Annotated in this window: 70 protein-coding genes and 2 tRNA genes (2 of these 72 running past the window's edge); 38 read left to right on the forward strand and 34 right to left on the reverse strand. The window is 62.6% G+C overall.

Annotation, left to right across the window (positions count from 1 at the left end; all coding sequences use genetic code 11):
• Together P1M51_RS04180 and P1M51_RS20100 are read right to left on the reverse strand one after the other, a co-directional pair.
• On the reverse strand, window positions 1–103 hold the 5' end (the start) of the coding sequence (locus P1M51_RS04180; protein ID WP_369685312.1) for an SRPBCC family protein. It extends 176 nt beyond the left edge of the window; 103 of the gene's 279 nt are visible here — the first part of the coding sequence; the start codon lies at window positions 101–103; its stop codon lies beyond the left edge, outside the window.
• A complete protein-coding gene (locus P1M51_RS20100; protein ID WP_369685313.1) occupies window positions 79–288 on the reverse strand; it encodes an SRPBCC family protein in 210 nt (69 codons plus the stop codon). The genes P1M51_RS04180 and P1M51_RS20100 overlap by 25 nt, the downstream gene beginning before the upstream one ends.
• Window positions 289–403: 115 nt before the next feature.
• Here P1M51_RS20100 and P1M51_RS04190 point away from each other — a divergent pair, with 115 nt between their 5' ends.
• On the forward strand, window positions 404–982 hold the full coding sequence (locus P1M51_RS04190) for a hypothetical protein (protein ID WP_276246937.1): 579 nt from the start codon (window positions 404–406) through the stop codon (window positions 980–982).
• Here P1M51_RS04190 and hisD read toward each other — a convergent pair.
• The 4 genes from hisD to P1M51_RS04210 form a co-directional block, all read right to left on the reverse strand.
• Entirely contained in the window at window positions 973–2,244 is a 1,272-nt protein-coding gene (gene hisD, locus P1M51_RS04195; protein WP_276274828.1) for a histidinol dehydrogenase, read from the reverse strand. The two genes, P1M51_RS04190 and hisD, sit on opposite strands and share 10 nt — an antisense overlap.
• Before the next feature lie 39 nt (window positions 2,245–2,283).
• Window positions 2,284–2,925 (reverse strand): winged helix-turn-helix domain-containing protein, encoded by a 642-nt coding sequence (locus tag P1M51_RS04200; protein WP_276246939.1) that lies wholly within the window; start codon window positions 2,923–2,925, stop codon window positions 2,284–2,286.
• 84 nt (window positions 2,926–3,009) lie between these two features.
• Window positions 3,010–3,225, reverse strand: coding sequence for a hypothetical protein (locus P1M51_RS04205; protein WP_276246940.1), 216 nt, complete (start codon window positions 3,223–3,225; stop codon window positions 3,010–3,012).
• Window positions 3,226–3,284: 59 nt separating this feature from the next.
• The gene (locus P1M51_RS04210; RefSeq protein ID WP_276274829.1) at window positions 3,285–3,881 is read right to left on the reverse strand and encodes a ferredoxin--NADP reductase; all 597 of its coding nucleotides are present in this window, start codon (window positions 3,879–3,881) and stop codon (window positions 3,285–3,287) included.
• A gap of 602 nt (window positions 3,882–4,483) precedes the next feature.
• On the opposite strand from P1M51_RS04210, the gene P1M51_RS04215 reads away from it, so the two are divergent.
• The 4 genes from P1M51_RS04215 to P1M51_RS04230 all read left to right on the forward strand — a co-directional run bounded on the left by P1M51_RS04215 (window position 4,484) and on the right by P1M51_RS04230 (window position 5,991).
• Window positions 4,484–4,879 carry a cupin domain-containing protein gene (locus tag P1M51_RS04215; RefSeq protein WP_276246942.1) on the forward strand — a complete coding sequence of 132 codons (396 nt, stop codon included), beginning with the start codon at window positions 4,484–4,486 and terminating at the stop codon, window positions 4,877–4,879.
• A complete protein-coding gene (locus P1M51_RS04220; protein ID WP_276246943.1) occupies window positions 4,876–5,070 on the forward strand; it encodes a hypothetical protein in 195 nt (64 codons plus the stop codon). Before P1M51_RS04215 ends, P1M51_RS04220 begins: the two co-directional genes overlap by 4 nt.
• A gap of 75 nt (window positions 5,071–5,145) precedes the next feature.
• Complete coding sequence (locus tag P1M51_RS04225) at window positions 5,146–5,430, forward strand: hypothetical protein (RefSeq protein WP_276246944.1); 285 nt, start codon at window positions 5,146–5,148, stop codon at window positions 5,428–5,430.
• Window positions 5,431–5,448: 18 nt separating this feature from the next.
• Complete coding sequence (locus P1M51_RS04230; protein WP_276246945.1) at window positions 5,449–5,991, forward strand: hypothetical protein; 543 nt, start codon at window positions 5,449–5,451, stop codon at window positions 5,989–5,991.
• Between the two features lie 264 nt (window positions 5,992–6,255).
• Here the strand turns inward: P1M51_RS04230 and P1M51_RS04235 are convergent, their stop codons facing one another.
• Window positions 6,256–7,623, reverse strand: a complete 1,368-nt coding sequence (locus tag P1M51_RS04235) for an NAD(P)/FAD-dependent oxidoreductase (protein ID WP_276274831.1) — start codon at window positions 7,621–7,623, stop codon at window positions 6,256–6,258.
• 184 nt (window positions 7,624–7,807) lie between these two features.
• Between P1M51_RS04235 and P1M51_RS04240 the strand changes: the two genes are divergently transcribed.
• The 3 genes from P1M51_RS04240 to P1M51_RS04250 all read left to right on the forward strand — a co-directional run bounded on the left by P1M51_RS04240 (window position 7,808) and on the right by P1M51_RS04250 (window position 9,802).
• Window positions 7,808–7,957: a hypothetical protein gene (locus P1M51_RS04240; protein WP_276246947.1), complete on the forward strand. Its 150-nt coding sequence runs from the start codon at window positions 7,808–7,810 to the stop codon at window positions 7,955–7,957.
• Window positions 7,958–7,998: 41 nt separating this feature from the next.
• Window positions 7,999–8,787: an enoyl-CoA hydratase/isomerase family protein gene (locus P1M51_RS04245; RefSeq protein ID WP_276246948.1), complete on the forward strand. Its 789-nt coding sequence runs from the start codon at window positions 7,999–8,001 to the stop codon at window positions 8,785–8,787.
• 103 nt (window positions 8,788–8,890) lie between these two features.
• A complete protein-coding gene (locus P1M51_RS04250) occupies window positions 8,891–9,802 on the forward strand; it encodes a D-2-hydroxyacid dehydrogenase (RefSeq protein WP_276248463.1) in 912 nt (303 codons plus the stop codon).
• Window positions 9,803–10,039: 237 nt separating this feature from the next.
• Here the strand turns inward: P1M51_RS04250 and asd are convergent, their stop codons facing one another.
• From asd to P1M51_RS04290, 8 genes are all read right to left on the reverse strand, one after another.
• A complete protein-coding gene (asd, locus tag P1M51_RS04255) occupies window positions 10,040–11,074 on the reverse strand; it encodes an aspartate-semialdehyde dehydrogenase (RefSeq protein WP_276246949.1) in 1,035 nt (344 codons plus the stop codon).
• A 118-nt stretch (window positions 11,075–11,192) separates the two neighbouring features.
• Window positions 11,193–11,381 carry a 30S ribosomal protein S17e gene (locus P1M51_RS04260; RefSeq protein WP_276246950.1) on the reverse strand — a complete coding sequence of 63 codons (189 nt, stop codon included), beginning with the start codon at window positions 11,379–11,381 and terminating at the stop codon, window positions 11,193–11,195.
• 41 nt (window positions 11,382–11,422) lie between these two features.
• Window positions 11,423–11,992, reverse strand: coding sequence for a DUF447 domain-containing protein (locus tag P1M51_RS04265; RefSeq protein WP_276246951.1), 570 nt, complete (start codon window positions 11,990–11,992; stop codon window positions 11,423–11,425).
• Between the two features lie 2 nt (window positions 11,993–11,994).
• Entirely contained in the window at window positions 11,995–12,825 is an 831-nt protein-coding gene (locus tag P1M51_RS04270) for a triphosphoribosyl-dephospho-CoA synthase (RefSeq protein WP_276246952.1), read from the reverse strand.
• Complete coding sequence (locus P1M51_RS04275; RefSeq protein WP_276274832.1) at window positions 12,822–13,559, reverse strand: tRNA-dihydrouridine synthase; 738 nt, start codon at window positions 13,557–13,559, stop codon at window positions 12,822–12,824. Before P1M51_RS04275 ends, P1M51_RS04270 begins: the two co-directional genes overlap by 4 nt.
• Window positions 13,560–14,549, reverse strand: a complete 990-nt coding sequence (gene cofD / locus P1M51_RS04280; RefSeq protein WP_276246954.1) for a 2-phospho-L-lactate transferase — start codon at window positions 14,547–14,549, stop codon at window positions 13,560–13,562.
• A 108-nt stretch (window positions 14,550–14,657) separates the two neighbouring features.
• Window positions 14,658–14,894 carry a hypothetical protein gene (locus P1M51_RS04285; RefSeq protein ID WP_276246955.1) on the reverse strand — a complete coding sequence of 79 codons (237 nt, stop codon included), beginning with the start codon at window positions 14,892–14,894 and terminating at the stop codon, window positions 14,658–14,660.
• Entirely contained in the window at window positions 14,891–16,384 is a 1,494-nt protein-coding gene (locus tag P1M51_RS04290) for a Na+/H+ antiporter NhaC family protein (RefSeq protein WP_369685116.1), read from the reverse strand. The genes P1M51_RS04285 and P1M51_RS04290 overlap by 4 nt, the downstream gene beginning before the upstream one ends.
• A 270-nt stretch (window positions 16,385–16,654) precedes the next feature.
• Between P1M51_RS04290 and P1M51_RS04295 the strand changes: the two genes are divergently transcribed.
• Window positions 16,655–17,878 carry an HD domain-containing protein gene (locus P1M51_RS04295; RefSeq protein ID WP_276246956.1) on the forward strand — a complete coding sequence of 408 codons (1,224 nt, stop codon included), beginning with the start codon at window positions 16,655–16,657 and terminating at the stop codon, window positions 17,876–17,878.
• A 22-nt stretch (window positions 17,879–17,900) separates the two neighbouring features.
• Window positions 17,901–18,914, forward strand: a complete 1,014-nt coding sequence (locus P1M51_RS04300) for an amidohydrolase family protein (RefSeq protein WP_276246957.1) — start codon at window positions 17,901–17,903, stop codon at window positions 18,912–18,914.
• Here the strand turns inward: P1M51_RS04300 and P1M51_RS04305 are convergent, their stop codons facing one another.
• On the reverse strand, window positions 18,915–19,217 hold the full coding sequence (locus tag P1M51_RS04305; RefSeq protein WP_276274833.1) for a hypothetical protein: 303 nt from the start codon (window positions 19,215–19,217) through the stop codon (window positions 18,915–18,917).
• A gap of 173 nt (window positions 19,218–19,390) precedes the next feature.
• Here P1M51_RS04305 and P1M51_RS04310 point away from each other — a divergent pair, with 173 nt between their 5' ends.
• On the forward strand, window positions 19,391–19,831 hold the full coding sequence (locus P1M51_RS04310) for a universal stress protein (RefSeq protein ID WP_276246959.1): 441 nt from the start codon (window positions 19,391–19,393) through the stop codon (window positions 19,829–19,831).
• A 6-nt stretch (window positions 19,832–19,837) separates the two neighbouring features.
• Here the strand turns inward: P1M51_RS04310 and P1M51_RS04315 are convergent, their stop codons facing one another.
• The 3 genes from P1M51_RS04315 to P1M51_RS04325 form a co-directional block, all read right to left on the reverse strand.
• Window positions 19,838–20,770 carry a biotin--[acetyl-CoA-carboxylase] ligase gene (locus tag P1M51_RS04315; RefSeq protein WP_276246960.1) on the reverse strand — a complete coding sequence of 311 codons (933 nt, stop codon included), beginning with the start codon at window positions 20,768–20,770 and terminating at the stop codon, window positions 19,838–19,840.
• A gap of 34 nt (window positions 20,771–20,804) precedes the next feature.
• Window positions 20,805–21,137 (reverse strand): NifU family protein, encoded by a 333-nt coding sequence (locus tag P1M51_RS04320; protein ID WP_276246961.1) that lies wholly within the window; start codon window positions 21,135–21,137, stop codon window positions 20,805–20,807.
• Window positions 21,138–21,204: 67 nt separating this feature from the next.
• Window positions 21,205–21,390, reverse strand: coding sequence for a hypothetical protein (locus P1M51_RS04325; protein WP_276246962.1), 186 nt, complete (start codon window positions 21,388–21,390; stop codon window positions 21,205–21,207).
• A gap of 136 nt (window positions 21,391–21,526) precedes the next feature.
• Here P1M51_RS04325 and P1M51_RS04330 point away from each other — a divergent pair, with 136 nt between their 5' ends.
• Window positions 21,527–21,742 (forward strand): hypothetical protein, encoded by a 216-nt coding sequence (locus P1M51_RS04330; protein WP_276246963.1) that lies wholly within the window; start codon window positions 21,527–21,529, stop codon window positions 21,740–21,742.
• 230 nt (window positions 21,743–21,972) lie between these two features.
• Here the strand turns inward: P1M51_RS04330 and P1M51_RS04335 are convergent, their stop codons facing one another.
• Window positions 21,973–22,182 carry a hypothetical protein gene (locus P1M51_RS04335; RefSeq protein WP_276246964.1) on the reverse strand — a complete coding sequence of 70 codons (210 nt, stop codon included), beginning with the start codon at window positions 22,180–22,182 and terminating at the stop codon, window positions 21,973–21,975.
• Between the two features lie 2 nt (window positions 22,183–22,184).
• Entirely contained in the window at window positions 22,185–23,222 is a 1,038-nt protein-coding gene (locus P1M51_RS04340) for an Mrp/NBP35 family ATP-binding protein (RefSeq protein WP_276246965.1), read from the reverse strand.
• A 189-nt stretch (window positions 23,223–23,411) separates the two neighbouring features.
• Between P1M51_RS04340 and moaA the strand changes: the two genes are divergently transcribed.
• The 14 genes from moaA to rpsB all read left to right on the forward strand — a co-directional run bounded on the left by moaA (window position 23,412) and on the right by rpsB (window position 30,628).
• Window positions 23,412–24,386 (forward strand): GTP 3',8-cyclase MoaA, encoded by a 975-nt coding sequence (moaA, locus tag P1M51_RS04345; protein ID WP_276246966.1) that lies wholly within the window; start codon window positions 23,412–23,414, stop codon window positions 24,384–24,386.
• A gap of 172 nt (window positions 24,387–24,558) precedes the next feature.
• Window positions 24,559–24,643: transfer RNA gene (locus tag P1M51_RS04350), tRNA-Ser, on the forward strand.
• A gap of 69 nt (window positions 24,644–24,712) precedes the next feature.
• Window positions 24,713–25,201 carry a 30S ribosomal protein S13 gene (locus P1M51_RS04355; RefSeq protein ID WP_276246967.1) on the forward strand — a complete coding sequence of 163 codons (489 nt, stop codon included), beginning with the start codon at window positions 24,713–24,715 and terminating at the stop codon, window positions 25,199–25,201.
• Between the two features lie 3 nt (window positions 25,202–25,204).
• Entirely contained in the window at window positions 25,205–25,735 is a 531-nt protein-coding gene (locus P1M51_RS04360; RefSeq protein ID WP_276246968.1) for a 30S ribosomal protein S4, read from the forward strand.
• On the forward strand, window positions 25,732–26,118 hold the full coding sequence (locus tag P1M51_RS04365; RefSeq protein WP_276246969.1) for a 30S ribosomal protein S11: 387 nt from the start codon (window positions 25,732–25,734) through the stop codon (window positions 26,116–26,118). Before P1M51_RS04360 ends, P1M51_RS04365 begins: the two co-directional genes overlap by 4 nt.
• A 2-nt stretch (window positions 26,119–26,120) precedes the next feature.
• Window positions 26,121–26,867 (forward strand): DNA-directed RNA polymerase subunit D, encoded by a 747-nt coding sequence (locus P1M51_RS04370; RefSeq protein ID WP_276246970.1) that lies wholly within the window; start codon window positions 26,121–26,123, stop codon window positions 26,865–26,867.
• A gap of 121 nt (window positions 26,868–26,988) precedes the next feature.
• Window positions 26,989–27,073: transfer RNA gene (locus P1M51_RS04375), tRNA-Leu, on the forward strand.
• A gap of 26 nt (window positions 27,074–27,099) precedes the next feature.
• Window positions 27,100–27,450, forward strand: coding sequence for a 50S ribosomal protein L18e (locus P1M51_RS04380; protein ID WP_276246971.1), 351 nt, complete (start codon window positions 27,100–27,102; stop codon window positions 27,448–27,450).
• Window positions 27,447–27,884 carry a 50S ribosomal protein L13 gene (locus P1M51_RS04385; protein WP_276246972.1) on the forward strand — a complete coding sequence of 146 codons (438 nt, stop codon included), beginning with the start codon at window positions 27,447–27,449 and terminating at the stop codon, window positions 27,882–27,884. Before P1M51_RS04380 ends, P1M51_RS04385 begins: the two co-directional genes overlap by 4 nt.
• The gene (locus tag P1M51_RS04390) at window positions 27,878–28,273 is read left to right on the forward strand and encodes a 30S ribosomal protein S9 (RefSeq protein ID WP_276246973.1); all 396 of its coding nucleotides are present in this window, start codon (window positions 27,878–27,880) and stop codon (window positions 28,271–28,273) included. Before P1M51_RS04385 ends, P1M51_RS04390 begins: the two co-directional genes overlap by 7 nt.
• Before the next feature lie 12 nt (window positions 28,274–28,285).
• Window positions 28,286–28,480: a DNA-directed RNA polymerase subunit N gene (locus P1M51_RS04395; RefSeq protein ID WP_276246974.1), complete on the forward strand. Its 195-nt coding sequence runs from the start codon at window positions 28,286–28,288 to the stop codon at window positions 28,478–28,480.
• Window positions 28,480–28,662: a DNA-directed RNA polymerase subunit K gene (locus P1M51_RS04400; protein ID WP_276248465.1), complete on the forward strand. Its 183-nt coding sequence runs from the start codon at window positions 28,480–28,482 to the stop codon at window positions 28,660–28,662. Before P1M51_RS04395 ends, P1M51_RS04400 begins: the two co-directional genes overlap by 1 nt.
• Complete coding sequence (gene eno, locus P1M51_RS04405) at window positions 28,659–29,855, forward strand: phosphopyruvate hydratase (RefSeq protein ID WP_276246975.1); 1,197 nt, start codon at window positions 28,659–28,661, stop codon at window positions 29,853–29,855. Before P1M51_RS04400 ends, eno begins: the two co-directional genes overlap by 4 nt.
• The gene (gene rpsB / locus P1M51_RS04410) at window positions 29,852–30,628 is read left to right on the forward strand and encodes a 30S ribosomal protein S2 (protein ID WP_276246976.1); all 777 of its coding nucleotides are present in this window, start codon (window positions 29,852–29,854) and stop codon (window positions 30,626–30,628) included. The genes eno and rpsB overlap by 4 nt, the downstream gene beginning before the upstream one ends.
• A 17-nt stretch (window positions 30,629–30,645) precedes the next feature.
• Here the strand turns inward: rpsB and P1M51_RS04415 are convergent, their stop codons facing one another.
• Complete coding sequence (locus P1M51_RS04415) at window positions 30,646–31,209, reverse strand: NUDIX hydrolase (RefSeq protein ID WP_276246977.1); 564 nt, start codon at window positions 31,207–31,209, stop codon at window positions 30,646–30,648.
• A gap of 98 nt (window positions 31,210–31,307) precedes the next feature.
• On the opposite strand from P1M51_RS04415, the gene mvk reads away from it, so the two are divergent.
• The 5 genes from mvk to P1M51_RS04440 all read left to right on the forward strand — a co-directional run bounded on the left by mvk (window position 31,308) and on the right by P1M51_RS04440 (window position 37,388).
• Entirely contained in the window at window positions 31,308–32,300 is a 993-nt protein-coding gene (mvk, locus tag P1M51_RS04420) for a mevalonate kinase (protein ID WP_276246978.1), read from the forward strand.
• On the forward strand, window positions 32,297–33,043 hold the full coding sequence (locus P1M51_RS04425; RefSeq protein ID WP_276246979.1) for an isopentenyl phosphate kinase: 747 nt from the start codon (window positions 32,297–32,299) through the stop codon (window positions 33,041–33,043). Before mvk ends, P1M51_RS04425 begins: the two co-directional genes overlap by 4 nt.
• A gap of 181 nt (window positions 33,044–33,224) precedes the next feature.
• Entirely contained in the window at window positions 33,225–34,571 is a 1,347-nt protein-coding gene (locus P1M51_RS04430) for a ribonuclease J (RefSeq protein WP_276246980.1), read from the forward strand.
• Window positions 34,572–35,612 carry a geranylfarnesyl diphosphate synthase gene (locus tag P1M51_RS04435; protein WP_276246981.1) on the forward strand — a complete coding sequence of 347 codons (1,041 nt, stop codon included), beginning with the start codon at window positions 34,572–34,574 and terminating at the stop codon, window positions 35,610–35,612.
• A 60-nt stretch (window positions 35,613–35,672) separates the two neighbouring features.
• Window positions 35,673–37,388, forward strand: coding sequence for a glutamate--tRNA ligase (locus P1M51_RS04440; protein ID WP_276246982.1), 1,716 nt, complete (start codon window positions 35,673–35,675; stop codon window positions 37,386–37,388).
• Here the strand turns inward: P1M51_RS04440 and P1M51_RS04445 are convergent, their stop codons facing one another.
• From P1M51_RS04445 to tmcA, 3 genes are read right to left on the reverse strand one after another with little or no spacing between them, the layout of a single operon-like run.
• Window positions 37,389–37,553 carry a hypothetical protein gene (locus P1M51_RS04445; RefSeq protein WP_276246983.1) on the reverse strand — a complete coding sequence of 55 codons (165 nt, stop codon included), beginning with the start codon at window positions 37,551–37,553 and terminating at the stop codon, window positions 37,389–37,391.
• A 40-nt stretch (window positions 37,554–37,593) separates the two neighbouring features.
• A complete protein-coding gene (locus tag P1M51_RS04450) occupies window positions 37,594–38,070 on the reverse strand; it encodes a DUF456 domain-containing protein (RefSeq protein WP_276248466.1) in 477 nt (158 codons plus the stop codon).
• Entirely contained in the window at window positions 38,070–40,310 is a 2,241-nt protein-coding gene (gene tmcA / locus P1M51_RS04455; protein WP_276246984.1) for a tRNA(Met) cytidine acetyltransferase TmcA, read from the reverse strand. The genes P1M51_RS04450 and tmcA overlap by 1 nt, the downstream gene beginning before the upstream one ends.
• Window positions 40,311–40,508: 198 nt before the next feature.
• Here tmcA and rpl7ae point away from each other — a divergent pair, with 198 nt between their 5' ends.
• From rpl7ae to P1M51_RS04485, 6 genes are all read left to right on the forward strand, one after another.
• The gene (gene rpl7ae, locus P1M51_RS04460; RefSeq protein ID WP_276246985.1) at window positions 40,509–40,871 is read left to right on the forward strand and encodes a 50S ribosomal protein L7Ae; all 363 of its coding nucleotides are present in this window, start codon (window positions 40,509–40,511) and stop codon (window positions 40,869–40,871) included.
• 11 nt (window positions 40,872–40,882) lie between these two features.
• Entirely contained in the window at window positions 40,883–41,107 is a 225-nt protein-coding gene (locus P1M51_RS04465; RefSeq protein WP_276246986.1) for a 30S ribosomal protein S28e, read from the forward strand.
• Window positions 41,107–41,436, forward strand: a complete 330-nt coding sequence (locus P1M51_RS04470) for a 50S ribosomal protein L24e (protein ID WP_276246987.1) — start codon at window positions 41,107–41,109, stop codon at window positions 41,434–41,436. Before P1M51_RS04465 ends, P1M51_RS04470 begins: the two co-directional genes overlap by 1 nt.
• Window positions 41,433–41,897: a nucleoside-diphosphate kinase gene (ndk, locus tag P1M51_RS04475; RefSeq protein WP_276246988.1), complete on the forward strand. Its 465-nt coding sequence runs from the start codon at window positions 41,433–41,435 to the stop codon at window positions 41,895–41,897. The genes P1M51_RS04470 and ndk overlap by 4 nt, the downstream gene beginning before the upstream one ends.
• Window positions 41,898–42,161: 264 nt before the next feature.
• Window positions 42,162–42,305, forward strand: coding sequence for a hypothetical protein (locus P1M51_RS04480; protein WP_276246989.1), 144 nt, complete (start codon window positions 42,162–42,164; stop codon window positions 42,303–42,305).
• A gap of 667 nt (window positions 42,306–42,972) precedes the next feature.
• The gene (locus P1M51_RS04485; RefSeq protein WP_276246990.1) at window positions 42,973–43,791 is read left to right on the forward strand and encodes a bifunctional 2-polyprenyl-6-hydroxyphenol methylase/3-demethylubiquinol 3-O-methyltransferase UbiG; all 819 of its coding nucleotides are present in this window, start codon (window positions 42,973–42,975) and stop codon (window positions 43,789–43,791) included.
• A 13-nt stretch (window positions 43,792–43,804) separates the two neighbouring features.
• Here the strand turns inward: P1M51_RS04485 and P1M51_RS04490 are convergent, their stop codons facing one another.
• From P1M51_RS04490 to P1M51_RS04530, 9 genes are all read right to left on the reverse strand, one after another.
• Window positions 43,805–44,863, reverse strand: coding sequence for a methionine synthase (locus tag P1M51_RS04490; RefSeq protein ID WP_276246991.1), 1,059 nt, complete (start codon window positions 44,861–44,863; stop codon window positions 43,805–43,807).
• Window positions 44,860–45,861: a 5-methyltetrahydropteroyltriglutamate--homocysteine methyltransferase gene (locus tag P1M51_RS04495; protein WP_276246992.1), complete on the reverse strand. Its 1,002-nt coding sequence runs from the start codon at window positions 45,859–45,861 to the stop codon at window positions 44,860–44,862. Before P1M51_RS04495 ends, P1M51_RS04490 begins: the two co-directional genes overlap by 4 nt.
• A gap of 63 nt (window positions 45,862–45,924) precedes the next feature.
• Entirely contained in the window at window positions 45,925–46,503 is a 579-nt protein-coding gene (locus tag P1M51_RS04500) for a HemK2/MTQ2 family protein methyltransferase (protein ID WP_276246993.1), read from the reverse strand.
• Window positions 46,500–47,843: a mechanosensitive ion channel family protein gene (locus tag P1M51_RS04505; RefSeq protein ID WP_276246994.1), complete on the reverse strand. Its 1,344-nt coding sequence runs from the start codon at window positions 47,841–47,843 to the stop codon at window positions 46,500–46,502. The genes P1M51_RS04500 and P1M51_RS04505 overlap by 4 nt, the downstream gene beginning before the upstream one ends.
• Window positions 47,840–48,727: a 16S ribosomal RNA methyltransferase A gene (locus P1M51_RS04510; protein ID WP_276246995.1), complete on the reverse strand. Its 888-nt coding sequence runs from the start codon at window positions 48,725–48,727 to the stop codon at window positions 47,840–47,842. Before P1M51_RS04510 ends, P1M51_RS04505 begins: the two co-directional genes overlap by 4 nt.
• Window positions 48,728–48,767: 40 nt before the next feature.
• Window positions 48,768–49,337: a DUF655 domain-containing protein gene (locus P1M51_RS04515; RefSeq protein ID WP_276246996.1), complete on the reverse strand. Its 570-nt coding sequence runs from the start codon at window positions 49,335–49,337 to the stop codon at window positions 48,768–48,770.
• Between the two features lie 42 nt (window positions 49,338–49,379).
• Complete coding sequence (locus tag P1M51_RS04520; protein WP_276246997.1) at window positions 49,380–49,736, reverse strand: RNA polymerase Rpb4 family protein; 357 nt, start codon at window positions 49,734–49,736, stop codon at window positions 49,380–49,382.
• Window positions 49,733–50,023 (reverse strand): 50S ribosomal protein L21e, encoded by a 291-nt coding sequence (locus tag P1M51_RS04525; protein ID WP_276246998.1) that lies wholly within the window; start codon window positions 50,021–50,023, stop codon window positions 49,733–49,735. The genes P1M51_RS04520 and P1M51_RS04525 overlap by 4 nt, the downstream gene beginning before the upstream one ends.
• 64 nt (window positions 50,024–50,087) lie before the next feature.
• A complete protein-coding gene (locus P1M51_RS04530) occupies window positions 50,088–51,158 on the reverse strand; it encodes a guanosine monophosphate reductase (protein WP_276274834.1) in 1,071 nt (356 codons plus the stop codon).
• 118 nt (window positions 51,159–51,276) lie between these two features.
• Between P1M51_RS04530 and P1M51_RS04535 the strand changes: the two genes are divergently transcribed.
• Window positions 51,277–51,479, forward strand: partial view of a cystathionine gamma-synthase gene (locus P1M51_RS04535; protein WP_276274835.1) — the 5' end (the start) only. 952 nt of this gene lie beyond the right edge of the window; 203 of the gene's 1,155 nt are visible here — the first part of the coding sequence; its start codon is at window positions 51,277–51,279; its stop codon lies beyond the right edge, outside the window.

Below are 51,479 nucleotides of genomic sequence, written 5' to 3' on the forward strand. Positions count from 1 at the left end.
TGGGCGTCGCGGTGAGCAGCAACTCGCCTTCGAACGGGAACGGTCCCGTCCCGACCATCGCAAAGCGGTTCGGTGGCTCTACGGCGGTGATTTCGTAGGACATCTCCGTCGTCCGCCCGCTGTAGTGTACTCGCTCGTGTACGTCGCGCCCACCTCGTTTTCCGCGCCCGAGACGTACCGAACGTTGCGCACGCCATCCGCCCAGTTCGCCATGTTCTCGACGTTCGAGATGTAGGCGTACACGTCTTCTATCGGGCGGTCTACGGTGATGGATGCAGAAGATTGCATTGGTCGTTCTCCGGCAGGAAAGACGCGTTGTGAGGGTAATTCGGTTGTGCCTGGGGTGAAAGTGGTCGATGTTCGTTCCAGAAAACTTATCATTTGATGTCGAATCAACGACATCATGGACCGCCGCCACTTTCTCGCCGCCGCTGCTGGCGCGAGCACCCTCCCCCTCGCTGGCTGTCTCGGGTCGTCCGAACTGGATTGGAAACGGCTACCCGACGAAGACCTGGGTGGTCTCGTGTTCTACGAGAGCGGGACGCGAACCGCAGCGTTCTCCGTGACCGAACGCCGAATCGAACCTGAAAACGGACGCTTCGGGCTCGCGCTCAACCTTTGGCACCGTGAAGACACGCACCTCGACTCGCTTCGCTACGAATTACGCGCCCCCTCGAATCCGAACGGGCCGCAGGTCGCCGTGTGGCTCGAACGACCTGGTGCGAGTCCCTGGCCGGAGATGACGTTCGGCAAGGGTCGGGACCTACACACCACTATAATCGACGTTCCGGAAGTCGGGTCGGTCGGCGTCGGCTCGCTTGGCATAGAACTCCGCCTCGAAGCCACTGAGATGCCGGATACGCTCCCGGCCCGCCTCGACCTCTCGTTCGACCTCTCCCACGAAGACCGCCTGTTCGAAACGTATACCGCAGAATCGTCCCTCGAATTCGACCTCCACCGAAACCCGAACGCTCAGTCCTGAAGTCGCGTCCGGACGCTTTCTGCGTGCGCCTCCAACCCTTCTGCCTCGGCGAGCGTCGTAATCGTCTCAGAGAGGTCTGCGAGTGCATCCTCGTTCAGTCGCTGCACCGTCGTCGAGCGCATGAACGTGTCCACGGAGAGGCCGCCGGTGACCTTCGCCTGCCCGTTCGTCGGCAGGACGTGGTTCGTCCCGGAAGCGTAGTCGCCGGCCGCCACGGGCGTGTACGGGCCAAGGAAGACGCTTCCAGCACTGGCGATGCGCGCTAAGATGGACTCGTCGTCGTCGGCCTGAATCGAGAGGTGCTCTGGGGCGTACTCCTCTGCGAACAGAATCGCCTCGGACATCGAGCGGGCGACGAACAGGCCGCTCGCGTCGTTGTCGAGTGCCTCGCGGATGATGTCCTCGCGTTCGCGCTCCCCTGTCTGTTTCTCGACTTCCTCGGCGACGGCGTCGGCGAGGTCCTCGCTGTCGGTGACTGCCGCGACGGCCGCGTTCGGGTCGTGTTCGGCCTGCGCGACCAAGTCGGCGGCTACGAACTTGGGGTTCGCCGTCTCGTCTGCGACGACGAGAATCTCGCTCGGCCCGGCGAGCATGTCGATTTCCACGTCGCCGCGGACTTCAGCCTTCGCGGCGGTGACCCACTTGTTGCCCGGCCCGACGATTTTCTCGACGCGGGGGAGGGTTTCGGTCCCGTAGGCGAACGCGGCGATGGCCTGCGCCCCGCCGACCTGATAGACGGCGTCTGCGCCGGCGATGTGGATGGCCGCGAGCGTGACCGGGTTCACCTTCTTCGCCGGTGGGGTGGCGACGGCAATTTGGTCCACGCCGGCGACGTTCGCGGGGATAACCCCCATGAGGGCGCTCGACGGGTACGCCGCCGCGCCGCCGGGGACGTAGACGCCGACGCGCTCGATGGGTCGAAACCGTCGGCCGAGTTCGCGGCCGTCGTCCGCGACGCGCCAGTCGTCGGGGACCTGGCGCTCGTGGAAGGCGCGAATGTTTGCGGCGGCCGTTTCGATGGCCGAGCGGATGTCGTCGTCTATCGCATCGGCGGCGCGTTCTGCCTGGTCCGTCATGTCGAGGTTGCCGACGTCCACGCCGTCGAACTCCTTCGAGAACTGGCGCAGGGCTACGTCGCCCTCGTCTCGGACCCGAGAGACGATGTTCGCGACGTCACTGCGAATCTCGTCGATTCCCGCATCGCGGGAGAAAAGCGCGCGTCGCTCCCCGGGGCCGAGGTCTGCGACGGGTGTAGGTTCCATGCCCGGGCCTTCGGGCGAGACGGGAAAAACGGTTTCCACTCAGGCTTGCTGGTAGGCCCACCACGAGATGGCGAGCAGAATGATAAACGACCCGCCGAGGAAGAACGCGAGCGCCGGGTCGAGGAAGGGAGCCGACTGTGCTGCGGATTCGGCGGCGACTTGCGTGGTCTCCTGGGCGGCCATCGCGCCGTCTGCACCCCCGCTGCTTGCGTCTGCCGACGGCCCGCCGGCCGACTGTGCGAAGAAGTTCGCGAGTGCGTACTGCAAGCCGAGGGTCGCTCCTGCGAGCAGAACGATTGCACCGACCAGTCGAGTGAGGACGCCGCGAAGCAGCGACTGCTGGCGCTCGTCGCCCGCGAACAGTACGACAGACTCGCTCGTCGGTGCGAAGACGGTCATCTCCTTTCCCTTCTCCGAGTAGCCCGTCCCCGCCGCGGTGATGAGCCCGGCGCTCTGGAGTTTGTCGAGGTGGTAGTGGACGTTCTGGAGTGACGTTCCGACTTCCTCTCGAATCTCTGTCGGGGTGCGTGGGCTTTCATAGAGGACAGCGAGGATGCGACGTGCGGTGCGCGAGGAGAGCGCCTCGAACACCTCGTCTGCGGCCTCGCTGTCTACGTCCACCAGCCGGGGGTCCCCCGGCGCGACTTCCGGGTCCGCCCGGAGCGGAAGCAAACGGGCCATTGTGGCTGACTACGATACCGTAGAAAAAGGCCCTTCGCATAATTCAAATGGCCATTTGACTCTTCAAATCCCGATTTGAGGCTTTCACTCCTCTCGAATTTTGACGACGCCGAGCGCAGAGAGGGTCCCCCGTGCGAGCAGATAGACGACGAGTACGAAGGCAGCGAACGTCGTCGGCGCGGCGAGTATCCGCGCGGTCTCGTAGGGGAGGACGAGCCGTGAGAAGCCGAGAATCACGAAGCTCACGAGGATGAGACCGAAGGCGAGCGCCGCGAGCTTGACGAACTGGTTTTGGTTCATGGCGTCGTCTGTGTCGTCTCGGCAACGCGCCCCAACAAAACCGTTTCTACTCCAGTAGGTCACTCGTCTGCGGCGTCCGACTCCCACCCTTCTGTGTAGATATTTGCCTCGTCTACGCCCGCATCGACGAGGAGGTCCTCCGTCTCGACGACCATCTCGGGGACGCCACAGATGTAGAAGTCGGTCTTTTCGAGGTTATCGAGCAGGTCCGGGAGGTGGTCCTGGACGTGTCCGGTGGGACCGTCCCACGCTTCGTCGGCGTCGGAGAGGACGTAATCGACGGTCAGCGTCTCGTTTTCAGCCTGCAACTGGTCTACACTCTCGCGAAAGATGATGTGTTCGCGGTCACGCTCTCCGAAGACGAGGTGGGCGTGACCCTCACCGTCTGCGGCGTACTGTCTCACCATCGGGTAGAGTGGCGTAATGCCGGTTCCGGTGGCGATGAACACGGCGTCTCGGTCGGGGTTCCGAAGGTGGAGGTTGCCGTCTATCTCCTCGATTTCTATCTCGTCCCCGCGCTCGCGCTCGTGCATGAAGACGGAGCCGTTTCCGTCGTCGTACCGCTTGATGACGAGGACGAGTTCGTTCGTCCCCGGGAGGGTCGCCGCCGTGTAGGGGCGGGCTTCCTCCTCGCCGTCGTTCTCGAAGTGAACCATCGTGTGCTGGCCGGGTTTTTACTCGAAGGTGTGGTCCTTGGCGACGAGGCGGAATTGCTTCACGTCAGGCGTCAACTGGTGGACGTCGGCGACCGTGACAGTGAGCGTCATTGTAGTCGCAGATTAGGTTGACGGAAGTAAAGGCGTGGTGGCAGGAGTCTGCTGGAGAAATCGGTCGTCACTCTGATAATTTCTTCGAGTGGAGCGACCGCCGCGACAATACACAGCGTCCCGAAGATGACCATGAGGATATACTGGACACGTGTCTCTCGGTTCGCACGCCGTATCTCTGACAACATAGACGTGGATGTAGGGGTTTTCGGCGTTAAGCGTGCACCCTAACCACTCCGGTTGTCGCCGCGTGGGTTCGCGCATTTTGGCGCGTTTCGGCGATTAGTCTCGTGGAGAAGAACGATATTCACCGCGTGAAAATATTCACTAGATAAGTACACCTTTCCGACTGCTGACTGTCAATGTGCTAAGAGGCGAACCTTGCAAACCGGTCGGCGAACCAGTGATTCGACGGTGGCGCCCGCTGTTGCCTGCCGGGAATCGTGTTCGCACCCGTCGGCGAGTTCGTCGCTTGGTGGCACGTGATCGAAATGATTCAAAACAAACAGGCGGTACCGGTGAGCATCGATTCGCCGGACGCCGTCGCGCGACAGCAGATGAACTTCGGCGACACGAGCGGCTACGGGGATTTCAGTGGCGAATACTTCACGCTCGCTGCCGGGACAGATATCACACCACTCCTTGAGGGACTCGAAGACGACCACTGCCAGTGCCCACACTGGGGCTACGTCATCGAAGGCAGACTCACGACGAGGTATTCTGACGGGCGCGAAGAGGTAACGCAAACCGGCGACCTCTTCCACTGGCCGCCCGGCCACACGGTCAGCGCGAACGACGATTCCGCATTCGTCATGTTCAGTCCACAGGAGGAACACGCCGCAGTCATCGACCATATCTTGAAGAAAATGGGTGGGCAGGAGCCATGAGCGAACGCACGCTTTCCCAGACGCTGGAACTGGTCGCAGAAGTCTCCTGTCCCCACTGCGAACAACCGGTAGACGTTCCCGTGCCGAATCGGGACGTCGAACTGAACGTGCGACCGTACGTCGCCGCGTTTGGGGACCACCGCGTCGTCAACTGTCCCGCAGACCACCGGTTCTGGGTCTACTTTTGTTGAACGTCGTCTGCCCTCTCCCAGTCCAGATTTTTGTCTGGAACCAAGGATTTTATAGCTGCTATGCTATTCTTTAGCATGGATTCCGCGATTCGGGCCATCGAGTTTTTGGCGCGGTCAGAACACCGTCTCGCGGTACTGGAGGCGCTTTCTGAGGACCGATACGACCGACGGGACTTGCGCGAAGCGACTGGTGCGTCAGACCCCACTATCGGTCGCATCGTTCGAGACTTCGAGGACCGCTCGTGGGTAACCCGCGTGGGACCATCCTACGAACTCACACCACTGGGTACGTTCGTGAGCGAGCGATTCTTCGAATTACACGAGGGAATGCGAACCAGCGAGACGCTTAGCGAGGTCTGACGGTGGCTTCCGCGCGAGATGGAGGGATTCGCCGTCGAACACTTCGAAGATACGGTCGTCGCGTACCCCGGGCCAAACTATCCGTACACACCCGTCGAACGAGTCACGCACCTTCTCGAATCGACCGACTCCATCCGAGGGCTCGGAACGACCATCTACAAGTCGGGCAACCTCGACGTGTTTTGTCGGCGGGTCATCGAGGGGATGGAGATGGAGTACATCTATTCGCTCCCGGTCCTCAAAGCTATCATCGACTGGAATCCCGAGTTGGTTGCGCGCGCCTTCGAGCGTGATAACTGCACGGTCTACCTCCACGACGGCCTTCCCGACGACTCGCGATGCGGCCTCAACATCATGGACGACTGTATCGGAAATTGCGGCCACGACCCAGAGACGGCCCAACTCGAAGCCGTAATCGACACGACCTCTCCTGAGGCCCGCGAGTGGGCGACCGCCGTCTACGAGCGATGTCTGGCTGAGGCGCGACCGTTCGATGTACAGGAACTGGACACTTCTGGGGACGGTTCACGGGACGAAACGTATCAGGTCGAACCGGACTAGCAACCGGTCGAAATTAGCCTTCGCTCAACAAGCAGTTCTCACCTAAGTGGAGTGTGTCGCCCAGGACACTAACGGCCGGCGTCATCCCGAGGCGGCGTGCCGCGTCAGCCGGGAAACCCTCGTGCCAGGCGCCGTCGATTGACGGAGTCTCCGAATGTCGCGTGCCTGGGTTCGCCGCGCAGTCATTGCACCCTGAACAGGTACGCTCGGGCGGGGACTAATGGCACGCAGAAATCCGTAGGCGGCCCGGCCGTTTAAGCCTTCTCAGGCGGTGTACTCGTCTTCGCGAATCTGGACGTACGAGTGGTTCCGGTAGCCGAGTTTTATTTTGCGATACTTCGCGAGGAGCTTCGCCCCGGAGATACCCGAGGAGATGGCCTGTGTGGTGCTGTAGCCGCCGCGGTCGAGCAGGCGGTCCACGGTCCGGAACGTGTGGTCCCAGTCGCGGGGCGTAAAGTTCGTGACGTAGTCTGCCATCGCAATGCTCCGCAGAACCTCGTCGCCGAGGGCGCGTTTCCAGGCGGTGTTGTACGACCGCAGCGTTCCGCTCGCGGCCATCGCGCCGGCGAGTTTCCCGGTTCGAACCGCGACGTGGTCGCCGCCCTCGTGGAAGTGGGAGGTGCCGCCCATCGCACCGCCGGTCACGGCGATGTTCGCGGCCACGGGCGAGTCGATTGGTCGCGTCGAGGAAATCGGATAGGCTTCGGTTCCGCCGCTCTTGCCGCGGTCCTCCACGAGCGGGAAGTCGTCCTCGATGTCGTACTCGTCGCCGTAGAGCATTTCGAGCAGGCGTCGGAGGTACACCCGGCCCGGCGGAAGCTGCCGGTCGTCGTGGCGCAGCAGTTTGTATTCGTGTGGGTATTCGATGTTCCCCATTTCCATCCCGATGGGCATCGTGAGGCCGACGCGCTGGACGTTCCCGTCGTTGGGGAAGACCCACGGGTAGGCGGTGTGGCCGGGGATGACGCCCCACCAGAACTTGATGAGGTTGTCCTCGACCAGTTCTGTGGGGAACTCGCGGTGTTCCTGATACGCGATGTGATTCGCCTTCTTCGGGCCGAGGTAGTCGGCCACCGACCGTCCCGCGGGCATGAACTGGTCGACTGTTTCGAGGGTGACCTGTCGCTGGGGGCCGTCTGCGAGAATGAGGTATTCCGCTTCGATTTCAGCCCCGTCGCGCAGCGTCAGCGTGTGTTTCGGGCCGCTCGCGAGCGTGGTCGTCACGTCCTTGACCGCCGCTTTCACGCGGTACTCGGCCCCGGCTGCCTCCGCTTCGTCGCGAAGCCAGTCGTCGAACCGGGCCCGGTGGAAACAGAAGCCAAAGCCGTCGTACTTCGCCGGAATCCCGGTCTCCTGGAGCGTAAACTGCTCCGTGGGACCGATGAACTGCGCGCCGTCGAGTTCCGAGAGGATGGCCTCCTCGGGGAACTCGTGTGGCTCCATGTCCATCAAGTCGATCCAGTAGTCTAGCATCCCGGCGGCGTCGGTCGAGTCGGGACCGAGTCGCTCGCGGTCTGCTCGCGGCACCCCCTTTTCGAGAACGACGGCATCGGCACCCCGTTGGGCCGCCGCCTTCGCCGCCGAGGAGCCAGCAGGCCCCCCGCCGACTATCGCAACGTCAACGCGCTCCATACCACTACCCGTGCGTGGCGGGGTTAAATTCCTGACCCTTTGGGCCATCCCCTGATACGAATCTGCCGTCGCAGTATGGCATCCGGTAATGGTCGGCCTAATCTCTAGCCGTTCCAATCCTTTCAGCGATTACCGCCCGGATAACAATGTATCACATGGTGCTTGCTAGCATCGGAGTCAGACAATGCCAGCATGCAACAACTGCGGTGCGTTCGTGACGCCCGACTTCGCCCGCGTGTTCGGGGACAACCACAACCAAGTCAGTGCGTGCCTCGACTGTGAGACGCGTAACGTGCTTCAGGCAGGCGGCGCGAACGCCCGTCGAGCGAACTGAACGACGCTACAGTTTTCCCGGTGCCAAACACTCTGTGTGCCATGTCCGAATACGAGTACGTCTCGACCGACCAGACGGACGCCGTCCACACCATCCGCATCGACCGCCCAGCGGCGCACAACTCCTTCGACCGCCAACTCGCCGCAGAACTGCGCGAAGCCACCTACGACGCCGTCTCCCGCGACGACGTTCGCTGTCTCGTCCTCCGCGGCACGGGAGCGACGTTCTGTACTGGCGCGGACCTGGGCACGCTTGACGGCGATGAAACCGATGAGTCTCGTCTTCGCCACCTCGCCACCGACCTACACGCCATCGTGAGCGCCCTCGTCCACGCACCGATGCCCGTCGTGACGGGCGTAAACGGCGTGGCCGCCGGTGGGGGCCTCGGCCTCGCGCTGTGCGGCGACATCGTCCTCGCTGCCGAGTCTGCTCGGTTCGAGTTCGCCTACCCGCGCATTGGCCTCTCCGGGGACGGGGGTTCGACCTACTTCCTGCCGCGCCTCGTCGGCCTTCGGCAGGCCCAGCGACTCACCCTCCGTGACGAACCGGTCGGCAGCGAGGAAGCCGTAGACCTCGGACTCGTCACCGAACGGGTCGCAGACGAGGCGTTCGACGCGCACCTCGCGGACCTCGCCGCGAGCGTAGCGAGCGGGCCGACGGCCGCCTACGCTGAGACACGGCGATTGCTCCACGAGAGCTTCGACAACACCCTCTCGGAGCAACTCACGTCGGAACTCGACCGCATCGCGGGACTGGCGAACACCGACGATTTCACCCGCGGACACGACGCCTTCTTCGAGAAATCCCCCGCAGAGTTCGAGGGTCGATAGGCGGGATATATAGGCGTCGGCGAAAACCTCGTCGTATGCAAGTGAGGTGGTCACACTGACCAACGACCCGGACGTGCTGATACTGCGCCGGTGCGTCCACGGCATGCCCGTCGAGGAGTACGCCGCGGCTCTCCGGGCGCGACTCCCCGACCACGATATCGCGGTTGCGAGAACTCCATCGGAAGAACGCGAGCTCATCGAACACGCGCCGGTCGTCACGGGCGGCGTCATCGACGAGGAGTTGCTCGACGCCGCGGAGAACCTCGAACTGTTCGCCTGCGTCTACGCCGGGTACAACCACCTGCCACTCGAAAAACTCGCTGCCCGCGACATCGCCGTCACCACCGCCTCCGGCGTCCACGGCCCGAACATCGGCGAGCACGTCGTCGGGTCGATGCTCGCGCTCGCCCGATCGTTCCCCGAAGGCTGGCGACGCCAGCAGACGCGCGAGTGGCGCCACTACGAGACCCGTGAACTGAAGGGTTCGACGGTGACCATCGTCGGCCTCGGAGCGATTGGCACGGCCGTCACGGAGCGGTTGCAGGGTTTCGACGTCACGACGCTCGGCGTGCGCTACTCGCCCGAGAAGGGTGGCCCAACCGACGAGGTGGTCGGATTCGACGACCTCCACGAGGCACTCGCCCGGACCGACTACCTCGTGCTCGCCTGCCCACTCACGGAGGAGACGCGGGGACTAATCGGCCGCGAGGCGTTCGCCACGCTCCCCCCGGAAGCCGTTCTCGTGAACGTCGCCCGTGGCCCCGTCGTGGACACGGACGCGATGGTCCGGGCGATTCGCCTCGGAAAACTCCGCGGGGCGGCCCTCGACGTGACCGACCCCGAACCGCTCCCGGCAGACCACCCGCTCTGGGGGTTCTCGAACGTCATCATCTCGCCGCACAACGCGGGCCACACGCCAGCGTACTACGAACGGCTTGGAGACATCGTGGCGCGGAATCTCCAGACGGTCGCAGAAACTGGTCGGTACGAAACACTCGAAAATCAGGTTCGCTAACGCAAAACGACCGCCCCTCAGGCCGTTTCCCTACCCACCCCGTGACGGAACCGCCAGACCGTACTCGTTTCCATTCGGCGCGGAAACCACAGCACACGTGTGCGCAATCCGGAGCAACCCCCATTGCAAACGGATGCAAGTTGTACTAACACCGAGTAGATGATATACTCATTTACTGTTCACTGTTCACGCCGTGAACACGACACAATACCTGAACACGGGAGCCACTTCTTTGTTTCAGAGATAGTCTCTGTCGAGAAGAAGTTCGCCGTTCAGCACGCTCGCGCCCGCCGCGCCGCGAATCGTGTTGTGCGCGAGACAGTTGTATTGCAGCCCGAACGTTGACGCGGAGAGGCCACCGACAGAGATGCTCATGCCGTCGCCGAGGTCGCGGTCGAGGCGTGGCTGTGGGCGGTCGAACTCCTCGAACACCTGGATGAACGGGTCCGGGGACAGCGGGAGGTCGAGGCCCGGATAGTCGCGCATGGCTTCGGCGGCGGCCTCGGGCGTGAGTTCCTCGCTGGCTTCGACCCAGACGTTCTCTAAGTGGCCGTCGAGCGTCGGAATCCGGTTACACGAGGCGGAGACTTCCACGTCGTGGAGGTTCACTTCGGCCCCGTCGAACTCGCCGAGAAGTCGGCGCGATTCAGTTTCTAACTTCTCCTCTTCGCCGCCGATGTGCGGGATGGCGTTGTCGATGATTTCCATCGACGTGACGCCGTCGTAGCCCGCCCCAGAGACCGCCTGCAGGGTTGCGACGTGGACGCGCTCTAAGCCGAAGTCGGTGAGCGCGGCGAGCGTCGGCGTGAAGGTGATGGTCGAACAGTTGGGGTTCTTCACGATGGCGCCGTCCCAGCCGCGTTCGTCCTGCTGGACTTCGAGCAGGCCAAGATGGTCTGCGTTCACTTCGGGAATGATGAGCGGCACGTCCGCGGCCATCCGCCAGTTCGAGGAGTTAGAGGAGACGACGTAGCCCGCTTCGGCGAAGCCTTCTTCGACGGCGGCCCCGACCGACGAGGGCAGCGAGGAGAACAGCAGGTCCACGTCGTTGGGTACCTCGTCGGGATTGGTGTCGGTGACGGTGAGGTCCGCGACGGAGTCTGGGATGGGCGTGTTGACCCGCCACTTTGCGGCGTCGCGGTACGACTTGCCCGCGCTATCCGCGCTCGCGGTGAGCGCGGCGATTTCGAACTGGTCGTGCGGTTCCAAAAGCTGAATGAGCCGTTGCCCTACGGCACCGGTGGCTCCAAGAATGCCTACCTTGACAGTCATCACCTGACGTAGAGAGAGGCCTGTTCAAAACAATTGTGGAACCTGCACTTGTTACTGCCCGCAGCCGGGGGACGAGGCCGTCGCTCGGGGGCGGGAAACGCGCAGAGAGGAGAACTGATTACGCTGCCGACGTCTTGATCTTGCGGGTGACGTAGCCCGCGATGCGGTTGCGAACGCTCTTCGACTCGATGTTGGTGAGCTCTTCGACGGTGTCCTTGTTGTGCTCGAAGTCCGTGTTGAAGGCTTCTGGGTACTTCTCCATCAGTCGGTGGCCGGTCTTCTTGACGTAGGCGGGTTTGATTGCCATTACCGTCTGGTTCCCCGTTCAGCGACTAAAAACGTTCGTTCTCACTCCCACGAGACGAGCGACCGCAGACGCTTCAGCGCCTCGCGTTCACGCGGTCCGCCACAGGTTTCGACCACGTCTGCGAGATACGACAGCCGTGCGGCCAGCGTCTCGGTGTCGTACTCGAGCACGTCGAGGCGTGAGGCGGCCACCGTTGCCTCGATGACGGCGTTGAATCCCCGATTGATGGTCGGGACGGCGGCCGCGACCTCGGCAGACTCGACGGGCGTGAGTTCCCACGTCTCGACTGTTATCCCACCGCGCGCTTCTTCGCTCACCCGTTTCGTCTCCACGCGTGCCCATGCGGAGGCGCTATCGAGAATCGGGTCGGCCACCTCGTACACCGACAGTGCCCCCGCGACGAAATCGACGGGGTCGGTCGGAAATTGCACGTATCCCTCGCCGCGTGCGTGGAAGTTACGCCAGGTGCGCGTCCGACCGAAGGTTCGCGCGGTCACCGGGCCGCCCGCGTGGAGGCCGAGGGCCGCGACGTTCCACTTCCCGTTCGGGCCGCGCGTCGTGACGAGCGATTCGGTGACGCCGCGCAGTTCGACGGGCCATCCTGGCTCCATCGTCACACCTTTACGCCCCGTTCAAGGGCGATGAACAGCGCGGCCGCGACGATGTCTGCGGTGGTTCCCGGGTTGATTCCTTCTTTCACGAACTGGTCTGCCAGTTTCTCGGGGTCCGCCTTTCGCCGGAGATAGGCTTGCGCGCGCTCACTTGCCTCCTCGGCCACCTCGCGCCCGTGGTGCTTCTCGACGAACGTGTCCGGTTCGTCGGCGAGCAGTTCGAGGAACACCTGGGCCGCTCGGTCGGTGACCGGACCGTCGAGGCGACGGAGGCGTTCCGCACCGGCGAACGAACGCTCGAACCCGGTCGTCCACTCCTTCGCGACGCCGTCGGTCGGGGCGCTCATCTTCATGATATCGTACAGCGTGAGCTCGCGCGCTTCGAGCGTCGGAATGGCCCTCCGTCCGCGCCGTACGTCAAGGTCGTCTGCGTCTGCTGGCGGGTCGCTCACGAACACGTCCACGTGCTCGAAGGCGCGGTAGAAGTTTGCTGCATCCTCTACGGTCGTGTCCCTGACGAGGCGCTTTGCGGCCGCTGGAGAGAACTCGCCGGTCGCGGTTCGGACGAGCGGAACGAGCAAGTGGAGCGCCCCGAACTGGGTGTTCCCGCCGCGCTGTTCAGCCATGCCGGCCACCGCGCGTTCGAAGGCGTGACCGAGCGGTTCGCCCGCAGCGGCGAGTTGGAGACCGTTCTGCGCCCCCACCGCGCCGGCGAGGAAGTGCTCGAATCGCAGGTCCGCGTGGTCGCGGTGGCGGTCTACGTTGCCGGGCTTTGGGGTACTCGCCACTTCGAGGAGCAAGGCGAGTTCGGCGTTCTGTGCCGGCGTTCTCATGGCCGCCCTCCGAACCACTGCTGGGTCGCCCGCCGAACGCGAGCGAGCACCGTCGGATTGTCACTCGGGCGGCCCACGCTCACGGCGTCGGCCCCGAAGGCGAGGTACTCCCGCACCGTTTCTGTGCCCCGAACGCCGTTGTTGGCGATGACGAACAGGTCCGCGTTCGACACCTTCGCGATGACGGCCTCAGAGTCCATCGCATCGACGTGCAGGATGTCCGCGCCGGCGGTTTCGACCCCGCTGGCCGTCTCCGCGAGGTCTACACCTTCGACTTCGGCGCGGACTTTCACGCTGACCGTCGCGCCGGTTTCCGCCGCCACGTCGACGTACTTACAGAGGCGCTCCGTATCTGCAAGCAGCGTCTCTCCGGCCCCGACGGCGCACATTTCGTCCTGTCGACAGTGGGCGTTCAGTTCGAGGATTGCGTCGTGGCGTTCGCACACGGCCGCCGCCTCGCGCACCGGTTCTGCGGTGACGGTCCGGACGTTCACGCCCGGTTGGAGTGTCGTCTCTGCGAGCGCGCCGAGTTCGGTATCGATGAACGCGATGGGGTCTGCGGGCAGGAACTCCGTTCTGTCCCGGGCGACCAGTTTTCGGGCCGCGTCCCGTGTCTGGTCGTCGAGTGAGACGCCGCCGAGAAACGCGGCCCCAGCGTGGGCGGCTCCACGACGTGCCCACTGGGCGTCTGACTCCCCGGAGAGGCTCGCGAGGGCAACGCGCGGTTCGAACACTCAGACCACCTCCAGTGCGTCTGCGACGGCGTCTACGACGCGCCTCGAATCGGCTTGTGTGTCCATTCGCGTATCCGTCCTGACCACGGGACGGTCGAGTCGCGTGCCGTCTTCGGTGTCGAGGACGAATGCATCCGCGAACGGGTAGGCCGCTGCAACCCCCGCCGTGCTGGGGTCGTAGCCCGACGCCGCCATCAACTCTGCTGCCGGGCCAGAGAAGACAGTGTCCTCGACGAACGGCGAGACGGCGACCACGGTTGTCGCTTCGAGCGCCTCGCGAATCTCGTCGATGGCGAGCATGGGCCCGATGCTCGTGATTGGGTTCGACGGGCCGATGACCACCGGTTCGGAGAGCGCGTTGAGAACCTCTTTCGTGGCGCTCGCCTCCGCTTCCCCGCGGAATTCGACGCGCTCGACTTCCGGCGCGGCGCGGTGGCCGACCCAGAACTCCTGGAAGTGCAGCTCGCCGTCCTGCGTGTGAACGATGGTCGCCACGGGGTCGTCGCTCATCGGGAGCAACGAGATGTCGAGGCCGTACGCGTCCGCGAGCGTCTGGGTGACTTCGGTGAGCGAGTTACCCTCGTCCAGCAGGCTCGTCCGGGTGATGTGAACCGCCCGGTCGCGGTCGCCAATCGTCATGAACTCGGCGACGCCGGAAAATCGTCGCCAGCGGGCCAATCTTCGCCCGGCAGTCTGGGCGTCGTCCGGGAGGTAGCGCGGGCCGGTTTCGAGGCCCGCGTCCGCCGCGAGTTCGAACAGTGCGTGATTCGTCTCGTCCGTGTCGTCTGCGATGCCCCACCACCGGTCGGTGTCGAGGACGCCGCCGCGTGAGAAGAGGACGGTGTCCACGTCGGGGCAGACGAGCAGGCCGCCGAGTTCCACGTCGTCCCCGGTGTTGCCGATGACGGTGGTATCGGCGGGCGAGAAGACGGCGTCGGCACCCCAGAGTAGCTTGGGGGTGCCAGTGCCGCCTGCGAGAAACGTGACCATGCGAGAGTGGTGACTGGCCGGCAGGTTAAACGCTCCCCCTCGAACGTGGAGCATCTGAACACCGTCTGTACCCGCGCCGAAAATTAGTAACAAGAACGTCGAGGCGGCTTACGCGCCGTTCAGCAGTTCGGCTTTACCTTCGAAGGCGTCGTCGTCGAATTCGAGAACGCGGACGCGCACTTTCTCGTCGACGTGGGCTTCCGTGGCCCCGTCGACGAAGAGGCGGGTGTCGCCCACGCGAGCGACAGCCCCGTCAGTGTCATACCCAGTGATGAACACCGAGAATTCCTGGCCCGGCTCGAACGACGGCGTGGAGGTCCGAAACAGGTTCGAGAGGAAGCTCATACGCGGGCCACCTCCTTCGATTCGCGGTCAGGAATGTACTCCCGCCCGTACCCGGTGAGGGCGGCGAGCAGGAACACGCCGACGAGGAACCAGCCGTGGAAGACGAACGGAACCACGTCGATGGCGTTCACGACCATGTCCGTGGTGAACCACGAGAACTGTCCCTCGTTTGCGGCGAGTTGCTCCATCTGAGTCACGCCGACGAGGACGCCACCAGCCCACGGGAAGATGTACCCGAGTGCGGAGGTGTTCGCGTCCAGGATGTTTGCCCGGCGGTAGCCGTTGATGTTGAACTTCTCACCCATACGAGAGATGTACGGCGCGATGGCGATTTCGGCGGCCGTGTTGATGGTAATCATCGCGTTCACGGACGCGGTGCCGAGTACCATCGTCGTCTCCGCACGGCGCACATTCGTCGCCACGGCGCTCAGCAGGAAGTTCTGGAGGGCTTCGAAGCCACCACCGCGAATCATGATCTGCGCACCGGCGACGATGAGCAGGGTCAAGACGATGAGCGGGAAGAACCCGGAGGCTCCGGTGACGAGTGCGCCACCGACGCCGGCGCTTACGTCTGCGCCTTCCGCGAACGTCTCGACGAACGGGAGGAATGCGAGCTGCGTGGCGAATGGCGCGCCCTCAGGGGCCGTGAACACCAGCATGTCGGTGACGGAGGCGAGACCGAGGCTGAGGTTCGCGATGAGGGCAGTAATGATCCCCCAAGAGATGGCCTCGACGATGTGGCGACCCCTGATGGCCGTCACGATGACGATCCCCATCGAGAGGAGGTGTACGAGACCGAGCGGGTTGCTCTGTTCTGCGAGCAACTGCTGGGCGTTCTGCCCGATGTCGATTCCCGGCATCGACATGCCAAGGACGATGTAGGCGGTGAAGGCCATGACGGCGGCGACGATTGCATACTTAAAGCGCGACTGCACGACGCCACCGATGTCGGAGTCCTGCGTGACAGCACTCACGATGGTCGTGTCGCTCACTGGGGCGAGATTGTCGCCGAACACTGCGCCCGAGAGAATGGCACCGAACAGGAGGACTGGATTCGCTCCGAGCAGGAGACCCGCCGGGAAGAACAACCCGGTGAACGCGATGGTGGTCCCGTAGCCAGTCCCGATACCCGTCGCGAGGAGTGCGGCGAGGATGAACGTCACTGCCGGGAAAATCTGTGGCAGAAGCGTCTCGCTTACGGGAAGCACCTGTGCCGCCCAGACGAGGCCGTCGACGAAGCCGCCGTCCTGGAGCGCCTGGGCGAACATGCCGGCCCAGAGCCAGGCGACGATGGCCGTCGCCGCGACCCGACGGGTCATGCCCTCGAAGATGGTGTTCGCGTAATCTTTCCAGTTGCCTTTGACGAACAGCATCCCGACGGTCAGGGAGACGAGCATTCCGATAGCAAGCCCTGTTGTGTCACCGATTCCCAGCAGCCCACTCTGGAAGATTGCCCAGGCGATGAACAATGCGATAGGGAGGGCGCTCATCCACTTCCCTCCGTAGAATTCTAATTTCGGCCCGGATTGACCCGACGCCCCCGCCAACTCCTGGCGGAGATTCTCGTCGAGTTCGTCGGACCCGGCTTGCTTGTCACTAGACATCATGGTCGCTTTGCCAATCCGCCGTTAACAATCTACCTATTTTTTCCGAAACTTCTCAGCGAATTGAATGAGGCGTGTTCTCAACCCTCACGAATAATCATCATCTGCCCGATTGCCGGCCACGATGTTTTGTACCAAGGCGGCGAAGGGTGGCGTATGAAGCACATCAAGGATAGCGTCCACGACCACATCGAGGTCGCGGGCGTCGCCCAGGCGTTGCTCGATACGCCAGCAGTCCAGCGACTGCGCCACATCAAGCAACTGGGCACCGCCGGGCTGGTCTATCCTTCTGCGAACCACTCTCGGTTCGAACACAGCCTCGGCGTCTATCACCTGGCGACGCAGGCGCTTCGCCATCTTCGGGTCGAAGGGCGACAGGCAGAACGGGTCCGAGCCGCGGCACTGCTCCACGACGTTGGTCACACTCCCTTCTCTCACAACATCGAGACCATCATCGAACACCACACGGGCAAGTACCACGACGACGTTCACGAACTCCTCGCGACGGGAGCGGTCGGTGACGTGCTTCGGGCGCACAGTCTCGACCCCGACAAAGTGGCTGACCTCGTCGCTGGCGAGGGAGAACTGGGGCAACTCGTTTCTGGCGAACTCGACGTCGACCGGATGGACTATCTCGTGCGCGACGCCCACCACACGGGCGTCCCCTACGGAACAATCGACCACGGCCGACTCGTCCGAGAACTCCGGTTCGTGGACGGTGAACTCGTCCTCGGCGAGGGGAACGTCCAGACCGCAGAGAGTCTGTTGCTCGCCCGTGCGTTGATGAATCCGACCGTGTACAACCACCACGTCGCCCGCATTAGCAAGACGATGCTCCGGCGGGCGACCGAACACCTCCTCGAAAACGACGTGGTCACGCCGGACACCCTGCGCCGGATGGACGACCACGACCTCATCGTCGCCCTTCGGGAGTTCGCCGGAACGAAGGAGTTCGCAAATAGGCTCACGTACCGAAACCTGTACAAACGCGGCGTCTGGGCGGAGATGCGCGACGTTTCGGATGCCGTCATCGACGCCTCCCGGGAACAGATTCACGAGTGGGAGACGGACATCGCGGTGCAGGCGGAGGTGGACGTAGACGAGGTGCTCCTCGACGTCCCGAAACGGCCGAAGATGAAAGAATCCTCGACGCGCGTCATCGTCAACGGCGAAATCCGCCAGTTAGACCAGCAATCGACGCTCGTGAGTGCGCTCGAAACCGCCCAGCTCGACCAGTGGCGACTCGGTGTGTACGCCCCAGAGGGAGTCGCTGAACGGGTCGGCAATGCAGCCGTGCGCGAACTGGGCCTCGACATCGACGGTTCACTCGTCCAGGACGTGCGCCACGGCTTGCACGCTCGACTCGACGAGTTTGAATAAGGTGGCCCGGAAAACTGCATCCATGGAACTCACGGGTACGATACTTACCGGTCGGTCGTTCGACCCGATAGAAGGTCGCGTCGTCGTGGAGGATGGACGAATCACCGCGATAGAGGAGACATCGACGGATTCGACTGATATCATCCTCCCAGCGTTCGTCAACGCCCACACCCACATCGGCGATTCGATTGCCAAGGAGGCAGGCGGTGGCCTCTCGCTCGACGAACTGGTCGCGCCGCCCGACGGGCTGAAACACCGTCTCCTGCGAGCCGCAGACCGTGCCGACCTCGTGGCTGCGATGCGTCGGTCGATTCAGTTCATGGCGCAATCGGGAACCGCGTCGTTCATCGAATTCCGCGAAGGAGGCACGGACGGAGTCGAGGCGCTTCGCGACGCCGCAGACGGCCTGCTGGTCGAGCCAGTCATCCTCGGGCGCGAAGAAATCGAAGCGATGGAACTGGCAGACGGGTATGGCGCAAGTGGGGCGCGAGACGCCGAGTTCAGCCGCGAGCGAACCGCCACCAAGAACGCCGGCAAACTGTTCGGCATCCACGCGGGCGAACGCGACGAACTCGACATCAACGCGGCACTCGACCTGGAGCCAGACTTTCTGGTTCACATGGTTCACCCGAAATCGATTCACTACGAGCGCGTTGAGGACAATGAAATTCCCATCGTCGTCTGCCCGCGGTCGAATCTCGTGACGAAGGTGGGGCTGCCGCCTATCGCCGAATGGGTCGAGCGAACGACGGTCGCCCTCGGGACGGATAACGTGATGCTCAACAGTCCCTCGATGTTCCGCGAAATGGAGTTTACGGCGAAACTCACGGATGTTCCAGCCGCTGAAATTCTCCGCATGGCGACGGTGAACGGGGCCGAAATCACCGGCCTCGACTACGGCGTCGTCGAGGAGGGCAAACGGGCGAAACTCCAGGTTCTCGACGGCGACTCGCACAATCTCACGGGAGCCAAGGAACTCGTACGCGCCGTTGTCAGACGGGCCGGTGCGAGCGACGTCAAAGACGTCGTCCTCTAGTTACAAGAACACGCCAACGAGCACGCCGACCGGCCCCGCAACGAAGAGTAGGATGTCGAGCAGTTCGAGCGGATTTTCGAACGCACACGAGGCGATTCCCACGAGCAAGTCGAGAAGCGTGAGCGGGAGCAAGAACAGCGCGATGATGCTGTCGAGGCTGATGGTCCCGCCACTGAGGAGTGCAGCCATCGTCTCGAAGAGCATGCCCACCGCGTCCAGTTGCTCCGGAAGCGAACGACAGGCAGGTTCGCCGGCGGGTTGCTCAGTCTGCTTCACCACTTCGCCGAGAATGTCCACACCCATTTCTCACACCCAGAGATACATAGTTTCGGTTACACGATAAACGAAACGTAACTATCAGAATAAAATTACTATCCAGTAATTCGTCGTTTCAACGAAGCAAAACGAGTGGTCGGTGGCGATTTTCGCTACAACAGTTAAGAGGCGTCGGCCTAAATGTGTTATCGACTAACACGATGTACGAGCGCATCCTCGTTCCAACTGACGGCTCTGAGGGGATGGACGGCGTCATAGAACAGGCCGTAGAGTTGGCCACGGTTCACGACGCGACGATACACGCCGTCTACGTCATCAACACCGCAAGCTTCGCAAATCTCCCGATGGAGACGTCGTGGGACGGCGTGAGCGAGATGCTCTCGAACGAAGGCAACGCCGCGCTCGACGAAGTGGAAACGCTCGTCGACGGTCGGGTTCCGCTCGAACGGTCGTTGCTGGAAGGAGCACCAAGCCGGGAAATCGTCCGCTACGCGGAAAACGAAAACTGCGACCTGATTTTCATGGGCACCCACGGACGGGGCGGCATCGACCGATTGCTCCTCGGGAGCGTCGCAGAAAAAGTCGTCCGCACCTCGGACGTTCCGGTGTTGACGGTACGCGTCTCCCATGACCGGGACTAACCTGAACTACACCGGCCGGAGGTGGTCACAATCGCCCGACGAAACCCTGACCAGGCCCTCGTCCGTTTCAATACAGAGGGTTCCGGGGAACTCGACGTCGACAGCTTTGCCAACGACGTCGCCGTTTGGCGTTTCGACTCGCACTCGCTGGCCGAGCGTGTGAGCGTATTCGCGCCACGCCGAAAGAATGTCGTCGCTTTCGCTGACTAAATCATGGAACTCTTCGAGGACGCGCTGGACGAATACGCGTCGATTCACCTCACCGCGCTCGACGAGCAGGCTCGTCCCCGTCTCCGGAATCTGGTCCCGTGTGAGGTTCGCGTTGACACCGATTCCGACCACGACCCAGGAGACGCGGTCTGCTTCCCCTGACATCTCGGTGAGGATGCCACACAGTTTCTTCTCTCCGTCATCAGTGGTCACGAGCACGTCGTTTGGCCACTTGATGACGGCTTCGACGCCCGCCTCTCTGGCTGCCCGGGTGACGGCAACTGCCGCGCCAAGCGTCAACAGCGGTGCGTGAGCGGCCGGAAGGTCGGGTCGAATGACGACGCTCATCCAAATGCCACCAGCCGGCGCGACCCACTCACGATTCAACCGCCCGCGTCCGCCGACCTGTTCGTCCGACAGCACGACGACGTTCTCGGCACCGTCCTTCGCGAGGTCTCGCGCCCGGCGGTTGGTACTGTCTATTGAATCATGGTACTCAATCGTGTACGGGGCTTCGAGGCCGTATTCGACGGCGGGACCACCGTACTCCGGAACGTCCGCGATGATGTACCCCTCGTCGCCCGATTCGATCGTGAATCCGGCGTCTCTGAGCCCCTCTACGTGTTTCCAGACCGCGGCCCGGGAGATGTCGAGTGAAGCGGCGAGTTCAGGACCGGACACCGGGCCTGCGGCGAGTGCCGCTAAGACTCGCGCTCTCGTTTCGTTCATACCTCGAGCAACGTACCGGGAGGTAAAAAGGCGTTTAGAAGGGGGCCTGTGGGCGGTTCTCGTCGTCGTCACGCCCCGAGAACGACGGCATCGAGGGTGCGGCGTCCATCCCGGTGTAGGCATGGACGGTGGTGATTTCGGGAATCTCCATGACCAGTCGGTGCTTGAGTGCCTGTACCGTCATCGGCGAGATACCACACCCGCTGCACGCCCCGCCGAGTGAGATAGACACTTCGCCCGTTTCGAGGTCGAGGTCCTGAATGGCCGCACTCCCGCCGTGCATCTGAATTTGTGGGAAGTTGCGCATCATGAACAGGCGGATCCGTTCCATAACGTCCGCTTCTGTCGTTTGCGTCTCTGTGCTCATGACTGAACGAAGGAAGTCCACAGATATAGCGCTTCGCACCGGTGAGGCGGCTGTTCTACCCGATTAGTCACGTCCCGCGAGCCAGCCAAAAACCCGTGAGCGCGATGGAGAGGGCGACGCCCACACCGACGCCCAGTCCACTCGGGAGACTCGCCGCGAAATCTTTCGTCAACATCCCGATACCTGTGGCCAGCAGGAACGCGACGACCCCCGCGACGAACGCCCGGCGAAGAACTCCACGGTAGATAGACATACTGCTACCTGGACGCCGGGAGGTAAAAATGAGCGGGAAGGGACCGGTCGGCAAACATTGAATGAAGATAAGTTTCTGACCCCTTCAACCCTTTCCAGTAGAAAAATCAATAAATAAGGCAAATGGACATTTTTGTATGGGGAGACTGGTCGATAACTTGAAAATATACGGTGTGTTGCTAATTGCCACCTTTTTGATTTTGAGTGTTGCAGGTATCTGGGATGATTTTGGATTTGGAGGGCCGTTTGGTGCGTTGAAATCGTTTATGAACCTGATATGGAACCCAATAATACATGGATTCCTGATTATCTCACTTGTTGCATTGATAGTCATTGACCATATTGAAGGATGATGAGAAGAAATGGAAATACAACAATTTTTGGCTGCGGCTATTACTATATTGGTGTCAATATTTGTATTTGATTGGATTGTTTCCAATCCTACGATAGCAAAAAGCCAAGCTGATGTCGCAATTTTGCCTCCAGAAACACTTGGTTTACTAATATTTATTGGAACTCCGACAACTGCGCTGTTGATATTTGCGGTCCGAGTGCTATTTTCTAATTAACTTTGACAAGATTATCAGCGCTCGAGCGTCCCGCGTTCGACCACTTTCAGGATGAACTTCATGTTGAGGTAGATGTCCTGTGGGGTGGTCTCTTCGTCTGGATCGTAGAGGTCGCTCACGCGGTACAGGAGCGCGGAAATCTTGTCGGCCTCGTCTGACCCGTCGCGGATTTCGTCTGCGATTTCCCGGATGGTTGCCATCCGTTCGGTGTCTTTCTCGACCATGGTTACTGCATTCCGCGACGGAGCAGAATTCCGATGTTCGTGGCAGTAGTCTCCGTAAACGCTCGAAATGCCGCGCCGGTCTCAGAGTCCTCGTCCATGACGACTGGTTTGCCTTCGTCACCGCCCGTACGCACGTGGGGGTCGAGGGGGATTTTCCCGAGGAACGGCATCTCGACTTCGTCGGCGAAGCGTTCGCCGCCGCCCTCACCGAAGATGGCGTGTTCACCACCGCAGTCGGGACAGCGGAAGGAACTCATGTTCTCGACGATGCCGAGAACGGGGGTCTGGTGTTTGCCGAACATCCGGAGCGCCTTGCGAGCGTCGTCGAGGGCGACTTCCTGCGGTGTGGTGACGATGACGGCACCGGTGACGGGAACGGTTTGGAGGAGGGTGAGTTGGGTGTCGCCGGTTCCGGGTGGGAGGTCGATGACCATGTAATCGAGGTGGCCCCACTCGACGTCCTCCCAGAGCTGGGTGAGGAGCTTGTGAACCATCGGGCCGCGCCAGATGACGGGGTCGTCCTCGCCCGTGAGCATGGCCATGCTCATGAGTTTCATGCCGTACTTCTCGGGTGGGACGATTTTTTCCTCGGCGGTGGCCTTCGGTCGTTCGTCAGAGCCGACCATCCGGGGGACGTTCGGCCCGTACACGTCGGCGTCGAACAGTCCGACGCGTGCGCCCATCTGCGAGAGGCCAGCGGCGAGATTCACCGCGACGGTCGATTTTCCGACGCCGCCCTTTCCGGAGGCGACGGCGATGATGTTCTTGACGTTCGGGAGGATGCTCTCTTCGGGGGTGATACCGCGGTCTACGTCCGCAGAAAGTTCCGGTTCGATGCCTTCCTTTGCGAGTACTTCGCGGACGCGAGCGGCGATTTGCGATTCGTGTGGCGAGTAGGGAGCTCCGAGTGCCAGGGAGATGTGGACGGTTCCGTCGGCGTCTGTCGTGACCTCGTTTACGAGATTCAGCGAGACGATGTCGTCGCCGAGGTCGGGGTCCTCGACGGTGCCGAGCAGGTCGAGGATTTCCGCTTCGTTCATGGTCGCATGTACATCACGACGCGGCGATAAGGCTTGTGAAGGGTTTCACTACCAGCTGGTTTGACGTGTTGACGTCTCTGACAATGCAAGAGCTGCTAGTTTCAACGATACTCGATTCGTAACTGGTTGTGGTTACGTCCCCCCCGATTTGTCCCGCCAATTTAAGCGGACGGAGGAGTAGTGTGTGATATGCTCACGGACGATTTTGGCCGCGAGGTGACGGGTGTCAGGGTCTCCCTCACCGACCGGTGTAACTTTGATTGCGTCTACTGTCACAACGAGGGGCTGGGCGACACGCGAGGGCCGATGGACCCACAGGACAACGAGATGAGCGCGGACGACGTCGTTCGCTTTCTCGAAGTGGTCGAGGAGTTCGGCGTAGAGAAGGTGAAGTTCACAGGTGGCGAGCCGATGTTGCGCCAGGACTTAGAGGAGATAATTCGGCGCACGCCAGAGTCGATGGAAGTCTCGCTCACCACGAACGGGACATTTCTACCGGGGCGGGCAGAAGGGCTGAAGGAGGCGGGTCTCTCGCGCGTAAACGTTTCACAGGACGCCCTCGACCCGACGGAGTTCGCGGAGATTACGAAATCGGGGGCATACGACCGGGTGTTAGAGGGCGTTCAGGCAGCCCTCGACGCTGGACTCGACCCAGTGAAGTTGAATATGGTCGTGTTCAAGCAGACGGCCGGCTACGTTCCCGAGATGGTTGACCACGTCGCGGAGAACGAAGGCCTGCAATTACAGCTCATCGAGTACATGCCCGAGTTGACGGGACACGACGAGTGGGCCATCGACATCCAGCGCGTTCACGATTGGTTGGCTGAGCAAGCAGACCACGTGGAGCGACGGGAGATGCACGGGCGAAAGCGGTACTACATCGGGAAGGGGATGGTCGAAATCGTCGACCCGGTCGGGAACAAGAGCTTCTGTGCGAACTGCCATCGCGTGCGCGTGACGCACGAAGGGTATCTCAAAGGTTGTCTCAATCGCAACGACGACCTGCGGCCGATGGGTGCGATGACGAAACCCGAGATTCGCGAGGCGTTTCGTGAAGTCGTGGCGAACCGCGTTCCGTACTACGGCGAGTACCTCATCGAGGAGGACGGCGAATGGGTGGTTAACGAAAAATACCTCCCCGACCAGAAACCGGCTGGCGCGTGAACGGGTAACACGGAAGGCCGGTTCAGTCATGCGGTTTTCTCGGTGATAATTTCACTACGCGGTCGACTTCTTTCGTTGTGTTTAAGTACCCCAACCGGGTTGGTATCAACGTAAGCGAATAGCTGTAGGGGCCCGCGCCCCGAGTCCAGCCGGGCGAAGATACTGAGCGCAGGTCGTGGTAGCCAAGTCTGGCCCAAGGCGCAGGGTTGCTAACTCTGTGGCGTCAAGCCTCCGGGGTTCGAATCCCCGCCACGACGTCTCGAACGTCCACTAACGGACACTTTCGACCGAAGCAATGAACTTGCTTCATCAACCATCCAGCAACAATGAGTGCAGAAGAACCCAACGCGGACGAAGAACAAGACGACATTAGATACTTCGTTCGCATCGGACAGACAGACCTCGATGGGACCAAAAGCATCGAGCGCGCACTGAGCGAGATGAACGGCATTGGCCGACGGACGGCCCGCATCATCGCGAACAAAGCCGGCATCGACCGACGTGAAACGTTTGGCCGCCTCGAGGAAGACGAGATCGAATCGATCGTCACGCTCGTAGAGGACTACGCTGACGAGGTGCCAGTTTGGCTCACCAACCGTCAGTCTGACTTCTACACAGGGCAGACGAAACACATCACCGGCAACGACGTGAGTCTCACGCGAACCCGTGACATCAATCGCATGAAGATGATCAACTCCTACAAGGGCGCACGCCACAAGCGCGGCCAGAAGGTCCGCGGGCAGCGCACCAAGTCCACCGGGCGTTCGGAGGGGACCATCGGTGTCAACGTCGAAGCCATCAAACAGGAGGAATAACGTATGTCGCTTCCCGGACAGAATACGAAGTTCTACGAAACCCCGAATCACCCGTTCCAGGGCGAGCGAATCGCCGAAGAGCACGGTCTCCTCGGCCGCTACGGCCTGAAGAACAAAGAAGAACTCTGGAAGGCGCAGTCGGAACTGCGTAACTACCGCCGCGAAGCCCGTGAACTGCTCGGGCAGACGCAGGGTGACACGGAAGCCGCGACCGAACTCGGCTCGCCGTTCCTCACGCGTCTCAAGCGCATCGGCGTCCTCTCCGAGGACGACGGCCTCGACGACGTCCTGAGTCTCGACGTGAACGACGTGTTAGAGCGCCGTCTCCAGACGGTCGCCTATCGCAAGGGCCTCGGCCACACGCCGAAGCAGGCACGCCAGTTCATCGTCCACGGCCACGTCACCGTAAACGGCAGCCGCGTCACGTCGCCGTCCGCGAAAGTGTACGTCGACGACGAGGACTCGGTCGCGTTCGACGAGACCAGTCCGCTCGCAGACGACCTGCACCCTGAGCGCTCGGAGGACCAACAATGAGTTCTGAAGAAAAGAAATGGGGCATCGCCCACGTCTACGCATCGTTCAATAACACCATCATCACCGTCACCGACCAGACCGGCGCCGAAACCATCGCCAAGTCCTCTGGTGGGACGGTCGTCAAGCAGAACCGTGACGAGGCATCCCCGTACGCGGCCATGCAGATGGCAGAGACCGTCGCCGAGGAGATCAAGGCGGCCGGCATCACCGGCCTCGACGTCCGCGTTCGCGGTCCCGGCGGGAACCTCCAGAAGAACCCCGGACCCGGTGCGCAGGCGACCATCCGCGCTCTCGCTCGTGCCGGTCTCGAAATCGGTCGTATCGAAGACGTAACGCCAATTCCGCACGACGGTACTCGCGGTCCCAAGAACAGCGGGTTCTAACAATGGCTATCGACTACGAAGTGGAGTTCATCGACTACACGGATCGCAGGTCGCGATTCCTCGTCCGTGGGGTCACCCCGGCATTCGCCAACGGCATCCGCCGAGCGATGATTACGGACGTCCCCACGATGTCGATCGACACGGTTCGGTTCATCGAGAACTCGAGTGTCATGTTCGACGAGATGATCGCCCTGCGGCTGGGGCTCGTCCCTCTCACCTCGCCAATCGGCGAGTTCGAGCTGGGTGAATCGGTCACCCTGAGTCTCGACGTGCAGGGGCCGGCGACGGCGTACTCTGGTGACCTCGTCTCGGCTGACGACCTCGTCCAGCCGGCGGACCAGAACGTGCCCATCGTCGAACTCAAAGAGAACCAGCGTCTCGAATTCGAGGCCGACGCGGTCCTCGACACCGGCAAATCCCACGCGAAGTTCCAGGGTGGGGTGGCCGTTGGCTATCGTCACCTCCAGCGCGTGGAGGTCGTCGGCGACGCGGGTGAGTTCGAAGACGACGAACCGAACATCCTTCGTGGTGTCATCGAAGCGGACGGGGAACTGGTCGGCACAGAGGAGTTCGACCACGACCTCACGCAGCGGTACCCCGGCAAGGAAGTGCAGGTCACCGACGTTCCGAACGCGTTCGTGTTCGACGTCGAAACCGACGGGTCGTTCTCCGTCGCCGACCTCGTCCTCGCCGCCGCCGACAGTCTCGGCGACCGTGCTGCGGAACTCGAAGAAGCAGTCCAGCTGTAACACAGACAAATGATACCTTCAAACCACATTCAGACCCGGACGCCCGCCCACAAAACCACCGGCGGGACCGGGTGCGCAATCGAAACAGGTTTGAAGGGCAACCCAAAACACATGAACACGAGCAGGGGTAGCCAAGTCAGGCCAACGGCGCAGCGTTCAGGGCGCTGTCTCGTAGGAGTCCGCAGGTTCAAATCCTGCCCCCTGCACTCAGTTTTCCATCAGGAGCGATATTATGAGTAAGACGAATCCGAGGCTCGCCAGTCTCATCGCCGACCTGAAGTCGACCGCCCGTGATTCGGGCGCAGACGTCTGGAGCGATGTTGCTGACCGGCTCGAAAAGCCCCGGCGTAACCACGCGGAGGTTAACCTGGGTCGCATCGAGCGGTACGCGAAAGAAGACGAAACCGTCGTCGTGCCTGGAAAGGTGCTCGGCAGCGGGATTCTTCAAAAGTCGGTCACCGTCGCTGCAGTCGACTTCTCGTCGTCCGCAGAGACGAAGATCAAGCAAGTCGGTGAGCCAGTCAAGCTGGAACAGATTCTAGAACAGAACCCCAACGGGACGAACGTCCGGGTGATCCAATGAGCGCAACCGAATTCGACGTCGACATCGTCGTCGACGCTCGCGACTGCATCATGGGCCGTGTGGCCAGTCAGGTCGCACAGCGCGCGCTCGACGGCGAGCGTGTCGCCGTGGTGAACGCGGAAGAAGCCATCATCACCGGGAGCAAGGAAGACGTGTTCTCCGTCTACGAGAAGCGCGTCGAGGTCGGGTCCGACCAGGGTCCGTACTACCCAAAGCGACCGGACATGATCTTCAAGCGTGCCATCCGTGGGATGCTTCCGTACAAGAAGTCCCGCGGCCGCGAGGCACTCGAATCCGTCCGCGTCTACGTGGGCAACCCGTACGACGAAGACGGCGAGGTACTTGACGGTACGTCGCTGGATCGCCTGTCGAACATCCGCTTCGTCCAGCTGGGCGAAGTGAGCGAAAAACTGGGAGCCAACGTCACATGGTAACGAACACGAGTGGTAAGAAGAAGACGGCCATCGCCCGTGCAACGGTCAAAGAGGGCGAGGGTCGCGTGCGTATCAATTCCCAGCCAGTCGAACTGGTCGAACCGGAGCTCGCCCGCCTCAAGATGCTGGAACCGTTCCGAATCTCCGAAGGCCTGCGCGACACGGTCGACATCGAAGTGCACGTCCAGGGCGGCGGCGTCGTCGGCCAGGCCGACGCAGTCCGCACCGCTATCGCACGTGGACTGGTTGAGCACTCCGCGGACGCCGAACTCCGCGACGCGTTCATGGAGTTCGACCGTTCCCTGCTGGTGAACGACGTTCGCCAGTCTGAACCGAAGAAGTGGGGTGGGCCCGGCGCTCGCGCCCGCTACCAGAAGTCCTACCGTTGAGGTGACCACGCCATGATGATACCAGTCCGGTGTTTCACGTGCGGCAAGGTTGTCGGCGAACACTGGGAAGAATTCGAAGCACGCGCCTTAGAGGGCGATGAAGACCCCGAAGAAGTACTCGACGACCTCGGGCTGGACCGCTTCTGCTGTCGGCGCATGCTTGTGTCGCACCGCGACCTCGTCGACGTCGTAGCCCCATACCAGTGATATCCATGCAACGATACAGCCGGTACGAGAAAGCACGCATCCTCGGGGCACGCGCCCTGCAGGTGTCGTACGGCGCACCCGTCCTCATCGAGACGGACGAATCCCAGCCGATTCTCATCGCGGCCGAGGAGTTCGACGCAGGCGTCCTGCCGTTCACCGTCAATCGGGGTGGACCGCAGTGACCCTCATCTCCGAGGTTCGCCTTCGCGCGATTCTCGACTCGCGGGGGAACCCGACAGTCGAGGCTGACGTGCGTACAGAGAGCGGCGGATTCGGCCGTGCAGCAGCCCCGAGCGGGGCGAGCACGGGTGAATTCGAGGCCATCGAACTTCCTGTCGAGGAGGCCATCGCGGCCGCCCGTGAACACGCCGTCCCACGACTCGTGGGGAACGTGTACGCAGGCGACCAGCGCAGTGTCGACGCGGCCCTGCGCGCCGCAGACGGGACGGACAACTTCTCCGAGATTGGTGCGAACAGCGCCGTTGCCATCAGTATGGCTGCGGCGAAGGCGGCCGCCGACCTGCTCGGTGCGCCCCTCTATCAGCACCTCGGAGGCACGTTCCGCGGGAACACGTTCCCCGTCCCACTCGGCAACGTCATCGGCGGCGGCGAACACGCCACCGACGCGACGTACATCCAGGAGTTCCTTTCGGCCCCCGTCGGCGCACCGAGCGTCGAGGACGCGGTGTTCGCAAACGCAGCGGTTCACGACACGGTCAAAGAACTGCTCGCAGACCGCGACATTGCGGCAGCCAAAGGCGACGAAGGTGCCTGGGCGCCCGCGATCGACGACGCAGAGGCGTTCGACATCATGGCTGCGGCAACCGACGCGGTCGAAGACGACGTCGGCTTCGAGATTCGGTTCGGCCTCGACGTGGCCGCCTCCGAACTGTTCGAAGACGGCGCGTACCACTACGGCGACATCACGCGCACGCCCGACGAGCAAGTCGAGTACATCGCCTCGCTCGTCACCGACTACGACCTCGTGTACGTAGAGGACCCCCTCGACGAGAACGACTTCGACGGCTTCGCGGCGCTCACCGAGCGCGTCGGCGACCAGACGCTCATCTGTGGCGACGACCTGTTCGTCACCAACACCGAGCGACTCGCCGACGGCATCGACATGGGCGCGGCCAACAGCATCCTCATCAAGCCAAACCAGATTGGCACGCTGAGCGACGCTTTCGACGCCGTCGAACTCGCCGTCCACAACGGGTACGACCCGGTCATCTCCCACCGCAGCGGTGAGACAGAGGACACGACGATCGCACACCTCGCTGTCGCGACTGACGCACCGTTCATCAAGACCGGTGCCGTCGGCGGCGAGCGCACTGCAAAACTCAACGAACTCATCCGAATCGAGGCAAACGCATGAGCGACAACGAACAAGAAGAAGGCCTCGAGGCGGCCGAAGAGGAGATCGACCAGGAGCCGACCGGCGAGTCCGGTGCGGAACCCGCGGTCGACCCCGACACGGACGTCCGAGAGGCAGACGAAGAAGAGCCGGCCGCGGAGGCCGAAGAAGAGAGCCCCGTGCTCGACGAGGACGTGATGGACAACCAGGAGGAAGCAGACCTCCTCATCCCGGTCGAGGATTACCTCGCCGCTGGTGTCCACATCGGTACCCAGCAGAAGACCAAGTACATGGAGCGGTTCATCCACCGCGTCCGTGACGACGGTCTGTACGTGCTGGACATCTCGAAGACCGACCAGCGCATCCGCACCGCCGCGGACTTCCTCGCCGAGTACAACCCCGAACAGATTCTGGTGACCTCCAGTCGCCAGTACGGTCGGTTCCCCGCCGAGAAGTTCGCCGACGCGGTCGGCGCACGCGCTCGCACGGGCCGGTTTATCCCCGGAACGCTGACCAACCCGGACTACGCGGGCTACATCGAACCGGACGTCGTCGTGGTGACTGACCCAATCGGTGACAGCCAGGCCGTAAAAGAGGCTATCACCGTCGGGATTCCCGTTATCGCGATGTGCGACTCCAACAACTCGACCAGCAACGTCGACCTCGTCATCCCGACGAACAACAAAGGTCGCAAAGCGCTGTCGGTCGTCTACTGGCTGCTGGCCAACGAGACGCTCGACCGCCGCGGCGCAGAGCCGTCCTACGCCCTCGACGACTTCGAGAGCGACATTTAAGCGAACCTTTTTCGTTTCTAGTCCTCGTCCGCGAGCGACGGCGTTCGCTCGGGGAGTGGCAACTGGTGTAACTCCGGATGCTGGAGCCGTGTCGGCAGCACGTCCCACCACTTGACGGCGGCGACTTCGCCCGGTTCGGGCGTGGGTGTTCCCGAGAGATGCTGACCGTCGAAGACCACAGAGAGGTTGAACAGCGTCGGTCGAGTGGGGTCTGTGGCGTCGGTGACCGCGGTGACGTGGACCTGATTCAGTCCGGTGAGCAGGCATTCGACGCTCGTCTCCTCGCGGACCTCCCGGCGGGCGGTCTGCTCGTAGGTCTCGTCGGGATTGATGTAGCCGCCGGGGGCGGTCCAGGTGGTCTCGCCGTCGCGCTGGATGAGGAGCACCTCGCCGTCGCGGTTCGAGAGCCAGACGCCGGCCCCGCCGAGGTCGCCGGTTTCGTCGAAGTGGGCGGCGGCCTCGTCGTAGCGCTCGGTCGACCAGGTGGCCTCCTTCTCTACGATTTCGTAGGTGCCGTAGGCCGCGTCGAATCGTCGAATCGTCTCCTCGACGTGGCGACGCATTCGCGCGGTGATGGACATATCTCCACGAATGGTAGTCATCACTATTGAATTGTAAGGAAACTGGGCGAAGGGACAAATCCGCAACTACTGTTACGCCTCGCGCCTACGGGCACGTAATGACCATTTCAAGTGCTCCAGGCAAGGTCTATCTCTTTGGTGAGCACGCCGTCGTCTACGGGGAACCGGCAGTCCCCTGTGCCATCGAACGACGGGCGCGAGTCACCGTCGAGGCCCGCGACGACAACCGATTGCGCGTCGAGGCGGCCGACCTCACCCTCGATGGGTTCACCGTCGAATACAGCGGCGATGCCGACGGCGCGCCGGACGTGGACGTGCCAAGCGGCCTCGTTCGTGCGGCGATGGGCTACATCGACGGAGCCATCTCGACGGCCCGCGAGGCGGCCGACGACCCCGACGCCGGCTTCGACATCACCATCGAGAGCGACATTCCGCTCGGGGCCGGACTTGGATCCTCTGCGGCCGTCGTGGTCGCCGCCATCGACGCCGCCACCCGCGAACTGGGCGTCGAACTCACGAAAGACGAACTCGCAGATAGGGCGTATCAGGTCGAACTCGCCGTCCAGGACGGTCAGGCCTCGCGGGCGGACACCTTTTGCTCCGCGATGGGCGGGGCGGTTCGGGTCGAGGGCGACGACTGTCGCACCATCGAGACGCCCGCGAATCTCCCGTTCGTCATCGGCTACGACGGTGGGGCGGGCGACACCGGTGCGCTCGTCGCGGGCGTTCGCAAACTCCGCGAGGAGTACGATTTCGCGGCGAACACCGTCGCGGCCATCGGCGACATCGTCCGCCACGGTGAGCAGGCGCTCGCGGACGGTGACCTCGAGGAACTCGGCCGACTCATGAACTTCAACCACGGCCTGCTCGAAGCCCTCGGCGTCTCCTCGCGCTCGCTCGATACGATGGTGTGGGCGGCCCGCGACGCCGACGCACTCGGGGCGAAACTCACGGGCGCGGGCGGCGGTGGCTGTATCGTCGCGCTCGACGAGACGGACGCGACGACGACGGCACTGCGCTTTACGATGGGCTGTGAAGACGCCTTCCGGGCGGAACTGGACACCGAAGGCGTTCGGGTGGAGGAACGATGACGACGATACTCAAACTCGGCGGGAGCGTCATCACCGAAAAAGACGGCGTCGAGAAGATAGACGCCGCAAACCTGGCGCGGGCCGTCCACGTCATCGCGGAGGCGGACGTAGAAGACCTCGTGATTGTCCACGGCGGGGGAAGCTTCGGCCATCACCACGCGAACAAACACGACGTTTCGACGACGGCTGGGAGTCACGACCCCGACGCCGTCCTCGACATCCACGAGGCGATGAAGCGGCTGAACGAAGTCGTCGTCAATCGGCTGAACGAGGAGGGCGTTCCCGCCGTGCCCGTCCATCCGCTCTCTGCGGCGGCCCGCGACGAGGAGGGGGCGCTTACCCTCGCGACGACGGCGGTCGAAACGCTGCTCGGTGAGGGGTTCGTCCCCGTGTTGCACGGCGACGTCATCGCGCACGCTGGCGAGGGCGTGACGGTCGTGAGCGGCGACGAACTCGTCACGTCGCTCGCGCGGTCCCTGGCGGCAGACCGGGTGGGTCTCTGCTCTGGGGTTCCGGGCGTCCTCGACGAGTCCGACACCGTCATCGACGAAATCGACAGCTTCGAGGCCGTCGCGCCTGCGCTTGGCGGGAGCGACGCAACGGACGTTTCCGGCGGAATGGCCGGGAAGGTTCGCGAACTGCTCGCGTTAGGCTCGCCCGCTGACATCTTCGGGCTGGATGGACTCGCTGCGTTTTTGGCCGGTGAGTCTCCCGGCACGCGAATCGACGGTCGGACGGACTGACGGCCCAAACGAGTGGTGATTTTGACAGCCATTCCACGTTCTTTTTAACAACCGAGTTCGTACCGTTCCGTAACCGAGACAGCAAGCCGTCCACCTCGTGCGGTTGTGGGCGTTCGGCGGGGACCCGCCGGTCGCCCACGCGAAACCGTCTGGTTGGAGGGCTCCGCTCGGCGCGATAACTATGGAAATTGAAATTGCCACGATAGGCGGATACGAAGAAGTCGGTCGGCAGATGACTGCCGTCCGCGCAGGTGACGACGTTGTAATCTTCGACATGGGGCTCAACCTCTCGCAAGTCCTCATCCACGACAACGTCGAGACCGAACGAATGCACAGCTTAGACCTCATAGACATGGGTGCCATTCCGGACGACCGTGTCATGAGCGACTTAGAGGGTGACGTCAAAGCAATCGTCCCAACTCACGGTCACCTCGACCACATCGGCGCGATTAGCAAGCTCGCACACCGCTACAACGCACCGATCGTCGCGACGCCGTTCACCATCGAACTCGTCAAGCAGCAGATCGAAGGCGAGGAGAAGTTCGGCGTCCAGAACGATCTCATCAAGATGAGCGCGGGTGAGACGATGTCCATCTCCGACGAGGTGGAACTCGAATTCGTCAACGTCACACACTCCATCATCGACGCCATCAACCCCGTCCTCCACACCCCGGAGGGTGCGGTCATCTACGGCCTCGACAAGCGGATGGACCACACGCCGGTCCTCGGCGACCCAATCGACATGAAGCGCTTCCGCGAGATTGCGAACTCCGACAACGGCGTCCTCGCGTACATCGAAGACTGTACGAACGCCGGCCGCAAGGGGCGCACCCCGAGCGAGTCCGTCGCGCGCAAGCACCTCAAGGACGTCATCTACAGCATGGAGGACTACGACGGCGGCATCGTCGCCACCACGTTCTCCTCGCACGTCGCCCGTGTGAAGTCCCTCGTCGAGTTCGCCGAAGACATCGGCCGCCAGCCAGTCCTCCTCGGACGCTCGATGGAGAAGTACTCGGGCACCGCAGAGCGCCTGAACTTCGTCGACTTCCCCGACGACCTCGGCATGTACGGCCACCGCAAGTCGGTCGACCGCACGTTCAAGCGCATCATGAAGGAAGGCAAAGAGAACTTCCTCCCAATCGTGACGGGCCACCAGGGCGAGCCACGCGCTATGCTCACCCGCATGGGCCGCGGCGAGACGCCGTACGAACTGGACGAGGGCGACAAGGTCGTCTTCTCCGCGCGCGTCATCCCCGAGCCAACCAACGAGGGCCAGCGCTACCAGTCCGAGAAACTCCTGCGGATGCAGGGTGCACGCATCTACGACGACGTCCACGTTTCCGGGCACATGTCCCAGGAAGGACTCTACCAGATGCTCCGCACGCTCCAGCCACAGCACGTCATCCCAGCCCACCAGGACATGCGAGGCTTCGCGCCGTACGTGGACCTCGCAGAGAGTGAGGGCTACACGATGGGCCGTGACCTCCACGTCACGCGCAACGGGAACATCATCCAGCTGGTCGACTAGATGCCTATGCGGAACATGGCTGTAACCGATGCAATCGCGGCCCGCCGTGACCTCGTCAACGAGGCCATCGGCGCGGACCTGCCGATTACGAAGCCAGAGCGCCTCTATAAGGCCTCACGCCACCTGCTCGACGCCGGTGGCAAGCGCCTCCGCCCAGCGATGCTGTTGCTGGTCGGCGAGGCGCTGCTCGACGTCGACCCAGAAACGGTCGATTATCGGGCGTTTCCGACGCTCGATGGCAACACCATCGACCTGATGGCGGCCGCCGTGAGCATCGAGGTCATCCAGTCGTTCACGCTGATTCACGACGACATCATGGACGACGACGACCTGCGCCGCGGTGCGCCGTCGGTCCATCAGGCCTACGACCTCGAAACCGCGATTCTCGCAGGTGACACGCTCTACTCGAAAGCGTTCGAGTTCATGCTCGAAACCGGGGCCTCCGCAGACCGGTCGGTCCGGGCGCTCTCGATGCTCGCGACGACGTGTACGAAGATTTGCGAGGGCCAGGCCCTCGACGTCGCCTTCGAGACGCGCACGGACGTCCTGCCCGAGGAGTACTTAGAGATGGCAGAACAGAAGACAGCGGTGCTGTACGCGGCGGCGACGGCCATCCCGGCCATCCTGCTCGGCGCAGACGACGAGACGGTCGACGCCCTCTACGGCTACGGCCTAGACGTCGGTCGCGCATTCCAGATTCAGGACGACCTGCTCGACCTGACGGTGCCGAGTGAGAAACTCGGCAAGCAGCGCGGCAGCGACCTCGTCGAGAACAAACAGACCATCATCACCCTCCACGCCCGCCAGCAGGGCGTGGACGTCGATTCGCTCGTCTCGGCGGACACCGTAGACGGCGTCTCAGAGGACGAAATCGACGCGGCCGTCGAGCAACTCACCGAGGCGGGCTCTATCGAGTACGCCCGGGAGACGGCCGAGACGCTCGTCGCAGACGGGAAAGCACGCCTCGACGTGCTGCCGGACAGCGAGGTCCGCGACCTCCTCTACGACATCGCGGACTACCTCATCGACCGCGGCTACTGACCGGCGGGATACCACCCGTTTTCAACGTAGTTTTGAACAGGGACAGTCAATGCTTCTGCAATGGACCAGGAACTCCGAGAGCGAATCGAGAAGGAGGCCGAGAAGCACGCGCTCATCAACGCGGTCAAACACGAGAGCGACGCTGACGTCGGCGCGATTATGGGCCCGCTGATGGGTGAAAACCCGGAGTTTCGTCCCCACGGCGGTGACATTCCGGGCATCATCGGCCCCATCGTCGCGAAGGTGAACGCCGCGTCCACCGAGGAGAAACGCGAGCGGCTGGGCGAACTCGACCCCGAGTGGCTGGCGGACCTCGACGCAGAAGACGAGGCAGACGACCGAGTCCTTCCAGACCTGCCGAATGCGGAGGATTACGACGAGATTCGGATGCGCGTCGCGCCGAACCCGAACGGCCCGTGGCACCTCGGCCACGCCCGGATGCCCGCGGTCATCGGGACGTACAAAGACCTCTACGACGGCTGGTTCGTCTGCCGGTTCGACGACACGGACCCCGAGACCAAGCGCCCGGACATGGACGCCTACGACGCGATTTTGGAGGATATCGAGTATCTCGGTTTCAAGCCTGACGACGTGATGCGTGCCTCAGACCGGGTGCCCATCTACTACGACCACGCCCGCGAACTCATCGAGATGGGCGGGGCCTACACGTGCTCGTGTTCCGGCGAGACGTTCTCGGAGTTGAAGAACTCGGGCAAGCCGTGTCCCCACCGCGAGAAGGACGCCGAAACCACGATGGCGGAGTTCGAGAAGATGGTCGCAGGCGAGTACAGCGCCGGCGACATGGTGCTCCGCGTGAAGACGGACATCGAGCACAAGAACCCGGCGTTGCGCGACTTCGTGGCGTTCCGCATGGTCGATACGCCCCACCCGCGCGAGGAAGCGGCGGACTATCGGTGCTGGCCGATGCTTGACTTCCAGTCGGGTATCGACGACCAGCTCACGGGCGTCACCCACATCATTCGCGGCATCGACTTACAGGACTCGGCGAAGCGCCAGCAGTTCGTCTACGACTACTTCGGCTGGGAGTACCCCGAAGTCATCCACTGGGGCCACGTCCAGATCGACGCCTACGACGTGAAGGTGTCCACCTCGACCATCAAGAAACTCATCGACGACGGCGAACTCGACGGCTGGGACGACCCGCGAGCGCCGACGCTGAAGAGCGTCCGCCGCCGGGGTATCCGCGGAGAGGCTATCACCGAGGCGATGATTCAACTCGGAACCTCCACGAGCAACGTGGACCTCGCGATGAGTTCGATTTACGCGAACAACCGCGCTATCGTGGACGACGAGGCGGCGCGCTACTTCTTCGTCCGTGACGGACAGGAGCTTCCCGTCGTCGGCGCACCAGAGGCAGGTCACCCGCCGGTTCACCCCGACCACGAGGACCGTGGGAAACGCGACATTCCCGTCTCCGGTGGGGTGCTCCTCGAAGCTGACGACGTGCCACCGAACGGTGAGCGCATCTGGCTCAAGGGTCTCGGCCTGTTCCAGCACACCCGCGACGCCCTCGAATATCTCGGCAACGACCTCTCCGCCGTCCGCGAGGAGGGCGTGGACGTGGTTCACTGGGTCGGTGCAGACGAGAACGTCCCCGTCACCATGCGAACGATGGAGGGCGACGTGACTGGCCACGCAGAACCCGACTTCGCAGAAACGGCTGTAGACGACGTAATTCAGTTCGAGCGCATTGGCTTCGTGCGCGTGGACGACCACGCTGGAGACGAGTCGGTCGTCTACTATACCCACCCCTAGTCAGTGCCAGTGATTCTCCGCGCCCGGTAAGGGTTCCGCGACGACGCCGTCTCGCTGGACCAGCACCCGGGCGTGTGCGGTACAGACGTCTTTTCTGTCGGCCCAGGGGATGTGCAGGCGGACCGTCGCTCGCTCGTCACACCCCTTCTCGTCGCAGCGTCGCATGGCGGGCATTGGGCGGCCACGGTAACAATCCTTCCGTGAGTCAGGTAACGAGAACGAACGAGACGAGCATCGCGGCCGTGAGCACGAACTGGAGGGCCGCCGAGGCGAGAATACCGACAGTCGTGTAAGCCGCAGCCTTGAGACTCTGGTCTACGTCCTCGTGTTTTCGGTACTCGAAGGCGAAGACGGTGCCCGCCACGCCGACGAAGATGCCAAGCGGGCCGAGCACGAACAGGAGCGCGAACCCAACCAGCGCGGCGAGTGCAGACACCTGCCAGGACGCGCCGGACACCTTCGCTGCGACGGCCCCGCCGAGATAGTCGAACGCCATCGCGGTGAGACCGACGAGGGTCAGTCCCACGAGGGCGAACAGGCCGGGTTCGGTGTAGCCCGTGTGCCACCAGTAGAGGTAGATACCCGCGAGCGAGGTTGGTGCACCGGGCAGGAGTGGGACGACGCTCCCGACGACGCCGAGGACGAGCAGGCAGATAGCGAGTAGGTACACGGTGTCGAGCATCATTCGAACCGCCTCCGTTCTGTCGCGACCACGGGCGAGCCGTAGGTTTCCACCAGCGGCCGGAGCGTGGCGCTCAGTTCGCGCATCGCGTGGGCCGGGGAGTGGAAGCCGAACTCCTCGGTGACGGTGCGCCAGTGGGTCGCCTGCAACACTTTTCTGACGAGCAGTCGTTCCTGACGGTCGGTGAGTAGCGTCTCGTCGTCGTGGTCCGTGAGGTGTTTCATCGCCAGTTTTCGCACGCTCGTCGGAGCGATTTCAGCGATGCCGGGGCCGAAGGCCGCCCCTGTGATGAGTCGCCACTCTCGCGCTGAGAGGGTCAGTTCCACGTCGGCATCAGTCGCTCGGAGCGCGGCGCGAACCACGTCGGGGTCGAGTCCGGAGAGTGCGTCTGAGAGCATGTCTCGCGTGCGTGCGACGAACCACCGGACGTGGCGGTCGTGGAGTGCTGTACCCGCGCCAGAGAGCGGGAGCATCATTACAGCAGAATGTTCGCCGCTCGCGTCGTTGCGCCCCGTCGAGAGGTAGACGGTGTGGTAGCCGTTTTGCCGCCAGAAGGAGAGGAGTTCCGGGGTTGCGCCGTAGCCGACACCGAGCCAGTCGAGCTGCTCGTCGAACTCCGCTCTGATGTCCGCGAGCAACCGAGAGCCGAGTCCACGAGAGCGAACCGCGGGGTGGGTGGCGATACGCATCACCCGCAGACCCGCGGTGGTGCCTGCAGACTCGTCTCTGACTTGACTCGTGAGCACGTCGGGGAGCATGTTGCCCCGGACGCGCCCGCCTTCGTACATCTCGGCGCGCAGGGAGGCCGGAAGGTTGCCCTCCCGGGCGAGGAGGGCGACGCAGACGACGTGGCCATCGTGGGTCAGTGTCCGAAGTTCGAGGTTCGGCGCGTCGAGCAGTCGGGCCAGGTCGTCGGGTTCGGTTCGGTAGTGGGCGTAGACGAGGAGGCCGAACACCTCGCGGAGCAAATGCTCGTCCTCGCGCAGGGTTTCGGGAGTTGGGGATTCGTAGGTGGCCAATTCGGGCGAAGCAGTTTCGACCAGCGGGTCCACTGCGGGCCGGGCGTCGAGCAGGAGCGTGCGGAAGGCCCAAATCTCGACCGGGTCGCCGGCGGCGTAGCGGATTGGTGCGTCGAGACGGACGTCGGTCACGTCGTGGTCGGATGCGTCCAGTCGGTCGCGAAAGCGGACGGAGAAGCCTCTCCCTGTACCCTCGTAGCCGTGGACGGTCGTCGTGAACGCGACCCGGGAGGCGGCGAGGAAGCGTTCGAGAACGCGAACCGGGAGTGCGGCGGCCTCGTCTACGATGACCACGTTCTGGTCGTCCGGAAGTTCCGCCGCCGTGGTTGGCTTTTCGAAGCGGATTCGCCTGCCCGTCGTCGTCGTGAGCAGAGAGGGGTTGTCCGGGTGATTCACCGTTTCGAGTGCGCCGAGTGAGTCGAGGAGTTCCCGCGCCCGGGCGAACACCTCCGCGGCGTTCTGGTAGACGGGAGCGGTGACGAGCACGTCGTCTCCCGCGTGTGCGAGCGACCCGGCGGCGAGGCCCGCGGCACTGGATTTGCCCCGGCCCCGGTCTGCTTCGACGACGATGGCCGTCTCGGGGTCGGCGAGGCGCTCGAATGCTTCGACGGTCTCTGCCTGGTCTGTGGTGAGACAGCGCGTGTACGCCTCGGCCGGGAATCGGTGGGTCTTCGGTGGCGTCGGCGTCTCCGGTGGCCGGGCCGGCAGTGGGTCGGTCAGTCCGTCTTTTTCGACCCGTCCGGCGTCCACGTCGTAGATTGCGACGCCGGGGTGGGTTCGAAGGAGGTCGACCGTTCGCGTGCGGAAGTTACCCGTTACGTCTTCGAGTGAGAACGGAGGAACCGCGAGGCCCTCGTCGAACTCGTCTCGCTCGTGGGGCCACTGGTCGAGTGGGGGTGTGAGGATGAGAACGAGTCCGCCGCCCTCGACGGCTCCGACTGACCTGCCGAGGACGTTCGGACGGAAGGCGTCGTGGGCATCGATGACGACGGTGGTGCGGGTCGTTCCGAGGAGTGCGCTGGCTCGTTTGGGGGAGATGCGCTCGCAGTCGAGGTCGGTGTGGTGACTGAGGAACGTCGTGTCAGCGAGAGAGATATCGGCTGCAGAGAGGGCGGAACGTGCGGCTGTGACGGTCGCGTCGCGGTCGCCCGCGAGGACGAGCAGCCGGCGTTCGTTCGCCCGTGTGGCTTCGGCGCGAAGGGAGCGCGCGAGGTCTTCCATACTCGGTGTCAGACGTTCTACGAAAAAGGGCGTTTCTGTGCGTGTCTCGCCGTCGCATGGCGTACTCGCTTTGAAAGCGCTTTTATGGAGGGACTCTCTACTCGGTTGTACAGCCTGTGCGGGGTTGATGATGCTCCTAGCCATCTAGGACCCTTACGGCAGGGGAGCGCGAGCCCACGCACAGGAGGTGAACATATCATGCCAGTGTACGTCGATTTCGATGTACCCGCCGACCTTCAAGAGTCTGCCCTTGAGGCGCTCGAAGTCGCGCGGGACACGGGAGCTGTAAAGAAAGGAACAAACGAAACCACGAAAGCCGTCGAGCGCGGCAACGCGCAACTCGTCTTCATCGCAGAAGACGTCCAGCCTGAGGAGATCGTCATGCATCTCCCAGAGCTCGCAGACGAAAAGGGCATTCCGTACCTCTTCGTCGAGACCCAAGACGACGTCGGACACGCCGCCGGTCTCGAGGTTGGCAGCGCGGCTGCCGCCATCACCGACGCCGGTGAGGCATCCGACCAAGTCGAGGACATCGCCGGCAAACTCGAGGACCTCCGCTGAGGTGACTGTTGATGAGTGCTGAAGAGAACACTGACGGAGCCACTCCCGCCGAAGTCATCGAGGTCGTCGGCAAGACCGGGATGCACGGCGAGGCGATGCAGGTCAAGTGCCGCATCCAGCAGGGCTCCAACACGGGTCGCATCATCACGCGAAACGTGCTTGGACCAGTCCGAGAGGGCGACATCCTGCAGCTGCGCGAAACGGCTCGTGAGGCAGACTCCATTGGAGGCCAATAATGGTTCGCACACGAGACTGTGACTACTGTGGCGACGACATTGAGCCCGGGACGGGCACGATGTTCGTCTTCACTGACGGACGTACCGTAAACTACTGCTCGTCGAAGTGCGAGAAGAATGCCGAACTCGGCCGCGAGTCCCGCAACCTGCGCTGGACCGAAGAAGGCCGCCGCGTCGGTGGCACGAACAAACGCGCAGCCGAGAAGGCAGACGCCGAAGCCGCAGCTGCCGCCGAGGCAGCAGCAGAAGAGGAAGAAGCGGAGAACGCAGACGCTGCGCCTGACCTCGAATCTGCCGAGGCCGAGGACGACGAGGAGACCGAAGAATGAGCGACCACGAGCGCACCTTCGTGATGGTCAAGCCGGACGGCGTCCAGCGTGGCCTCATCGGCGACATCGTCTCCCGCTTCGAGGACCGCGGCCTGAAGATGGTCGGCGGCAAGTTCATGCAAATCGACCAGGAGCTCGCCCACGAACACTACGGCGAGCACGAGGGCAAGCCCTTCTTCGAGGGCCTCGTCGACTTCATCACCTCCGGACCGGTCTTCGCGATGGTCTGGGAAGGACAGGACGCGACGCGTCAGGTCCGCGGCATGATGGGCGAGACGGACCCCGCAGACTCCGCCCCGGGCACCATCCGCGGTGACTTCGGCCTCGACCTCGGCCGCAACGTCATCCACGGCTCGGACCACGAGGACGAGGGCGCGAACGAACGCGAAATCGCGCTCTTCTTCGACGAGGACGAACTCGTCGACTACGAGCGCATCAACGAAGGCTGGCTGTACGAGTAAGCCAGTTCGATTTCACTTCACTTTCTACACCACGCGTAAGCGACGGCTGTATCGCGTGCAAACAGGACTGACCGAATCGTTCAATTTCGGTAGGAAATTCCTATCTTCGAGAATTACCGGACCCACAGGTTCTCACCGACGGCCTCCACCGCTCGCGATACGCCGAATGGATTTCCTACGGCAGTCTCATCGCAGACCTCGGCAGCCGTCACGTCGAGATGGACTCCATCGCGGACCGTCTGCATCGATTCGGGAAAGCGCGTCGTGTACGACCGCGAGAGCGACCTCTACGGCGTCCTCGACGGCGAGACGCTCTATTTCTATGCGACCGGGAAGGAGGAGCACGCTCCAACCAAGCTGGACTCGCCACCGGGCAACGCTCGACCCGAACTCTCCGACGAGCAGTGATGACGGACCGACCTTGGACTTTCTTTCACCCCTTCTTCGCGGAGATTATGTATTCTTGAGGGAGTGCCATGATACTCTCCGAGTATTCTCAGAATCACCACATAAATATTACAAATTAAATTTGTAAATAATAACTCTGTCCTAACATCGTTCACTGATTCTGTTTTCTCAGACTATCGTGGGGGATTTATCATTTTTATTGAGAATTTTCGGAATGGGTACATTTATGCTCTCAGCGGGTAATTTATTGCTTGTGTCCTGTTGGGGGCGCAAGGCGGGAATCGACCCGCTGAGCCGAACGTGACTGGAGTCGCGAAACGGTGACACGAGGTTGAATTGTACACTGGTCCGGGGGGACCAAAAACCAACTTGGGGGATGGCTCGGGGGAGCCAACAAGTGGGAGAATGTTCGACCGGTTCGGGGGGACTGGCGACGAACAAACGCGTTTCGGGGGAAATGCAAACTGGTCCAGGGGGACCAACAAATTGGGGGCTCGCACACCGTTCGGGGGGACGCGTGTGCACAACGGAAATCGGGTGGTTTCGGGGGGAGCCACAAGGGGTGGACGAGTTGCAAAAGAGGCACCGTCCGGGCAAGGAACTATTCTGTGTCGGTCATGGTAACGTAAACATAATTGCTATCCTCGTTCCTGAACTGGTCCATCTCATGGACGAATTTCAGGAAGCGAACCGTCAAAATTGGGAGGAACGCGCTGCGTTGCATCCCGGGACGGATTTTTACGACGTCGATGGATTCCTCGCCGGAGCGTCGACGCTCAAACCACTCGAACGCGAGGAGCTCGGTGACGTCGCGGGGAAATCACTGCTTCACCTCCAGTGTCACTTTGGACTCGACACGCTCTCCTGGGCGCGCGAGGGGGCCACGGTCACCGGCGTGGACTTTTCGGAAACCGCTATCGAGAAAGCGAGAGAACTCAGAGACGAGACGGGACTCGATGCGAGATTCATCGCCGCGAATATCTACGACCTCCCAGCGCATCTCGACGACCAGTTTGACATCGTGTTCACCTCCTACGGGGTGCTGTACTGGCTTCCAGACATCGAGGGGTGGGCCGCCGTCGTCGCGCATTTCCTCGCCCCCGGCGGGACGTTCTACATCGCCGAAATTCATCCCTACACCGGCTCGCTGGCGTCGCTCGACGCAGCGGGTAACGCGACCTTCGAGTTTCCGTACTTCCACGAGGAAGACCCACTGCGCTTCGACGAGGACGGCTCCTACGCAGACCCGGACGCCGAGTTCGACCACGCGACGACCTACGAGTGGTTCCACAGCATGAGCGACATCTTGACGGCGCTGCTCGACGCGGGTCTGGACATCGAATTCGTCCACGAACACCCCTTCGCCACGTTCCAGATGTTTCCGACGATGGAACAGGCCGACGATGGCTGGTGGTACGTGCCGGGTCTCGAAACGAACCTGCCGTTTACCTTCTCGCTCAAAGCGACGAAACCGGCGCAAAAATAGCTCTTCGGTCGGCTCAGTCGGCCTTGACCGGTGCCCAGTCGAGTTCGAGTTCGCCTGCGTCGAGTTCGGCCTCGATTTCGCGGGCTGCCTGCACCATGTTGGCCATTTTGCCGTAGGCAACCTCGCGTGGAAGCAGCTTCAGCCCGCAGTCGGGGCTGACGACGAGTTGTTCTGGGGGCACGACTTCGAGGCCCTTCAGAATGTTCTCCTTTATCTGTTCGACGCTCTCGACCTTCGCGACGTGGGCGTCCGTGACGCCGAGTGCGAGGTCCTTCGTGAACTCGTGGGCCTTGAACACGTCCAGTTGGTCGTAGTCGCCGTTTGCGAGTTCGAGGTCGAACTCGTCGACTGGGTACTCGAGAATCTCCGGGTAGATGCGCGAGTAGTCGCCGTAACAGACGTGCAGGCCGATGCGCACGTTTTCGGGGATGTCCTTGACGATGCGCGAGAGACACTCGCCGACGATGGCGTGGTCGTCCGGCGTCGTCGCGAGGGCGGGTTCGTCTATCTGGATGTACTTCGCGCCCGCTTCGACCAGCTTCTGAATCTCCTCGTTTACGAGGTCAGCGAGGTCGTAGGAGAGGGCTTCTTCGTCGTCGTAGGCCTCGTTGAACGACCAGTTGGCGAGCGTGTACGGGCCGGTAATCGGCACCTTGACCGGGCGCTCTGCGACGCTCGCGGTGTACTTGTACTCGTCTACGAGCCACGTCTCGTCGTACTCGACTTTGGAGACGACGCTCGGCTTGTCGAAGTAGTTGTGTCCCCACACCTTGACGGGGCCGTTGAACTCGTAGCCGTCGATGCGGTGGGCGAAGTACTCGACCATCTCGGTGCGGCGCATCTCGCCGTCTACGACCACGTCGATGCCGGCGCGTTCGTGTTCGCGGGTGATGAGACGGGAAGCGTCGTTAGTCGCCTCCTCCCAGTCGTCGTCGTCGAAGTCCGCGTTCTCGTCGTTGTAGAGCGCGCGGACGCGGTCCAGCCACTTTGGCTTCGGATAGCTGCCGACGACCGTCGTCAGGATGAAGTGCTCGTTCGGGTGGTCCGGGCGGCGGAACTGGTCGCGAGTCATGCGGTGGTCACCTCTTTGCGCAGCGCAGCGGCGTCACCGAGCGCGGCGAGTTTCTCCTGATATTTGTTCACCGGCAGGTAGAACAGTTCTGTGTTGGGGGTCATGTATACGGTGTCAAACGACGCGACGGGGGTGTTGTCGAGCACCCAGTCTACGCGTTCGTTGATTTTCTCAGGCGTTTCGACGAGCGTGTTCTGCCCGTTGGTGACGCCGAGCGAGATGGATTTCTTGGTGCCGTACTCGTTGATGTTGTAGAGGTTCTCCTCGTGGTTCGAGACGAAGTCGTAGCCGACGGCGTCGATGTCCGCGTCGAGCAGGTGGGCGTGGACCTTCTCCGTGAGTGAGCCGTAGTGGGTGTGAACTACGACATCGGTGTCCGTCGCCGCGGCCACCGCGTCGATGACCTCGCTCGCGTGCTCGTCTGCGCCGTCTTCGGGCGGGTTCGTGACGAGCGACGGTTCGAGCAGGTAGAGCGTCTCCGTCGCGGGAAACGCTTCGATTTCCCCGGCAAGGAACTCCCCGATGGCGTCGAGGAACGCTGCATCGTCTTCGTAATACTGATTCGAGGCGAGGTCGGCGAGAGAGTATGGGCCGGGAAGTACCGCCTGCAAGGCGTCGGTCTGGGAGGCGGTCTTCTCCAGTTCTGCGGCCACGTCGCCGCTGAAAGTGAGGTCACCCGTGACGACCGGGTCACGGTAGAAGTTGTTGTTGTCGTAGTACCGAACGATGCCCTTCGTCTCTACGTTCTCGTGGACGGCGAGGGGGTGGGCGAGCATGTCGTCCCACCGAAGTTGGCCCTCGACGATACGGTTGAGACCGGCGTTCTGCTGGTCCTCGATGACGGCGGTACGTGCACGGTCGGTGACACTCTCTATTTCGGGGCCTTCGTTCCCGGAGACCAGGTCCTCTTTCTGGTGGCCTTTCAGGTCCGAAAGCTCATCCTTTGCCCAGTCGGGCAGCGGGAACAATCCCGGCGTTGTCGCGACGAACTCTGTCATTCACCTGTGCAAACGATATGCTGCTGTTTAATATTTACTACTTCGACAAATTACTTCGAGTAATTACTCCTGGAAGAGTCGCTCGATGGTCAACCGCTCGAAGGGGTAGGATTCTTCGAGAATCGTCTCTGCGTCGAATCCTGCGTGGGCTGCCCGCTCGCGCACCGCTTCGAGGTTGGTGAGCGTGCTCACGAGCAACAGCACGTCGCCATCGGGGGCAAGGACGCGCCCCACCGAATCGAGGAACGGCTCGATGACTGCACGGCCGTCCTCGCCGCCAGAGAGCGCGACTTCCATCCAGTCGTCCCACTCTTCGGCCGGTTCGGTTGGCAGGTACGGCGGGTTGAACAGCACCACGTCGAAACTCCCGTCGCGAAACCCGTCGGTCAGGTTCGTTCGGACGGCTTCGACGCCCCGTTCGCGAGCCTGGACACAGGCGTGGGGGTTCACGTCACAGCCGACGACTCGCGCGCCGGTCTCTTGTGCGACGGTCGCCGCGACGTATCCAGACCCGGTTCCGACTTCGAGCACGCGATCGTCGGGCGTGACGTGCGAGACGGCGGCTTCCGCGAGTAGCCGCGAATCCTCCGCTGGCTGATACACCTCGGTCTCCACGCCACGACGGTCGGCGAGGTCTTTCATTCCGTTGCCTCCCCGTCTGCGGCCTGCTTTTCGGTTTCTGTTGACGCTTCGTCTTCTGGCGGTTCTCCGCCCTCCGACGACTCGTCGTCCTCCGTCGTCTCCTCGATGATGTCGGCGACGGTCTTGTCGTCGTCATCTTCTTCATTCCCATCGCCATCGTCATCCGTAGCCTCGTGGTCGTCGGCTGACTCGCCGCTGCTGTTCGCCGCGACTCCGGCCTGCGATTCCTGCCGAGCACTTGCTGCGCGCTGTTCCCCGCGAACCCGAAGGCCTTCGGATTCCGGGCGGCCCGTGAGTTCGCGCTGTGGGAACGGGATCTTGATGCCATCCTCGTCGAAGGTGGTTTTCACCGCGCTGATGACGGCCGTCTGGGCCTTCCACTTCTTGCGGGCGGTCGGGTCGTCGATCCAGAAGCGCAGTTCGAGGACGACCGCCGAGTCGCCGAACTCCTTTAACACGGCGTGGGAACTCGGAACTGAACGAATCTCGTCCAGCCCGTTCATCGCCTGTCCGGCGACTTCGACGGCGCGGTCTACGTCCGTCTCGTAATCGACGCCGACATCGACGGTGACGCGGAGGCGACCCCGTCGTGACTTGTTCACGATTTCGTCGCCCGTCACCTGGTCGTTCGGGATGATGAGGTACTCGTCGTCGAAGGTGCGAATGCGCGTGTTGACGAGGGTGATGTCGGTGACGATGCCCTCGTTTTCGCCGATTTCCACCCAGTCGCGCACCTCGAACGGACGGGAGAACAACAGGACGAAGCCCGCGAGCGCGGACCCGAGCGTCTGGCGGGCAGCGAGCCCGAGCACGAGGCCGAGGAATCCAGCGCCGAGCAGGAGGTTCCCGAGGTCCACGCCCCAGAGATTGAGCGCGATGAGCGAGGCGAGCGCGAAAATCGTGACCTGCGCGATGCGGTTGGTCATCTGGCGCTGGTGGTCTGTCACCTCGTCGTGTTTCTCGACGAATCGGTCGACGGTGTGCTTGACCGCCCGCATGAGTGCGACTGCGGTCATGAACAACACGAAGGTGAACAACACGAGGACGACTTGCGCTGGTGTGAGCGCGAGAAACGAGAGTGCAGAGAGGACCTGCGATGCTGCACCCCAGATGACGACGAGAAGCAACACTGCTCCCGTAATCAATGCTCCGCCGATTGCAATCTGTGAGACTTCGACCAGCCAACTGTTGATGTAGTCTTTCAGCACCGCTCCGGAGGCATTGAGCCCTAGGAGCGCAATGGCGAGTCCGACGGCGACGACGACCGTTCCGACGATTTGCGACTCGGGAGTCAAGAACAGCGATTCGAGCCACGCGAGAAATTCAGCGTGAAAACTCATACGTCGGGGTCGCCCACCTCGTAGGCCAGCGTCGCCAGTTCGGCGAACTGCGCAGGCGTCACCTTCCCTGCGCGCATACTCATCAGGTCCTCGTCGGCCGCCGCGACGACGGCCTTCGGGTCACCGAGGTGTGAGATGTGCGCCGTGTTCCGCACCGCGTTGCGCATCGTTTTGCGTCGCTGGGTGAACACCGCGGTCACGAAGTTCAGGAAGAACTCGTCGTCGGGCACTTCGTACTCCGGTTTTCGGGGCATCGCCCGGACGATGGCACTCTCGACCTGTGGCGGCGGCGAGAACGCCGACTTCGGGACCGTTTCGACGACGTCGATGTCGGCGTAGTGGCCTGCCGTCACCGAGAGACGACCGTACTCGTCGGTGGCGGGGGCCGCGGCCATTCGCTCTGCGAACTCCTTTTGGAACATCAAGATGAGTGGAATCTCGCGGGGAAGCAGGCGGAAGGAAATCTCACTGGAAACGCTGTACGGCAGGTTCGAGATGGAGGCCGTCACGTCGTCGGGCAGGTCCACGTCGAGGGCGTCGCCTTCGATGAGGGTGAGCCTTCCCGCGTCGATTTCTTCTGCGAACTCACGGCGCAGGAACTCGGCGAACCGTTTGTCGCGCTCGACGGCGGTGACTCGGTCTGCGACCGCGAGCAGGCGGGCCGTGAGCACGCCCGCACCGGGGCCGATTTCGAGAACGTGCGAGAGGTCGATGTCCGCGCCCGTCGCGTGGGTCGGCAAGCGGTCCAGCACACGGTCGTCTACGAGAAAGTGCTGGTCCTGGTTGGTGTCGGCGCGAACCCCCGCCCGCTTGATGAGTGCGTCTGCTCGTCGGTGGCCGCTCGTCGGGTCACGCGTCGTCTCGCTCCCATCTGGGTTCGTCATTGGTTGGTGGCGAGTAGGAGGCCGCCCGTATCTAAAGCCTTCAGTTCTCCCGGCGGACGAACGCCTTGTACTTCAGGTCGTCGTCGTGGAGTTCCTCTAAGATGCGCTCTACGAGCACTTCCTTTGGCTTGTGCAGGCCTTTGACGCGCTCTTCGAGTTCCTCGAAGCTCTCGAAGGGGCCGCGCTTTCGCTGTTCTAAGATGTTGTTGCGCAGTTTCTTCCCGATGCCGGGCAGCAGGTTCAACTGGTGGAGGCGCAGGGAGATGGGTTGGGCGTCGTTGTAGAAATCGACGAACCGCTGTTCGTTCGCGTCCACGATATCGCGGACGACGTATTCGAGTTCCGCCCGGCCCGCCCCCGTCAGGTCGTCGTACTCGACGCGTCGAACCGTCTCGACCTGGTCGTCTCTCGGTTTTACGGTTACGCGGTCACCGATGTTCAGGTCGGCCTCCTCGGTGAGCAGCAACTCGAGGAGTTCGAAGCCTGCTTCGGTGAGTGCGTACGCGACGGCCTGTTTCTGGTACTGTGGTCGGTCGTCGCCACTCTTGCCGTGTGGAAGGTAGTCCAAGATGACGGCAGTCGTCGGTTCACCGCTCTCGGTATCGCTCATATGCAAAACCGTAGGACGGTGGCGAACTTAAATAGTCGCCACTCAGACGTATTTCGAGACGACGTTGAGAATCTCGTCGAGTTCGTCGCCCGAAAGTGCGAACCGCTCCTGTGCGTAGATGGCCCGCAGTTCGTCGCGGTCGCGCGGCAGGAGGTCCGCGATTTTGTACGCCGTCGGCTCCTCGACCTTCTCCAGGTCCTGGAGTTCGGCGACGAGCTCGTTCGCGTCCTCGGCAGAGAGGACCGCAAAGCGGTTTACGTGCTCAATGGCACGCGCGAGTTCATAGCGCATCTCACGCTCTTCGTCCGCGGCGCGCTCCATCTCTATCTCGGCGAGGAGTTCCTTCGCTTCGGAGATAGTGAGATACTCCTCGTCGAGCTTTTCTTTGAATATCGTCATTTCTGACGGCGGAGGTGAGCGGGCTTCGCGATGATGGTCTTCCGCTTTCCACCGTCAGTGATTGCGATTTTGTACGCGCGGCCCTGTGCTTCGAGGACCTCGCCGGTGTGACCGTTGAACCGCGGGTGGAAGCGGCCGTCCGGGACGGATGGGTCGATGTGCAGGTGCACCTTCTCGCCAGCCTCGAACTGCTGGACAGCACGCTGTGGCGGGGAAGTACCGCGCTCTCGTGGTTTGTTCGAAAGCTTGTTCCGGGTGTTTTTGAGGGGCCCGTGGGAGTTCGGCATAGTCGTGGGCCAATCTTATCCGGTCGGACTAATAAAACGTGCGTTCCCAGTCCGTCGAATCGAACTACTGGAGTGGGGGTATCGGGGCAGCCTCTGCTGCCGGTTCGAGGTCGAGTGCGACGCCGTGTGCGCCCTCGCGCTCCTGTGCGCTCGCTGCCACGCGAATGAACTCCGCGTTTGCCCGGGCTTCGGCGATGGTGTGTCCGCCGCAGTAGCTCACGCCGGACCGCACGCCCGCGAGGAACTCGGAGACGAGCGGCGCGAGGGAGCCTTTGTACGGCGTCAGACCGTCTACGCCCTCGTCGGCCGATGGGTTGCTCTCCTTGTCCGTTCGGGCGTTCGCGGCCGCCGAACTCGCCATCCCGCGGGTTCGCTTGAACCGCTGGTCGCCGTGGGTGACGATGTCGCCCGGTGCCTCGTCAGTTCCAGCGAAGAAACTGCCCATCATGACGGTGTCCGCCCCGGCCATGAGCGCCTTCGCTGCGTCGCCCGAGGTGCGGACGCCGCCGTCCGCGCAGAGTGGAATGCCCAGTTCCGTGGCGACGTCGGCACAGTCGTCGATAGCGGTCAGTTGCGGTTTGCCCGCGCCTGCCACCTCGCGGGTCGTGCAGTGTGACCCCGGCCCGACGCCGACTTTCACGCCGTCTGCGCCAGCCTCGTAGAGGTCCTGGACGGCTTCGGCGGTGACCACGTTCCCGACGACGAGTTCGGCGTCGTACTCCCAGTCGATGCGGGCGGCGGCGTCGAGACATGCCTCCATGTGGCCGTGGGCGACGTCCATCATGATACAGTCTGCGCCCGCTTCGAGGCACGCCTCCGTGCGTTCGCGGTAATCTTCGTTGATGCCGACGGCGGCGGCAACGCGTTCGCCTGCTGCCTTCACGCGTTCGACCTGTGCGGCCTGTTCGGCAATCGTGAGAAAGCGGTGGATGGTGCCGATGCCACCGAGCCGCGAGAGTTCGATTGCCAGGTCGGCTTCCGTCACTGTGTCCATCGCCGCGCTGACGAGCGGCGTGTCGAGTTCGAGATTCGGCGTCAAATTTGTCGAGAGGTCGATATCGCTCCGACTGTCCACCGCAGACCGCTGTGGCACGAGGAGCACGTCGCCGTAAGAAAGTCCCGTTCTGATTTCCATCGTTTGAACCCTCCTACACCAGATAGTTCCCAAACTTAAGCGTACTGAATTGGGTCGCTTCCAGAACGTGGCACGCCGGAACGGTACACGTAACCCGCAGGACTCCTATGTCTCGCCCATGGACTCAGAGCACATCGAGACGCGCGCCATCCACGCCGGCCAGGAACCCGACGAGGAGACGGGTGCGCTGATGACGCCAATCCACGCGAACTCGACGTACGTCCAGGACGGCCCCGGCGAGCACCGTGGCTACGAGTACTCTCGGACGGGCAACCCGACGCGCACCGACCTCGAAGCGAATCTCGCCGCGCTCGAAAACGG

Source organism: Haladaptatus sp. QDMS2 (assembly GCF_029338295.1).
Taxonomy (GTDB): domain Archaea; phylum Halobacteriota; class Halobacteria; order Halobacteriales; family Halococcaceae; genus QDMS2.

What these genes read in the sequence shown, in the direction of transcription:
- P1M51_RS04325 (WP_276246962.1), bottom strand. Translation starts at nt 21,390, where the DNA reads ATGTCTATCTACCGTGGAGTTCTTCGCCGGGCGTTCGTCGCGGGGGTC.
- P1M51_RS04320 (WP_276246961.1), bottom strand. Translation starts at nt 21,137, where the DNA reads ATGAGCACAGAGACGCAAACGACAGAAGCGGACGTTATGGAACGGATC.
- P1M51_RS04220 (WP_276246943.1), top strand. Translation starts at nt 4,876, where the DNA reads ATGAGCGAACGCACGCTTTCCCAGACGCTGGAACTGGTCGCAGAAGTC.
- P1M51_RS04450 (WP_276248466.1), bottom strand. Translation starts at nt 38,070, where the DNA reads ATGCTCGACACCGTGTACCTACTCGCTATCTGCCTGCTCGTCCTCGGC.
- rpsB (WP_276246976.1), top strand. Translation starts at nt 29,852, where the DNA reads ATGAGCGACAACGAACAAGAAGAAGGCCTCGAGGCGGCCGAAGAGGAG.
- P1M51_RS20100 (WP_369685313.1), bottom strand. Translation starts at nt 288, where the DNA reads ATGCAATCTTCTGCATCCATCACCGTAGACCGCCCGATAGAAGACGTG.
- P1M51_RS04465 (WP_276246986.1), top strand. Translation starts at nt 40,883, where the DNA reads ATGAGTGCTGAAGAGAACACTGACGGAGCCACTCCCGCCGAAGTCATC.
- P1M51_RS04330 (WP_276246963.1), top strand. Translation starts at nt 21,527, where the DNA reads ATGGGGAGACTGGTCGATAACTTGAAAATATACGGTGTGTTGCTAATT.
- P1M51_RS04415 (WP_276246977.1), bottom strand. Translation starts at nt 31,209, where the DNA reads ATGTCCATCACCGCGCGAATGCGTCGCCACGTCGAGGAGACGATTCGA.
- P1M51_RS04240 (WP_276246947.1), top strand. Translation starts at nt 7,808, where the DNA reads ATGCCAGCATGCAACAACTGCGGTGCGTTCGTGACGCCCGACTTCGCC.
- P1M51_RS04285 (WP_276246955.1), bottom strand. Translation starts at nt 14,894, where the DNA reads ATGAGCTTCCTCTCGAACCTGTTTCGGACCTCCACGCCGTCGTTCGAG.
- P1M51_RS04385 (WP_276246972.1), top strand. Translation starts at nt 27,447, where the DNA reads ATGAGCGCAACCGAATTCGACGTCGACATCGTCGTCGACGCTCGCGAC.
- P1M51_RS04210 (WP_276274829.1), bottom strand. Translation starts at nt 3,881, where the DNA reads ATGGTTCACTTCGAGAACGACGGCGAGGAGGAAGCCCGCCCCTACACG.
- P1M51_RS04440 (WP_276246982.1), top strand. Translation starts at nt 35,673, where the DNA reads ATGGACCAGGAACTCCGAGAGCGAATCGAGAAGGAGGCCGAGAAGCAC.
- hisD (WP_276274828.1), bottom strand. Translation starts at nt 2,244, where the DNA reads ATGGAACCTACACCCGTCGCAGACCTCGGCCCCGGGGAGCGACGCGCG.
- P1M51_RS04485 (WP_276246990.1), top strand. Translation starts at nt 42,973, where the DNA reads ATGGACGAATTTCAGGAAGCGAACCGTCAAAATTGGGAGGAACGCGCT.
- P1M51_RS04225 (WP_276246944.1), top strand. Translation starts at nt 5,146, where the DNA reads ATGGATTCCGCGATTCGGGCCATCGAGTTTTTGGCGCGGTCAGAACAC.
- P1M51_RS04315 (WP_276246960.1), bottom strand. Translation starts at nt 20,770, where the DNA reads ATGAACGAAACGAGAGCGCGAGTCTTAGCGGCACTCGCCGCAGGCCCG.
- P1M51_RS04245 (WP_276246948.1), top strand. Translation starts at nt 7,999, where the DNA reads ATGTCCGAATACGAGTACGTCTCGACCGACCAGACGGACGCCGTCCAC.
- P1M51_RS04430 (WP_276246980.1), top strand. Translation starts at nt 33,225, where the DNA reads ATGGAAATTGAAATTGCCACGATAGGCGGATACGAAGAAGTCGGTCGG.
- P1M51_RS04260 (WP_276246950.1), bottom strand. Translation starts at nt 11,381, where the DNA reads ATGGCAATCAAACCCGCCTACGTCAAGAAGACCGGCCACCGACTGATG.
- tmcA (WP_276246984.1), bottom strand. Translation starts at nt 40,310, where the DNA reads ATGGAAGACCTCGCGCGCTCCCTTCGCGCCGAAGCCACACGGGCGAAC.
- P1M51_RS04310 (WP_276246959.1), top strand. Translation starts at nt 19,391, where the DNA reads ATGTACGAGCGCATCCTCGTTCCAACTGACGGCTCTGAGGGGATGGAC.
- P1M51_RS04525 (WP_276246998.1), bottom strand. Translation starts at nt 50,023, where the DNA reads ATGCCGAACTCCCACGGGCCCCTCAAAAACACCCGGAACAAGCTTTCG.
- P1M51_RS04205 (WP_276246940.1), bottom strand. Translation starts at nt 3,225, where the DNA reads ATGAACCAAAACCAGTTCGTCAAGCTCGCGGCGCTCGCCTTCGGTCTC.
- P1M51_RS04305 (WP_276274833.1), bottom strand. Translation starts at nt 19,217, where the DNA reads ATGGGTGTGGACATTCTCGGCGAAGTGGTGAAGCAGACTGAGCAACCC.
- P1M51_RS04505 (WP_276246994.1), bottom strand. Translation starts at nt 47,843, where the DNA reads ATGAGTTTTCACGCTGAATTTCTCGCGTGGCTCGAATCGCTGTTCTTG.
- P1M51_RS04470 (WP_276246987.1), top strand. Translation starts at nt 41,107, where the DNA reads ATGGTTCGCACACGAGACTGTGACTACTGTGGCGACGACATTGAGCCC.
- P1M51_RS04395 (WP_276246974.1), top strand. Translation starts at nt 28,286, where the DNA reads ATGATGATACCAGTCCGGTGTTTCACGTGCGGCAAGGTTGTCGGCGAA.
- P1M51_RS04335 (WP_276246964.1), bottom strand. Translation starts at nt 22,182, where the DNA reads ATGGTCGAGAAAGACACCGAACGGATGGCAACCATCCGGGAAATCGCA.
- P1M51_RS04530 (WP_276274834.1), bottom strand. Translation starts at nt 51,158, where the DNA reads ATGGAAATCAGAACGGGACTTTCTTACGGCGACGTGCTCCTCGTGCCA.
- P1M51_RS04265 (WP_276246951.1), bottom strand. Translation starts at nt 11,992, where the DNA reads ATGGAGCCAGGATGGCCCGTCGAACTGCGCGGCGTCACCGAATCGCTC.
- P1M51_RS04355 (WP_276246967.1), top strand. Translation starts at nt 24,713, where the DNA reads ATGAGTGCAGAAGAACCCAACGCGGACGAAGAACAAGACGACATTAGA.
- P1M51_RS04445 (WP_276246983.1), bottom strand. Translation starts at nt 37,553, where the DNA reads ATGCGACGCTGCGACGAGAAGGGGTGTGACGAGCGAGCGACGGTCCGC.
- P1M51_RS04495 (WP_276246992.1), bottom strand. Translation starts at nt 45,861, where the DNA reads ATGACAGAGTTCGTCGCGACAACGCCGGGATTGTTCCCGCTGCCCGAC.
- P1M51_RS04200 (WP_276246939.1), bottom strand. Translation starts at nt 2,925, where the DNA reads ATGGCCCGTTTGCTTCCGCTCCGGGCGGACCCGGAAGTCGCGCCGGGG.
- P1M51_RS04250 (WP_276248463.1), top strand. Translation starts at nt 8,891, where the DNA reads ATGCCCGTCGAGGAGTACGCCGCGGCTCTCCGGGCGCGACTCCCCGAC.
- P1M51_RS04490 (WP_276246991.1), bottom strand. Translation starts at nt 44,863, where the DNA reads ATGACTCGCGACCAGTTCCGCCGCCCGGACCACCCGAACGAGCACTTC.
- moaA (WP_276246966.1), top strand. Translation starts at nt 23,412, where the DNA reads ATGCTCACGGACGATTTTGGCCGCGAGGTGACGGGTGTCAGGGTCTCC.
- asd (WP_276246949.1), bottom strand. Translation starts at nt 11,074, where the DNA reads ATGACTGTCAAGGTAGGCATTCTTGGAGCCACCGGTGCCGTAGGGCAA.
- mvk (WP_276246978.1), top strand. Translation starts at nt 31,308, where the DNA reads ATGACCATTTCAAGTGCTCCAGGCAAGGTCTATCTCTTTGGTGAGCAC.
- cofD (WP_276246954.1), bottom strand. Translation starts at nt 14,549, where the DNA reads ATGGTCACGTTTCTCGCAGGCGGCACTGGCACCCCCAAGCTACTCTGG.
- P1M51_RS04365 (WP_276246969.1), top strand. Translation starts at nt 25,732, where the DNA reads ATGAGTTCTGAAGAAAAGAAATGGGGCATCGCCCACGTCTACGCATCG.
- P1M51_RS04190 (WP_276246937.1), top strand. Translation starts at nt 404, where the DNA reads ATGGACCGCCGCCACTTTCTCGCCGCCGCTGCTGGCGCGAGCACCCTC.
- P1M51_RS04510 (WP_276246995.1), bottom strand. Translation starts at nt 48,727, where the DNA reads ATGACGAACCCAGATGGGAGCGAGACGACGCGTGACCCGACGAGCGGC.
- P1M51_RS04390 (WP_276246973.1), top strand. Translation starts at nt 27,878, where the DNA reads ATGGTAACGAACACGAGTGGTAAGAAGAAGACGGCCATCGCCCGTGCA.
- P1M51_RS04300 (WP_276246957.1), top strand. Translation starts at nt 17,901, where the DNA reads ATGGAACTCACGGGTACGATACTTACCGGTCGGTCGTTCGACCCGATA.
- ndk (WP_276246988.1), top strand. Translation starts at nt 41,433, where the DNA reads ATGAGCGACCACGAGCGCACCTTCGTGATGGTCAAGCCGGACGGCGTC.
- P1M51_RS04515 (WP_276246996.1), bottom strand. Translation starts at nt 49,337, where the DNA reads ATGAGCGATACCGAGAGCGGTGAACCGACGACTGCCGTCATCTTGGAC.
- P1M51_RS04370 (WP_276246970.1), top strand. Translation starts at nt 26,121, where the DNA reads ATGGCTATCGACTACGAAGTGGAGTTCATCGACTACACGGATCGCAGG.
- P1M51_RS04340 (WP_276246965.1), bottom strand. Translation starts at nt 23,222, where the DNA reads ATGAACGAAGCGGAAATCCTCGACCTGCTCGGCACCGTCGAGGACCCC.
- P1M51_RS04425 (WP_276246979.1), top strand. Translation starts at nt 32,297, where the DNA reads ATGACGACGATACTCAAACTCGGCGGGAGCGTCATCACCGAAAAAGAC.
- P1M51_RS04230 (WP_276246945.1), top strand. Translation starts at nt 5,449, where the DNA reads ATGGAGGGATTCGCCGTCGAACACTTCGAAGATACGGTCGTCGCGTAC.
- P1M51_RS04360 (WP_276246968.1), top strand. Translation starts at nt 25,205, where the DNA reads ATGTCGCTTCCCGGACAGAATACGAAGTTCTACGAAACCCCGAATCAC.
- P1M51_RS04270 (WP_276246952.1), bottom strand. Translation starts at nt 12,825, where the DNA reads ATGAGAACGCCGGCACAGAACGCCGAACTCGCCTTGCTCCTCGAAGTG.
- rpl7ae (WP_276246985.1), top strand. Translation starts at nt 40,509, where the DNA reads ATGCCAGTGTACGTCGATTTCGATGTACCCGCCGACCTTCAAGAGTCT.
- P1M51_RS04235 (WP_276274831.1), bottom strand. Translation starts at nt 7,623, where the DNA reads ATGGAGCGCGTTGACGTTGCGATAGTCGGCGGGGGGCCTGCTGGCTCC.
- P1M51_RS04290 (WP_369685116.1), bottom strand. Translation starts at nt 16,384, where the DNA reads ATGAGCGCCCTCCCTATCGCATTGTTCATCGCCTGGGCAATCTTCCAG.
- P1M51_RS04380 (WP_276246971.1), top strand. Translation starts at nt 27,100, where the DNA reads ATGAGTAAGACGAATCCGAGGCTCGCCAGTCTCATCGCCGACCTGAAG.
- P1M51_RS04500 (WP_276246993.1), bottom strand. Translation starts at nt 46,503, where the DNA reads ATGAAAGACCTCGCCGACCGTCGTGGCGTGGAGACCGAGGTGTATCAG.
- P1M51_RS04215 (WP_276246942.1), top strand. Translation starts at nt 4,484, where the DNA reads ATGATTCAAAACAAACAGGCGGTACCGGTGAGCATCGATTCGCCGGAC.
- P1M51_RS04295 (WP_276246956.1), top strand. Translation starts at nt 16,655, where the DNA reads ATGAAGCACATCAAGGATAGCGTCCACGACCACATCGAGGTCGCGGGC.
- P1M51_RS04520 (WP_276246997.1), bottom strand. Translation starts at nt 49,736, where the DNA reads ATGACGATATTCAAAGAAAAGCTCGACGAGGAGTATCTCACTATCTCC.
- P1M51_RS04435 (WP_276246981.1), top strand. Translation starts at nt 34,572, where the DNA reads ATGCCTATGCGGAACATGGCTGTAACCGATGCAATCGCGGCCCGCCGT.